This window comes from Microbacterium sp. SCN 69-37, from assembly GCF_001724435.1.
Taxonomy (GTDB): domain Bacteria; phylum Actinomycetota; class Actinomycetes; order Actinomycetales; family Microbacteriaceae; genus Microbacterium; species Microbacterium laevaniformans.
The window spans coordinates 1-56507 of sequence record NZ_MEEL01000026.1; the positions used below are offsets into that span (position 1 = coordinate 1).

Annotated in this window: 56 protein-coding genes (1 of these 56 running past the window's edge); 16 read left to right on the forward strand and 40 right to left on the reverse strand. The window is 68.4% G+C overall.

Features of this window, described 5'->3' with window-relative positions; genetic code table 11:
- Nucleotides 1-298: 298 nt before the first annotated feature.
- Together ABS64_RS07195 and ABS64_RS07200 are read right to left on the reverse strand one after the other, a co-directional pair.
- The gene (locus ABS64_RS07195; RefSeq protein ID WP_052241333.1) at nt 299-1309 is read right to left on the reverse strand and encodes a cation diffusion facilitator family transporter; all 1011 of its coding nucleotides are present in this window, start codon (nt 1307-1309) and stop codon (nt 299-301) included.
- 9 nt (nt 1310-1318) lie between these two features.
- Nucleotides 1319-1747 carry a YchJ family metal-binding protein gene (locus ABS64_RS07200; RefSeq protein ID WP_292682234.1) on the reverse strand — a complete coding sequence of 143 codons (429 nt, stop codon included), beginning with the start codon at nt 1745-1747 and terminating at the stop codon, nt 1319-1321.
- A gap of 96 nt (nt 1748-1843) precedes the next feature.
- Here ABS64_RS07200 and ABS64_RS07205 point away from each other — a divergent pair, with 96 nt between their 5' ends.
- The 3 genes from ABS64_RS07205 to ABS64_RS07215 are packed head-to-tail and all read left to right on the forward strand — an operon-like array spanning nt 1844 to nt 4089.
- Nucleotides 1844-2392 (forward strand): hypothetical protein, encoded by a 549-nt coding sequence (locus ABS64_RS07205; RefSeq protein WP_292682235.1) that lies wholly within the window; start codon nt 1844-1846, stop codon nt 2390-2392.
- 35 nt (nt 2393-2427) lie between these two features.
- Complete coding sequence (locus tag ABS64_RS07210) at nt 2428-3138, forward strand: hypothetical protein (protein WP_292682237.1); 711 nt, start codon at nt 2428-2430, stop codon at nt 3136-3138.
- A gap of 36 nt (nt 3139-3174) precedes the next feature.
- Complete coding sequence (locus ABS64_RS07215; RefSeq protein ID WP_292682240.1) at nt 3175-4089, forward strand: 5'-3' exonuclease; 915 nt, start codon at nt 3175-3177, stop codon at nt 4087-4089.
- A gap of 3 nt (nt 4090-4092) precedes the next feature.
- Here the strand turns inward: ABS64_RS07215 and ABS64_RS07220 are convergent, their stop codons facing one another.
- The 3 genes from ABS64_RS07220 to trpD form a co-directional block, all read right to left on the reverse strand.
- The gene (locus tag ABS64_RS07220) at nt 4093-5079 is read right to left on the reverse strand and encodes a PHP domain-containing protein (RefSeq protein WP_292682384.1); all 987 of its coding nucleotides are present in this window, start codon (nt 5077-5079) and stop codon (nt 4093-4095) included.
- Nucleotides 5076-5597, reverse strand: a complete 522-nt coding sequence (locus ABS64_RS07225) for an aromatic ring-opening dioxygenase LigA (protein WP_292682243.1) — start codon at nt 5595-5597, stop codon at nt 5076-5078. The genes ABS64_RS07220 and ABS64_RS07225 overlap by 4 nt, the downstream gene beginning before the upstream one ends.
- A 93-nt stretch (nt 5598-5690) precedes the next feature.
- Nucleotides 5691-6752, reverse strand: coding sequence for an anthranilate phosphoribosyltransferase (gene trpD / locus ABS64_RS07230; RefSeq protein ID WP_292682246.1), 1062 nt, complete (start codon nt 6750-6752; stop codon nt 5691-5693).
- 121 nt (nt 6753-6873) lie between these two features.
- Between trpD and ABS64_RS07235 the strand changes: the two genes are divergently transcribed.
- The 5 genes from ABS64_RS07235 (at nt 6874) to ABS64_RS07255 (ending at nt 11785) form a co-directional block, all read left to right on the forward strand.
- Nucleotides 6874-7518 (forward strand): heme-copper oxidase subunit III, encoded by a 645-nt coding sequence (locus ABS64_RS07235; RefSeq protein WP_005049205.1) that lies wholly within the window; start codon nt 6874-6876, stop codon nt 7516-7518.
- 21 nt (nt 7519-7539) lie between these two features.
- Complete coding sequence (locus tag ABS64_RS07240; protein ID WP_005049203.1) at nt 7540-8343, forward strand: cytochrome c; 804 nt, start codon at nt 7540-7542, stop codon at nt 8341-8343.
- Between the two features lie 46 nt (nt 8344-8389).
- A complete protein-coding gene (locus ABS64_RS07245; RefSeq protein WP_036287972.1) occupies nt 8390-9469 on the forward strand; it encodes a ubiquinol-cytochrome c reductase iron-sulfur subunit in 1080 nt (359 codons plus the stop codon).
- Nucleotides 9466-11292: a cytochrome bc complex cytochrome b subunit gene (locus tag ABS64_RS07250; protein ID WP_036287975.1), complete on the forward strand. Its 1827-nt coding sequence runs from the start codon at nt 9466-9468 to the stop codon at nt 11290-11292. Before ABS64_RS07245 ends, ABS64_RS07250 begins: the two co-directional genes overlap by 4 nt.
- Before the next feature lie 85 nt (nt 11293-11377).
- A complete protein-coding gene (locus tag ABS64_RS07255; protein ID WP_292682252.1) occupies nt 11378-11785 on the forward strand; it encodes a rhodanese-like domain-containing protein in 408 nt (135 codons plus the stop codon).
- A 33-nt stretch (nt 11786-11818) separates the two neighbouring features.
- On the opposite strand, the gene ABS64_RS07260 is transcribed toward ABS64_RS07255, so the two are convergent.
- From ABS64_RS07260 to ABS64_RS07285, 6 genes are all read right to left on the reverse strand, one after another.
- Nucleotides 11819-12616: a serine/threonine-protein phosphatase gene (locus tag ABS64_RS07260; RefSeq protein WP_036287981.1), complete on the reverse strand. Its 798-nt coding sequence runs from the start codon at nt 12614-12616 to the stop codon at nt 11819-11821.
- Between the two features lie 17 nt (nt 12617-12633).
- Nucleotides 12634-13068, reverse strand: coding sequence for a cytochrome c oxidase subunit 4 (locus ABS64_RS07265; RefSeq protein WP_036287985.1), 435 nt, complete (start codon nt 13066-13068; stop codon nt 12634-12636).
- Nucleotides 13069-14832 (reverse strand): cytochrome c oxidase subunit I, encoded by a 1764-nt coding sequence (ctaD, locus tag ABS64_RS07270; RefSeq protein WP_036287989.1) that lies wholly within the window; start codon nt 14830-14832, stop codon nt 13069-13071.
- Nucleotides 14832-15737 (reverse strand): cytochrome c oxidase subunit II, encoded by a 906-nt coding sequence (coxB, locus tag ABS64_RS07275; protein ID WP_292682259.1) that lies wholly within the window; start codon nt 15735-15737, stop codon nt 14832-14834. Before coxB ends, ctaD begins: the two co-directional genes overlap by 1 nt.
- Nucleotides 15738-15869: 132 nt before the next feature.
- Entirely contained in the window at nt 15870-16241 is a 372-nt protein-coding gene (gene erpA / locus ABS64_RS07280; protein WP_061681648.1) for an iron-sulfur cluster insertion protein ErpA, read from the reverse strand.
- 123 nt (nt 16242-16364) lie between these two features.
- The gene (locus ABS64_RS07285; RefSeq protein ID WP_292682263.1) at nt 16365-17753 is read right to left on the reverse strand and encodes a dipeptidase; all 1389 of its coding nucleotides are present in this window, start codon (nt 17751-17753) and stop codon (nt 16365-16367) included.
- Between the two features lie 77 nt (nt 17754-17830).
- Between ABS64_RS07285 and ABS64_RS07290 the strand changes: the two genes are divergently transcribed.
- Together ABS64_RS07290 and ABS64_RS07295 are read left to right on the forward strand one after the other, a co-directional pair.
- On the forward strand, nt 17831-18391 hold the full coding sequence (locus ABS64_RS07290) for a DUF3043 domain-containing protein (RefSeq protein WP_036287998.1): 561 nt from the start codon (nt 17831-17833) through the stop codon (nt 18389-18391).
- Nucleotides 18392-18404: 13 nt separating this feature from the next.
- Nucleotides 18405-19481, forward strand: coding sequence for a hypothetical protein (locus ABS64_RS07295; protein ID WP_292682266.1), 1077 nt, complete (start codon nt 18405-18407; stop codon nt 19479-19481).
- Here ABS64_RS07295 and ABS64_RS07300 read toward each other — a convergent pair.
- Genes ABS64_RS07300 through dnaE form a run of 5 tightly spaced genes read right to left on the reverse strand, consistent with a single transcriptional unit; the run spans nt 19444 to nt 26992 of the window.
- Nucleotides 19444-20478 (reverse strand): quinone-dependent dihydroorotate dehydrogenase, encoded by a 1035-nt coding sequence (locus ABS64_RS07300; protein WP_112931650.1) that lies wholly within the window; start codon nt 20476-20478, stop codon nt 19444-19446. The two genes, ABS64_RS07295 and ABS64_RS07300, sit on opposite strands and share 38 nt — an antisense overlap.
- 52 nt (nt 20479-20530) lie before the next feature.
- Nucleotides 20531-20995 (reverse strand): transcriptional regulator NrdR, encoded by a 465-nt coding sequence (nrdR, locus tag ABS64_RS07305; RefSeq protein ID WP_036288013.1) that lies wholly within the window; start codon nt 20993-20995, stop codon nt 20531-20533.
- 3 nt (nt 20996-20998) lie between these two features.
- A complete protein-coding gene (gene hisD, locus ABS64_RS07310; RefSeq protein ID WP_112931651.1) occupies nt 20999-22315 on the reverse strand; it encodes a histidinol dehydrogenase in 1317 nt (438 codons plus the stop codon).
- Between the two features lie 9 nt (nt 22316-22324).
- Nucleotides 22325-23416: a hypothetical protein gene (locus ABS64_RS07315; protein WP_292682276.1), complete on the reverse strand. Its 1092-nt coding sequence runs from the start codon at nt 23414-23416 to the stop codon at nt 22325-22327.
- 57 nt (nt 23417-23473) lie between these two features.
- Nucleotides 23474-26992, reverse strand: a complete 3519-nt coding sequence (gene dnaE, locus ABS64_RS07320) for a DNA polymerase III subunit alpha (protein WP_292682278.1) — start codon at nt 26990-26992, stop codon at nt 23474-23476.
- A gap of 105 nt (nt 26993-27097) precedes the next feature.
- On the opposite strand from dnaE, the gene ABS64_RS07325 reads away from it, so the two are divergent.
- The gene (locus ABS64_RS07325) at nt 27098-27571 is read left to right on the forward strand and encodes an NUDIX domain-containing protein (RefSeq protein WP_292682279.1); all 474 of its coding nucleotides are present in this window, start codon (nt 27098-27100) and stop codon (nt 27569-27571) included.
- 4 nt (nt 27572-27575) lie between these two features.
- Here the strand turns inward: ABS64_RS07325 and ABS64_RS07330 are convergent, their stop codons facing one another.
- From ABS64_RS07330 to murC, 10 genes are all read right to left on the reverse strand, one after another.
- Nucleotides 27576-29273 (reverse strand): long-chain-fatty-acid--CoA ligase, encoded by a 1698-nt coding sequence (locus tag ABS64_RS07330; RefSeq protein ID WP_292682281.1) that lies wholly within the window; start codon nt 29271-29273, stop codon nt 27576-27578.
- 49 nt (nt 29274-29322) lie between these two features.
- Complete coding sequence (locus ABS64_RS07335; protein ID WP_292682283.1) at nt 29323-30240, reverse strand: RluA family pseudouridine synthase; 918 nt, start codon at nt 30238-30240, stop codon at nt 29323-29325.
- Entirely contained in the window at nt 30240-30869 is a 630-nt protein-coding gene (locus ABS64_RS07340) for a signal peptidase II (protein ID WP_061681671.1), read from the reverse strand. Before ABS64_RS07340 ends, ABS64_RS07335 begins: the two co-directional genes overlap by 1 nt.
- 5 nt (nt 30870-30874) lie before the next feature.
- Complete coding sequence (locus ABS64_RS07345) at nt 30875-31462, reverse strand: DivIVA domain-containing protein (RefSeq protein WP_061681673.1); 588 nt, start codon at nt 31460-31462, stop codon at nt 30875-30877.
- Nucleotides 31463-31570: 108 nt separating this feature from the next.
- Nucleotides 31571-31873 carry a YggT family protein gene (locus ABS64_RS07350; RefSeq protein WP_061681675.1) on the reverse strand — a complete coding sequence of 101 codons (303 nt, stop codon included), beginning with the start codon at nt 31871-31873 and terminating at the stop codon, nt 31571-31573.
- Nucleotides 31874-31875: 2 nt separating this feature from the next.
- On the reverse strand, nt 31876-32343 hold the full coding sequence (sepF, locus tag ABS64_RS07355) for a cell division protein SepF (RefSeq protein WP_036318274.1): 468 nt from the start codon (nt 32341-32343) through the stop codon (nt 31876-31878).
- A gap of 32 nt (nt 32344-32375) precedes the next feature.
- On the reverse strand, nt 32376-33065 hold the full coding sequence (locus tag ABS64_RS07360) for a YggS family pyridoxal phosphate-dependent enzyme (protein WP_292682291.1): 690 nt from the start codon (nt 33063-33065) through the stop codon (nt 32376-32378).
- On the reverse strand, nt 33062-34207 hold the full coding sequence (gene ftsZ / locus ABS64_RS07365; RefSeq protein ID WP_292682294.1) for a cell division protein FtsZ: 1146 nt from the start codon (nt 34205-34207) through the stop codon (nt 33062-33064). The genes ABS64_RS07360 and ftsZ overlap by 4 nt, the downstream gene beginning before the upstream one ends.
- A 162-nt stretch (nt 34208-34369) precedes the next feature.
- On the reverse strand, nt 34370-35371 hold the full coding sequence (locus ABS64_RS07370; protein ID WP_292682296.1) for an FtsQ-type POTRA domain-containing protein: 1002 nt from the start codon (nt 35369-35371) through the stop codon (nt 34370-34372).
- A gap of 3 nt (nt 35372-35374) precedes the next feature.
- Nucleotides 35375-36781 carry a UDP-N-acetylmuramate--L-alanine ligase gene (gene murC, locus ABS64_RS07375; protein WP_292682298.1) on the reverse strand — a complete coding sequence of 469 codons (1407 nt, stop codon included), beginning with the start codon at nt 36779-36781 and terminating at the stop codon, nt 35375-35377.
- A gap of 123 nt (nt 36782-36904) precedes the next feature.
- Here murC and ABS64_RS07380 point away from each other — a divergent pair, with 123 nt between their 5' ends.
- Entirely contained in the window at nt 36905-37804 is a 900-nt protein-coding gene (locus ABS64_RS07380) for a hypothetical protein (RefSeq protein WP_292682300.1), read from the forward strand.
- Nucleotides 37801-38169 (forward strand): GntR family transcriptional regulator, encoded by a 369-nt coding sequence (locus ABS64_RS07385; RefSeq protein WP_016465360.1) that lies wholly within the window; start codon nt 37801-37803, stop codon nt 38167-38169. Before ABS64_RS07380 ends, ABS64_RS07385 begins: the two co-directional genes overlap by 4 nt.
- An 88-nt stretch (nt 38170-38257) precedes the next feature.
- Here ABS64_RS07385 and ABS64_RS07390 read toward each other — a convergent pair whose 3' ends face one another.
- From ABS64_RS07390 to ABS64_RS07435, 10 genes are all read right to left on the reverse strand, one after another.
- A complete protein-coding gene (locus ABS64_RS07390) occupies nt 38258-39355 on the reverse strand; it encodes a UDP-N-acetylglucosamine--N-acetylmuramyl-(pentapeptide) pyrophosphoryl-undecaprenol N-acetylglucosamine transferase (protein WP_292682305.1) in 1098 nt (365 codons plus the stop codon).
- A gap of 10 nt (nt 39356-39365) precedes the next feature.
- Nucleotides 39366-40628, reverse strand: coding sequence for a putative lipid II flippase FtsW (ftsW, locus tag ABS64_RS07395; RefSeq protein WP_292682308.1), 1263 nt, complete (start codon nt 40626-40628; stop codon nt 39366-39368).
- Nucleotides 40591-42192 (reverse strand): UDP-N-acetylmuramoyl-L-alanine--D-glutamate ligase, encoded by a 1602-nt coding sequence (gene murD / locus ABS64_RS07400; RefSeq protein WP_292682311.1) that lies wholly within the window; start codon nt 42190-42192, stop codon nt 40591-40593. The genes ftsW and murD overlap by 38 nt, the downstream gene beginning before the upstream one ends.
- A complete protein-coding gene (gene mraY / locus ABS64_RS07405; protein ID WP_036315383.1) occupies nt 42174-43283 on the reverse strand; it encodes a phospho-N-acetylmuramoyl-pentapeptide-transferase in 1110 nt (369 codons plus the stop codon). The genes murD and mraY overlap by 19 nt, the downstream gene beginning before the upstream one ends.
- Entirely contained in the window at nt 43280-44692 is a 1413-nt protein-coding gene (murF, locus tag ABS64_RS07410) for a UDP-N-acetylmuramoyl-tripeptide--D-alanyl-D-alanine ligase (RefSeq protein WP_292682317.1), read from the reverse strand. Before murF ends, mraY begins: the two co-directional genes overlap by 4 nt.
- Nucleotides 44693-44732: 40 nt before the next feature.
- Nucleotides 44733-46544, reverse strand: coding sequence for a penicillin-binding protein 2 (locus ABS64_RS07415; RefSeq protein WP_292682319.1), 1812 nt, complete (start codon nt 46542-46544; stop codon nt 44733-44735).
- A gap of 4 nt (nt 46545-46548) precedes the next feature.
- Nucleotides 46549-47154 carry a hypothetical protein gene (locus tag ABS64_RS07420; protein WP_039416149.1) on the reverse strand — a complete coding sequence of 202 codons (606 nt, stop codon included), beginning with the start codon at nt 47152-47154 and terminating at the stop codon, nt 46549-46551.
- Nucleotides 47151-48110: a 16S rRNA (cytosine(1402)-N(4))-methyltransferase RsmH gene (rsmH, locus tag ABS64_RS07425; RefSeq protein ID WP_292682324.1), complete on the reverse strand. Its 960-nt coding sequence runs from the start codon at nt 48108-48110 to the stop codon at nt 47151-47153. Before rsmH ends, ABS64_RS07420 begins: the two co-directional genes overlap by 4 nt.
- A gap of 97 nt (nt 48111-48207) precedes the next feature.
- A complete protein-coding gene (gene mraZ / locus ABS64_RS07430) occupies nt 48208-48639 on the reverse strand; it encodes a division/cell wall cluster transcriptional repressor MraZ (protein ID WP_036316618.1) in 432 nt (143 codons plus the stop codon).
- Between the two features lie 213 nt (nt 48640-48852).
- On the reverse strand, nt 48853-49230 hold the full coding sequence (locus ABS64_RS07435) for a DUF3040 domain-containing protein (protein WP_292682330.1): 378 nt from the start codon (nt 49228-49230) through the stop codon (nt 48853-48855).
- Between the two features lie 79 nt (nt 49231-49309).
- Between ABS64_RS07435 and ABS64_RS07440 the strand changes: the two genes are divergently transcribed.
- Nucleotides 49310-50398, forward strand: coding sequence for a polyprenyl synthetase family protein (locus ABS64_RS07440; protein WP_292682332.1), 1089 nt, complete (start codon nt 49310-49312; stop codon nt 50396-50398).
- 18 nt (nt 50399-50416) lie between these two features.
- Here the strand turns inward: ABS64_RS07440 and ABS64_RS07445 are convergent, their stop codons facing one another.
- Nucleotides 50417-50764 carry an Rv2175c family DNA-binding protein gene (locus tag ABS64_RS07445; protein ID WP_005049107.1) on the reverse strand — a complete coding sequence of 116 codons (348 nt, stop codon included), beginning with the start codon at nt 50762-50764 and terminating at the stop codon, nt 50417-50419.
- A 166-nt stretch (nt 50765-50930) separates the two neighbouring features.
- Between ABS64_RS07445 and ABS64_RS07450 the strand changes: the two genes are divergently transcribed.
- Nucleotides 50931-51953, forward strand: a complete 1023-nt coding sequence (locus ABS64_RS07450) for a LysM peptidoglycan-binding domain-containing protein (protein ID WP_292682335.1) — start codon at nt 50931-50933, stop codon at nt 51951-51953.
- Between the two features lie 90 nt (nt 51954-52043).
- Nucleotides 52044-53981: a Stk1 family PASTA domain-containing Ser/Thr kinase gene (gene pknB / locus ABS64_RS07455; protein WP_292682338.1), complete on the forward strand. Its 1938-nt coding sequence runs from the start codon at nt 52044-52046 to the stop codon at nt 53979-53981.
- A gap of 25 nt (nt 53982-54006) precedes the next feature.
- Here the strand turns inward: pknB and ABS64_RS07460 are convergent, their stop codons facing one another.
- The 3 genes from ABS64_RS07460 to ABS64_RS07470 form a co-directional block, all read right to left on the reverse strand.
- Nucleotides 54007-55344, reverse strand: coding sequence for a class II 3-deoxy-7-phosphoheptulonate synthase (locus tag ABS64_RS07460; RefSeq protein WP_036286495.1), 1338 nt, complete (start codon nt 55342-55344; stop codon nt 54007-54009).
- A 51-nt stretch (nt 55345-55395) separates the two neighbouring features.
- On the reverse strand, nt 55396-56079 hold the full coding sequence (locus ABS64_RS07465) for a lysophospholipid acyltransferase family protein (RefSeq protein ID WP_005049096.1): 684 nt from the start codon (nt 56077-56079) through the stop codon (nt 55396-55398).
- Between the two features lie 66 nt (nt 56080-56145).
- Nucleotides 56146-56507, reverse strand: partial view of an ROK family glucokinase gene (locus ABS64_RS07470; protein WP_036286497.1) — the final stretch only. 577 nt of this gene lie beyond the right edge of the window; 362 of the gene's 939 nt are visible here — the last part of the coding sequence; its start codon lies off the right edge, out of view; its stop codon occupies nt 56146-56148.

Genomic DNA, 56507 nt, shown 5'->3' on the forward strand with positions numbered 1-56507 from the left:
CCGCGGCCAGGAAGTCCTCAGCAGATCCGATGTCGTTGATGGCGACCTGCTTGGTGGCCGGGGCGGTCGTTGCGGTAGTCATGTAGTGGGTTGTCCTTGTTGGGTTGGATATCGGGCTCCGGCGCGAGATGATCGCGCAGCGGCAGACGGACGAAGACGAACGAATGCCCCGCCGGAGCGGTCGGTCAGGGATTGCGTGTCATGAGCGTGCGGCGTGGCGCCACACGAATGACACTCCAGGGTATCAGAATCACCGGCTCGCCGTCGGGGGCATCCCGCGCGGCGGCGGGTCCGTCGCTTAGCCCCGCAGCGGATCGGCGGGGTCGGCCGGATCCAACGCCGGAGCCCCCGGCCGCGAGAGCGTGAGCACCGCCCACGCGACGCGGGGGCTCGCGGCGAGTCGGTCTTCGACGGCGTTCAGCTGAGCGGCGACCGCATGCTCGGGGATGTCGCCGACGAGATCGACGGCGGCGACCACGAACACCCGTCCCGGTCCGACGTACTCGATGTGCAGATACGTGATCTGTGCGATCTCGGTCTGCTCGAGGAGGCGCTGCAGCGCGGCGGCCCGCACGCGCGGCTCGACCGCGACGCCCACCAGGAAGCGGCGGTTCTGGCGGATCAGCACGATCGCGACGACGGCCAAGAGCACGCCGACCAGAATCGATCCGATCGCGTCCGGGGCCGCAGATCCGGTGAGCTGATGCAGCAGGATGCCGAGGAAGGCGATCACCAGACCGATCAACGCCGCGGCATCCTCGAAGAAGACCGCACGCAGCGTGGGATCAGACGTGTCCATGACGTACTCGAGCACGTCCTTCGCGCTCTCCCGTGCGCGACGACGCGACTGGCGCAGCGCTTGGAGGAACGAGACGCCCTCCAGGACGAACGCGACACCCAGGACGGCGTAGGAGACGCCGAACAGACCGGCCGGCTCAGGCGCGAACAGCTCCTGCACCCCGTGCATGATCGAGACGCCGGCGCCGACGGCGAACAGACCGAACGCCGCGAAGAGCGACCACACGTACGCTTCCCGTCCGTACCCGGTGGGATGCCGCGCATCGCGCGGACGCGCCGACCGGCGGGTCGCGACGAAGAGGAAGATCTCGTTGCCGGTGTCCGCCCACGAGTGCGCGGCCTCGGCGAGCATGCTCGCCGCACCGGTGAGCACCGCCGCGACGGTCTTCGCGACGGCGATGAGGAGGTTCGCTCCGAGCGCGACGAGAACCGTCAGCAGCGACTCCGCATCGCCGGCTGCGCCGTCCGGCGCAGGGAGCGCCGCGCGGCGGGACGATCGGGAGGGCGCCATGCTCACACGCTACGCGGGGTCGACGACGCCGTCGACGTACAGCCAGCGACCGTCGAGACGACGGAAGCGGCTCCGTTCGGCGAGGACGCCGCGTGCGCCGGTGCCGCGCTCCCGCCACGCGGCCCGGAACGCGACGGTGGCGCGGACGTCGCCCGCCCCTCCGTGGGTCTCATCGATATCGAGGCGCTCCCAGCACAGGTCGTCGTCGAGCTCCAGTAGATCGGGGCGGGTGCCGGGGTGCCAGGACGCCAGCAGATGACCGGCGTCGCCCAGCGCGAACGCCGTGAACCGTGAGCGCATGAGCTTCTCCGCCGTCGCGGCCGCGAGACCGTCGAGAACAGGACCGCAGCATGCGGCGAACGCGCCGCCGCCGCACGGGCACGGCGATGCTGCGGAGGGCCGACGGCCGCGTGGCGGGGAGGCGGCGCCGAAGGACATTCCCCGACTCTACGACGCTCGCGCGCTCGCGCGCGCCGCGTGTGCGGCTGTGGAAAACCGCGGTGAGCGCACGGCGCGGTGGTTACCGTGAGGGACATGACCAGGCGAAGACACGTGTTGTCGGCAGTGGTGGCGCTCGCGCTGGCCGGGAGCATCGTCGGATGCACACCGCAGAGCACGCCGTCGCCCGCGCCGAGCTCCAGCTCCTCGACGTTCTCCTCGGATGCCGAGGCCTTCGCCGCCGCCGAGGCGACCTACCGCGCCTACGTCGATGCCCTAAACAAAGTGTCCTTCTCCGATCCCGCAACTTTTGAAGACGTCTATGCGTGGACCGCCGGCGCACTTCGAGAAGCCGACCAGAGGAGTTTCGAGGACAGCAGCAGAGCTGGCCTGGCGATCGAGGGCAGTTTCCGGGTGGTGAAGCTAAGTGCTTTCACGCAGGATGCGGAAAGTGGGACGATGACGCTTGACGCCTGCCTCGACGTCTCGAGCGTAAGAGTCACGGATGTCACGGGCACGCCGCAGGGCGACACGACTATGGCTGACATTGTGCCCCTGAGACTCACATTTGAACCGCGCGCGCAGACCCCCACCGCACTGGTGATCACAGATACTCAACCACGCAGCGAGGGGGACGCATGTTAGGCGTGGCGACCTTTGCAACGCTTCTCCTTATAGACATGATCGTTGCTCCCCAGGCGCGGACGTGCTCAGCAATTGATCAAGCACTCGGCAACTGCTCGATCTCCAACACCGGATCGTCGGTCGAGATCGGCGCGACGCGGCCGGGCGGATCTGGCGGTTCCGGGGGTTCCCGCGGCGATGGCGGCGATGCCGAGGCCGCGCCGGCGCCACCGCCGCCCGCGTGCACCGACAGCCTGTGCCGGGGCAATTACTCGGTCGTGGTGCTGCAGCCGACCCTCAGCGACGTGGCGTCGTTCGCTCCGGCATCCGCACCCTTCGTCGATGAACCCGATGGGGTCGGCATCGTCGGCATGCCGATGAACTTCGTCGCGACGGCCGGAGTCCACGAACAGGCGGGGACACTCTTCGACCTTCCGGTCACGGTCCGCTTCACGCCGACGTCGTACCGCTTCATCTACGGCGACGGCACGTCGCGCGACAGTCCCACGGGCGGCCGGACCTGGGCCGCGCTGGGACGCGCGCAGTTCAGCGCCACCGACACCAGCCACGCCTATGCCGCACGCGGCAGCTACACCGCGACGGCGACCGTGCGCTATGCGGCGCAGGCGAACTTCGGCAACGGATGGATCGATGTGCCCGGCCACCTCGACATCCCCGCCGGCACGACGACGCTGCAGATCGTCGACGTCAAGACCGCCCTGGTCGACAAGACCTGTCTCGAGAATCCGCGCGGGCCCGGCTGCTGACCCCGCGCCGTCGCACCGTCGTGACAGGATGAGCGCGTGGCCGATCGCCTGATGCTCCTCGACACCGCGTCCCTCTACTTCCGTGCGTTCTACGGCGTGCCGGACACGGTCACAGCGCCCGACGGCACCTCGGTCAACGCCGCACGCGGGCTGCTCGACATGATCGCCAAGCTGGTGTCCACATACGAACCCACTCACGTCATCGCCTGTTGGGATGACGACTGGCGTCCGCAGTGGCGGGTCGATCTCATCCCCACATACAAGACCCACCGCGTCGCCGAGGTCGTCGCCGACGACACCGACATCGAAGAGGTCCCCGATCCGCTCACGGCCCAGATCCCTGTCATCCGCGACGAGTTGGCAGTTCTCGGCATCCCCGTGGTCGGTCGGGCCAATCACGAGGCTGATGACGTCATCGCCAGCTACGCGGCACAGCACGCCGGTCCCGTCGATGTCGTGACGGGCGACCGCGACCTGTTCCAACTCGTCGACGATGCCCGGTCGGTGCGCGTGATCTACACCGGACGCGGCATGAGCAAGCTCGAAGTCCTCGACGAAGCTGCCGTCGTCGAGAAGTACGGAGTGCGCGCGAGCCAGTACTCCGACTTCGCGGTCCTGCGCGGTGACGCCTCGGACGGGCTGCCCGGCGTCGCCGGGATCGGGGAGAAGACGGCTGCAGCCCTTCTCGCCACTCACGGCGACCTCGCCGGCATCATCGCCGAGGCGGCCCGCGGAGGCCTCGCGGCGGGCGTTCGTGCGAAGATCGTCGCCGCGAACGACTACCTCGCCGTCGCCCCGCAGGTCGTCGAGGTCGTCCGCACGCTCGACCTTCCCGCCGTCGGCGCACCGCTGCACTCCCCCGACCCCGATGCCACCGCGCGGCTGGATGCCGAGTGGAACCTCGGCGCTCCGCTTGCCCGCGCGATCGCCGCCATCACGGCCCGCGCCTGACGATCAGCGTGCGAGCCAATCGCGCAAGCGGTCCAGCGGCCACGTGGTGATGATCCGCTCCGGCGGGACACCGGTTCGCTCCGCACGCGCCGCCCCCTCATCGATCAGACCGAGTTGACCGGGCGCGTGCGCATCCGAGTCGAGGGAGAAGAGGCACCCCTCCGCCAGCGCGAGAGCGATGAGCTCCGACGGTGGATCCTCACGTTCCGGTCGCGCGTTGATCTCGACGGCGACGTCATGAGCCGCGCAGGCCGCGAACACGGCGCGCGCATCGAAGGTGGAAGCCGGCCGCGTGCCCCGTTCGCCCCGCACGAGCCGGCCTGTCACGTGGCCGAGCACGTGCGCCTGACCCGAAGAGACCGCCGCCACCAGACGGCGGGTCATCGCCGGCGATTCCATCCGCAGCTTCGAGTGCACCGAGGCGACGACCACGTCCAGCCGCCCCAGCAGCATCCGCTCCTGATCGAGATGCCCGTCGTCGAGGATGTCCACCTCGATACCGCTGAGCAGTGTGAAGCGATCGTCACTGAACGACGGTATTTCGTCGAGCTGCGCACGCAGTCGTTGCGGGCTCAGACCATTGGCCACGCGCAGACGCGGCGAGTGATCCGTCAGCGCGAGGTATTCGTGACCGAGGGCGCGCCCCGCGTCGACCATCTCGCCGATCGAGGTCGTTCCGTCCGACCAATTCGAGTGACAGTGCAGGTCGCCGCGCAGCTTCGCCCGCAGCGTGGATCGTGCGGGAGCGAACCGGTCTCGCAGCTCCGCCAGATAGGCGGGCACCTCGCCGGCGAGCGCCTCCTGGATCACGCGGAACGACGAGTCGCCGACGCCCTTGCGCCGGCGGAGCGCGGCGACGTCGCGGAGCTCGTCGTCCGAGAGATCCTCGATCGCTGCCGCCGCCGTGCGGAAGGCGGCAGAGCGGTATCGCGACGCCCGCTCGCGCTCGAGCAGCGTCGCGATCTCCCGCAGCGCGTCGATCGGCTTCATCTGCACGCCATCATGACAGCGAAACGGGCCCGCGCGGCGCGCGGGCCCGTTCGCACGACGACCGGCACCGAGGCCAGCCGCGTGAGAGCCGCACCGAAGAGGATGGACAGGATTCCCACGCCCATCGCGAAGGCAGCGACCCCGAAGGAGACGACGGAGGTGAACAGCGAGGCGCGCAGGAACGAGGCGTTCATCATCGTCGCGCGCACCGGGTCGTCCTTGTCGAGCTCGGCGTAGGTCTTGCCCCCCGACGCCTTCAGAGCGTGGTGCTGGATGATGTCGGCCTGCACGTACGCGGTGAACGGCCCCTGGACGGTCTGTCCCTGGAACGCCATCGCATCGTCGGGCACGGTGATGTTCTCCGCACGCAGCTGGCTGGAGACCGTGAGCCAGACGACCAGACCCACCACGATGAGCGCGATGCCGCCGAGGATGCCGAGAATGCCGGCGATCTTGACGAAGCCGACCTTCTTCTGCGGGGGTTCAAGGGTGTCGGCGGTAGCGATGTTCTCTGACATGGCGGGTCCTCTCTTCGGTGCCGTGCTGTTGCCTCACGGTATCGCTCTCACGAGAGCCGGGACCAGGGGAACGGGCCGGAGAAAACCCTGTGGTCAGTCCACAGCGCGCGTCGTTGCCTCGACCCAACGGTTGAGGACACCGCGAGCCGAGCCGTCGTCGATGGCGTCCGCCGCCCGGTCGCGAGCGTCGGCGAGACGCTCGACGATCGGCAGCTGCACCTGCGTGGCGTCGCGGAACAGGTCGTACGAGACGATTCCCGCGGCCGCGTTCAGCAGCACGATGTCGCGCACGGCGCCCTTCTCGCCGTCGAGCACCCGTCGCACGACCTCGGCGTTGTGCTGCGCATCGCCGCCGAGCAGGTCGTCGATCTCCGCCAGAGGGATGCCGAGGTCTCGCGGATCGAGGTCGTGCTCATGGATGTCGCCTCGGCTGATCTCCCACACGCGGCTGTGGCCCGTGGTCGTGAGCTCGTCCAGGCCGTCATCGCCGCGGAAGACCAACGCCGTCGCTCCGCGTGTCTGGAAGACGCCGGTGATCAGAGGAACGCGGTCGAGAGCGGCGACCCCCACGGCGTTGGCCTCGGCGCGGGCCGGGTTGCAGAGCGGCCCGAGGAAGTTGAAGACCGTGGGCACGCCCAGCTCCGCTCGCGTCGGTCCCGCGTGACGGAAGCCGGGATGGAACGCGGACGCGAAGGCGAAGGTGATGCCGGCCTCGGCCAGCACCTCGGCGACTCGCTCCGGCGGCAGTGCCAGATCGATGCCGAGCGCACCGAGCACGTCGGAGGATCCTGAGGCGGAGCTGGCGGCGCGGTTGCCGTGCTTGACGACCGGGATTCCGGTCGCCGCGGCCACGATCGCCGACATCGTCGAGATGTTGACGGTGCCGAAGCGGTCTCCCCCGGTGCCGACGATGTCGAGCACGTCGGCGGACACAGGCAGCGGCAGCGCGGCCTCGAGGATCGCGTCGCGGAAGCCCACGATCTCGTCGACCGTCTCGCCTTTCGCGCGCAGCGCGAGGAGGAATCCACCGAGCTGCGACGGGGTCGCCGTGCCCCGCATCACCTGCCGCATGGCCCAGGTCGACTCGGACACGCTGAGGTCGCGCCGCTCGAGCACCGCCGTGAGGATTTCGGGCCAGGAATAGAGCTCCGCCATGAGCCCCGATCCTATCGGCACTCTGCCAGCCAACTCCCGGCGCGCCCGAAGGCCCCTCCAATCCCCCCGAAAGTCGAACGCACCTTCAGTGATGCGAAAACCGGCTGTGAAATCAGCCATAATGGGGAGCGTGACGACCACTCCAGCGACCTATTCCCAAGCCTTGCGTTCCGTCAAGCGGCCGGATCCGGTCGCCGTCGGCACCATCGTGTGGCTCGGCAGCGAGGTCATGTTCTTCGCGGGTCTCTTCGCGATCTACTTCACGCTGCGCAACGCCTCCCCCGACCTGTGGGCTGCCAGCACCGGCGACCTGAACGTGCCGTTCGCGGCCGTGAACACCGGCATCCTGGTGCTCTCCTCGTTCACCGCCCAGGCCGGGGTTTTCGCCGCCGAGCGCTTCCAGCCGTATCGTCGCGGCTCCATCTGGCAGTTCCGCCAGTGGGGAATGGTGGAGTGGTTCTTCCTCACGTTCGTGATGGGAGCCGTCTTCGTCTCCGGACAGGTGTGGGAGTACGCGACGCTCGTCGCAGAGGGCATGCCGATCAGCGCGAGCTCGTACGCGTCGGCCTTCTACATCACCACCGGTTTCCACGCGCTGCACGTGACGGGCGGCCTCCTGGCCTTCCTCCTCGTGATCGGCCGCGCCTACGCCGTCAAGAACTTCGGACGCAAGGAGATGACGTCTGCGATCGTCGTCTCGTACTACTGGCACTTCGTCGACGTGGTGTGGATCGTCCTGTTCTTCGTCATCTACGTCGTCAAGTAAGAAGCGGAGCTGAGTTCCTCCATGGCAACCAAGACCACCCGGCAGAAGACCGGTCGTCGCAGCAAGTGGGCTGCCGCCGCGCTCATCGGCATCGGCCTTCTCGTCACCGGCGGCGTCTACGCCGGCGCGTCGGCGGCGATGGCCGCGACGGAGCCCGCGTCCGCGTCGTCCACGACGCTGACCGTCGAAGACGGCAAGAAGCTCTTCCAGGCCAACTGCGCCACGTGCCACGGCCTCAACATGGAAGGCACCGCTGACGGACCCTCCCTGTACGGCGTCGGAGAGCTGGCCGTCGAGTTCCAGATGTCGACGGGACGCATGCCGCTGCAGATGCAGGGGCCGCAGGCGCCTCAGAAGCCGGTGCAGTTCACCGAGGACCAGATCCGTGCGATCGCGGCCTGGGCCCAGTCCGTGGCGCCCGGCCCGACTTATCCGGATGCGCGCATCCTCGACGGCAAGGGCGATGTCGCCAACGGCGCCGAGCTCTTCCGCGTCAACTGCGCCATGTGCCACAACGTCGCCGCCGCCGGTGGTGCACTCACGGAGGGCAAGTACGCCCCGGCACTGACCAAGACCAGCCCGCTGCACATCTACGCGGCGATGGTCACCGGCCCGCAGAACATGCCGGTCTTCAACAACATGACCATCACTCCGGACGAGAAGCGCGACATCATCTCGTCGCTGATGTACCTGCAGGAGAACGAGTCCGCCGGCGGTTTCAACCTCGGCTCGCTCGGCCCGGTCTCGGAGGGTCTGTTCATCTGGATCTTCGGCATCGGCGCGCTCATCGGCATCACCGTGTGGATCACGGCGAAGTCGAACTGATCGGGCACACGTGGACAACGGCACTGACGTAGGGAACGGACGAGACATGGCACACGAGGAAGACGCACTCGAGCACGAGAGGGCTTCATGGAAGCCTTCCCCCGGGCTCGCCGTCGCCGTCCCCGACCCCGTGCAGAACCCGGGCCTCCCGCCGCACCGGGAGCGCATCACCGATAAGGACCCGGCCGCCATGCAGCGCGCCGTCCGCACGGTCTACACGCTGTTCTACCTCTCTCTCGCAGGGAGCATCTGGGCGGTCGCCGCCTACATGCTCTTCCCGATCGAGAGCGGCCAGATCGTCGACATCCGCCACAACAACCTGTTCATCGGGTTGGGCATCGCCCTCGCGCTCCTCGCAATCGGCATCGGGGCGATCCACTGGTCCAAGGCCGTGATGAGCGACAAGGAGCACATCGAGCCGCGTCACGCCACGCGCGGACGCGACGTGACGCGAGAGGGCGCTGTCGCGGTCTTCCGCGAGGCGAATGAGGAGTCCGGGTTCGGACGCCGCACCGCCATTCGCGGATCGCTGATCGCCGCGCTGGTCGCGTCGGTTCTCCCCGGCATCACCCTGTTCCGCGGCCTGGCTCCCGAGTCCAGCCCGGAGAACCCGATCGCCGGCGACCCGGTCGCCCTGCTCAGCCACACGATGTGGAAGAAGGGTGAGCGTCTCGCGCACGACCCCACCGGCGAGCCGATCCGTGCCGCCGATCTCACTCTGGGCTCCGCGGTGCACGTGATCCCCCAGTCTCTCGCCGAGCTCAGCCACAGCGACGGCTACCTCGAGGAGAAGGCGAAGGCGATCGTCCTGCTGATGAGGATGCTGCCCGAGCAGATCGTCGAAGCCGAAGACCGCAAGAGCTGGTCGTACAACGGCATCGTGGCGTACTCGAAGGTCTGCACGCACGTCGGTTGCCCGGTTGCGCTGTACGAGCAGCAGACCCACCACCTGCTATGCCCCTGCCACCAGTCGCAGTTCGACGTGACTCACGGTGCCGCGGTGATCTTTGGACCGGCCGCCCGTCCGCTGCCGCAGCTGCCGATCACCGTTGACTCCGAGGGGTACCTCATCGCGCAGAGCGACTTCACCGAACCCGTCGGCCCGAGCTTCTGGGAGCGCCATTGAGCACCGCGACTGTCACCGAGACAGGCCCTGACACCACGCCTCAGACCTCGCGCGACGAGAAGCCGCTGGGCGGCCGCTTCGTCGCCGGCGCGGCGAACTACCTCGACGAGCGCACCAGTATCTCCGGTCTGGTCAAGGAGCTCGGTCGCAAGATCTTCCCGGACCACTGGTCCTTCATGCTCGGCGAGATCGCGCTGTGGAGTTTCGTCGTCGTCCTGCTGTCGGGAACGTTCCTGACGTTCTTCTTCCAGGCATCCATGGTCGAAACGCACTACGACGGGGCGTTCGTCCCGCTGCGTGGCGTCGAGATGTCTGCCGCGCTCGACTCGGCGCTGCGCCTGTCGTTCGACATCCGCGGCGGCCTGCTGGTGCGTCAGATTCACCACTGGGCTGCGCTGGTCTTCGTCGCTGGCATCGGCGTGCACATGCTCCGCGTGTTCTTCACGGGTGCGTTCCGCAAGCCGCGCGAGCTGAACTGGGTGATCGGCTTCATCCTCTTCATCCTCGCCATGGCCGAAGGCTTCACCGGTTACTCGCTGCCGGATGATCTGCTGTCGGGCAACGGCCTGCGCATCATCGACGGCATGGTCAAGGGCATTCCGGTCATCGGAACGTGGACCTCCTTCCTGCTGTTCGGCGGCGAGTTCCCCGGGACTCAGATCGTCGGGCGCCTGTACACGCTGCACATCCTGCTGCTGCCCGCCATCCTGGTGGCGCTGCTCGCCGTGCACCTCATGCTCATGATCGTGAACAAGCACACCCAGTTCGCCGGTCCTGGCCGCACGAACAGCAATGTCGTGGGCTTCCCCATGGTCCCGGTTTACATGTCGAAGATGGGCGGCTTCTTCTTCATCACGTTCGGCGTGATCGTGCTGATCGCCTCCCTGTTCACGATCAACCCGATCTGGAACTACGGTCCGTACGACCCGTCGCCGGTCTCGGCCGGTACGCAGCCCGACTGGTACATCGGATTCGCCGACGGCGCGCTGCGTCTCGTGCCGCCGCACCTCGAGTTCGTCCTGTGGGACCGCACCTGGTCGTTCAACATCCTCATCCCGCTGACGGCTTTGGGCCTGTTCATCGTGATCGTGATGCTGTACCCGTTCATCGAGGCCTGGATCACGGGCGACAAGCGCGAGCACCACATCGCCCAGCGTCCGCGCAACGCCGCGACGCGCACCGCGATCGGTGCCGCCGGCGTCACGTTCTATGCGGTGCTGTGGGCCGCGGCGTCCTCGGACATCATCGCCACCCACTTCTGGCTCACGATGGAAGGCGTCATCCACACGCTGCAGGCGCTGTTGTTCGTCGGACCGGTTCTCGCGTACTTCATCACGAAGCGCCTCTGCATCGCACTCCAGAAGAAGGACCGCGAGATCGCGCTGCACGGCTACGAGTCCGGCCGCATCGTCCGCCTTCCGGGCGGGGAGTACATCGAGGTCCACCAGCCGGTCGACCAGTACGAGATCGTCAAGCTCGTCGACTTCGAGACGAACCAGCCGCTCGTGGTGCGTCCGAACGATCAGGGTCGCATCCCCTGGCACGAGAACTTCCGCGCTTCGCTGTCGCGCTGGTTCTTCGAGGACCGCCTCGCTCCGGTCACTCAGGCGGAGCTCGAGGAAGCGCGTGCCCACCAGCACCACACGCTGGACCACATCGCCGCTGAGGAGGATGCCGAGATCCAGGGCATGCACGAGCGCGCCGGTGTCGGCGAGGCTCCGCACCACCCGATCGACGACGGCCACCAGAGTGAGACCGCCGTGCGCCCCTCGAACGTCATCGTCCCCGACGACGACAAGAAGGACGCGAAAGACGAGGATTAATCGGCCGCTCAGGCTGGCAGTCAAGCGGCGAGGAGTGACCGTCCCGGTCCTCCTCGCCGCTTCGTCGTTCGCGTAGCGTCGAACCATGACTGACGCTCTCTCCTACTTCGCCGGCAAGCTCGCACACGAGACCGACGCCTCGGACGTCTACGCGGCTCAGCACGCCGGAGAAGCCTTTGTACTCGTCGATGTGCGCAGCGCCGATGCCTGGGCCCAGGGCCACCCGGTGGGTGCTGTCCACATTCCGTACCGCGACATCGCCGAACGGGCTCCGAAGGAGATCCCCCTGACGACGCCGGTGGTCGTGTACTGCTGGAGCCCCGGCTGCAATGCCGGCGCCAAGGGCGCCGTCGAGTTCGCTCGCCTGGGCTACGCCGTGAAGGAGATGATCGGAGGATACGAGTACTGGGTGCGCGAAGGGCTGCCCACTGAGAACGCTCACGGTGTGCTCCCCCGCGTGTTCGACCCTCAGGTCATGTACGTGCGCCCGTGAGAACGCCGCCTGGGCGACAATGATGCCGGGGCTTCAGCCGGCGATCGGTCGCGCGTCTTCGCTGAAGAGCTCGGTGGCCGCGCCCGCGAAGACAACCCCGCCGGCCGACAGAATCCCCGCGTAGACGTCTGCGACCACGGCCGTCACATTGTCGCGAGAGCCGGCCTGCAGCGCCGCCCCGACCATGATCTCCGCGGCATCCTGCTGCCCGTCGACGTCTCGCAGGATCTCCTCGATCGCGTCGTCCGGCAGATAGTCGCTGACGCCGTCACTGCACAGCAGCCAGCGATCGCCGGCTACCGGCTTCTGCGAGGTCACGCTGACCGCATCGGACGGCTCGCCGCGAAGCGAGGCGGTGATGATGTTGCGGCGCGGATGCGTCATCGCGTCGGACTCCGTCACCAGCCCCTGGTCGACGAGCACCTGGACGAACGAATCGTCACGGGTCTGACGCACCAGTCGTCCCGAACGGAGCAGATAACCCCGAGAGTCTCCGGTATGCGCGAGAAGAAGGGTCCCGCCATCACCGAACCAGATGCCCGTGAACGTGGTCGCCATACCCGCCAGCGAGGGATCCCGCCGTACGTGCGCGCCCAGATCCCAGTTGGCCACCTGCAGCCGAGTGGTCAGCGCTGCCGCATCGCCCGCTCTCCAGCCTCCTGCGACCAGTCGATGCACGAGAGCCGCCGATGCGAGATCGCCGGCGGGGCCGCCGCCGACCCCGTCCGCGACGCCCGCTCCCCACGACGCGATGAAGGCGGCATCTTGGTTGACATCGCGAAACGGGCCGACGTCGCTGGAGACGCCGGCCCGCAACGAATGAGCCGTCACAGCCGAAGCGCGATCGTTCAGCGTGCGAAGTACCCGCGGTAGTACTCGAAGACCCACCCGACGATGGCGACGACGAACACGCCGAGCCCGATCGGCAAGAGGAAGGTGCCGACCGCGAGACCAAGGATGCCGAGCGCCGCGGAGAACGCGAGCACCAGAGGCCACCACGACCACGGGCTGAACTCACCCATCTCCGGGTCGCCGTCATCGATGTCGGCCGTCAGTGAGTCTTCGGGCAGCTCGCCGCCCTGCGCGCGGTGCACGCGGCCAACGTAGAAGCCGATCATCACCGACATGAACATGGTGAACAGCAGGGCCACGGTGCCGACCCACTCGATCGCGTGGAACCACGGACGATCGGAGTGCTCGATGATGTTCCAGCCGGTGTAGACCCCGGTGACCAGCAGGAAGAACGCGGCGAGGATCCACCAGAGGTTGACGTTGGTCTTCACTTACTTGACCTTCCCCTCGGCCGTGTCCATGACGGGAGCATCGGGAGCATCCTTCGCCGGACCGACACCGACCGGAAGCGCTGCTTCGGGGTGGTTGAGGTCGAAGGCAGGGCGCTCACTGCGGATGCGCGGAATCGAGGTGAAGTTGTGACGCGGCGGCGGGCAGCTGGTGGCCCACTCGAGCGATCCGCCGTAGCCCCAGGGATCGTTGACCGTGACCCGCGGCGCCTTGCGCGAGGTGATCCACACGTTCAGGAAGAACGGGATCATGGAGGCACCGAGGATCATCGCTCCGATCGTGGACACCTGGTTCTGCCAGGTCCAGCCGTCCGCGGCCGAATAGTCGGCGTAGCGGCGCACCATGCCGTCCACACCCAGCCAGTGCTGGATGAGGAAGGTCATGTGGAAACCGATGAACAGCATCCAGAAGTGGACCATGCCGAGTCGCTCGTTGAGCATGCGCCCCGTCCACTTCGGCCACCAGAAGTAGAAGCCGGCGAACATCGCGAACACGACCGTGCCGAACACCACGTAGTGGAAGTGGGCGACGACGAAGTATGAGTCGGAGAGGTGGAAGTCCAGCGGCGGTGAGGCGAGGATCACACCGGTCAGACCACCGAAGACGAACGAGACGAGGAAGCCGAGCGAGAACACCATCGGCGTCTCGAAGGTCACCGAGCCGCGCCAGAGGGTTCCGATCCAGTTGAAGATCTTCACGCCCGTCGGCACCGCGATGAGCATCGTCATGAGAGAGAAGAACGGCAGCAGCACCGAACCCGTCACGTACATGTGGTGAGCCCACACCGAGACCGACAGCGCCGCGATGGCGATCGTGGCATACACCAGGGTCTTGTAGCCGAAGATCGGCTTACGGCTGAACACCGGGAAGATCTCGGAGACGATGCCGAAGAACGGCAGAGCGATGATGTAGACCTCGGGGTGGCCGAAGAACCAGAAGAGGTGCTGCCACAGGAGCACGCCGCCGTTGGCGGGGTCGTAGATGTGGGCACCGAGCACGCGGTCGGCGGCGGCGGCCAGGATGGCCGCGGCGAGCACGGGGAACGCCATCAGGATCAGGATGCTGGTGACGAGCGTGTTCCACGTGAAGATCGGCAGACGCCACATCGTCATGCCGGGCGCGCGCATCGTGATGATCGTGGTGATGAAGTTCACCGCGCCCAGGATGGTGCCGAAACCGGACATACCGAGTCCCAGCATCCAGAGGTTGCCGCCGGCGCCGGGAGAGAACGACGCTCCCGCCAGGGGCTGATAGGCGAACCAACCGAACGCCGCCGCACCCTGCGGAGTCAGGAAGCCGGCGACCGCGATCACCGATCCGAAGATGAACAGCCACAGGGCGAACGCGTTCAGACGCGGGAACGCGACGTCCGGCGCGCCGATCTGCAACGGCAGGATCGCGTTGGCGAAGCCGGCGAACAGCGGCGTCGCGAACATCAGCAGCATGATCGTGCCGTGCATCGTGAAGAGCTGGTTGTACTGCTCCTTCGTCGGAAGGATCTGCATTCCCGGCTCGAACAGCTCAGCGCGAATGATCAGCGCCATGACGCCGCCGAGCAGGAAGAAGATCACCGACGCGATGAGGTACATGTACCCGATCGTCTTGTGGTCCGTGGAGGTGATCCACTTGACGATGATGTTGCCCTTCTGTCCCACGCGCGTCGAGCTCATGAGAGCCGCCTGACGCGGGGGCAGCGTGGTCGGGCGCGCGGAAGTCTCGCCCTGGAGAGGAAGCGTGGTCGCCATCAGTGTTGTCCCTCAGATTCGACGGGGGCTCCCGTGCCCGGGAAGTTCTGCAGTCTGTCGTAGGCCTTGTTGATGTCACCGGTCTGACCGGCGGCGCGCAGGCCTGCGAGGTACTGCTGGTACTCGGTCGGCTCGACGACCTTGACCTTGAAGAGCATCATCGAGTGGTACTGGCCGCAGAGCTCGGCGCACTTGCCGTCGTATTCGCCGACGCGTGTCGGGATGAACGACCAGTAGTTGTCCTTCCCGATGTACATGTCCTTCTTGTAGAGGAAGTCGACGATCCAGAAGGAGTGGATGACATCGCGGGAGGTCAGCTTGATCTTGACCCTCTCGTTGACCGGCAGAACCAGGGTCGGCAGGTCGCTGGTGATGTTTCCCTGGGCGTCGGTCTGAGCCTGAACGCCCATGGTCCAGACGGCGTTGTCGCCGGCCTGGCAGTCGGCCTGGTCGTCGTTGTACTGGAAGTCCCAAGCCCACTGCTTGCCGATCGCCGTCACGCAGACGTCGGGGTTGTCGTACTGGGTCTCGAGCACCGCCTGGTCGCGCGCCGTGAAGGCGAAGAAGCCGAGCACCAGGATCAACGGGACAACCGTGTAGAAGATCTCGACGGGCATGTTGTAACGAAGCTGCACCGGCAGCCCGCGCTGGCCGCGACGACGACGGTACGCGATGGCCGCCCAGCCCATGAGCGTCCACGTGATGACACCGACGGCGAGCAGAACGATCCAGGAGTTGACCCAGAGACCCGACACCATCTCGGTGTGGTTCGTGGCCTGCGTGCCGTCGTCGGTGAAGCCCGGCAGGAAGCCGTTCAGCTCGGTGGGAGTGCATCCCGCGAGGGTGATCGCCGAGGCGATCCCGATCGGGATGACGGCGAGCCGGAGTCGGCGTTTGACGCGCACGGTGCACCTTTCGGGGTCATGAAGGTCGAACACCGTTCAGTCTAAGGCAAGCTCCCACCCGATTCAGGCCATCCGCCCAGGATGTCTGCCACTATCGGAGGGGTTTTTCCCGCCTGATCAGCGACGCCCGTCTCAGTGGAAGCTGTCGCCGCAGGCGCAGCTGCCCGCGGCGTTCGGGTTGTCGATCGTGAAGCCCTGCTCGGAGATCGTGTCCTTGAAGTCGATCGTCGCACCATCCAGGTACGGCACCGACATGTCGTCGACGATGACCTCGACGCCGTCAAAGTCCACGGCCTGATCGCCGTCGAGGAAGCGCTCGTCGAAGTACAGCTGGTAGATCAGGCCCGAGCACCCGCCGGGCTGCACTGCGACGCGGAGGCGCAGGTCGTCGCGACCCTCCTGCTGGAGCAGGTTCTTCACCTTCTCGGCGGCAGCGTCCGTGAGGAGAACGCCGTGCGCAGCCGGGGTGGCCTCGACGGGGGTGTTGGTGGCGATGTCGGTCATGGCACTCTCCGGAACCTCGTTGCGATCGAAGCCGTCATCAGACGGCGGGTCGTGCTCGATTCTACGCGGCAGCGGGCACCCCGGGCCGATGACGCCCGCGCGCCGGCACGGCGGCGCACCGTGTCACCCGCGATCGAGCTCCTCGAGCAGCAGAGCCTCGGACACGAGTGCGCGACGGAACGTGTCCAGGTGGAGCGACTCGTTCGGGCTGTGGGCCCGCGCATGTGGATCCTCCACACCGGTCACCAGGATCTGTGCGCCCGGAAACTCGCGCACGAGGTCCGCAATGAACGGGATCGATCCCCCGACGCCGATGTCGACCGGCTCGACGCCGTATCCCTCGCGCAGCGCGTCGCGCGCCGACGTCACTGCGGCCCCGGCGGTGTCGACCAGGAACGCATCACCGCAGTCGACATCGCGGAAGGTGAGCTCTGCGCCGAACGGGGCGTGTGCGCGAAGGTGGGCCTCGAGCGCGGCGTAAGCCTCGCGGGCGGGCTGGCCGGGGGCCACCCGCATGCTGATGACGACGGAGACCTCGGGAGAGAGCGTGTTCGAGGCGTTCTTCACGCTCGGCGCATCGATGCCGGTGACGGTGATGGACGGCTTGTTCCAGATGCGGCTGAGGATCGCCCCTCGTCCGATCGGGCTCACGCCCTCGGGAAGCCCGGCCTCATCACGCAGGGTCTCCTCGGAGTAGTCCGGAGTCGGCGCCTCCCGCTCGGTGAGCCCGGCGACGCAGACCGCACCGTCGTCGTCCCACATCGTTGCGAGCAGCTTCACGGTCGCCAGCATCGCATCGGGCACGGCGCCTCCGAACATGCCGGAGTGGGAGGCGTGCTCAAGTGTGCGCACGGTCATGGTGAAGCGTGCGTTGCCGCGCAGCGACACCGTGAGGGCCGGAGTCGTCGCATCCCAGTTGCCGGAATCGGCGACGACGATGACGTCCGCGCGCAGCGCGTCGGCGTTGTCGCGGAGGAACTGCGCGAAGGATGCCGAACCGGCTTCCTCTTCACCCTCGATGAAGAGGTTCACACCGAGGTCGACGTCGCCGCCGCACGCATCGACGAGAGCGCGCAGGGCGCCGATGTGCGCCATGATCCCGGCCTTGTCGTCGGCGGCTCCGCGTCCGTAGAGGCGTCCACCGCGTACCGTCGGCTCGAAGGGCGGCGTCTCCCAGAGCGACTCGTCGCCGACGGGCTGAACGTCGTGGTGCGCGTACAGCAGAATCGTCGGACGCCCGTTGCGCGCTGCACGCGTCGCGAGGACCGCGGGCATCCCCTCCGCTCCCGTCTCGGGAACGATCGCGGTCTTCACCTCGACGCGTTCGAAGATGCCGAGCTGCTCGAGAAGCTCAGCCACCGCATCGGCGCTGCGTGCGACCTCAGCCCGATCGAAGCCGGGGAACGCCACCGACGGAATGCGCACGAGTCGTCCCAGATCGGCGAGGGCGGCGGGGACGGCCGCCTCGGCGGCATCGCGGACGGCGGTACGACGGGACAGCTCGGAGCTCATGCGGGTAATCTTAGAGCGCAGCTGCCGTGCGTTCCCGCGCGTGCGCACCACCCGTGATGACAACGAGGATCCACACCGTGGCCAAGAACCCCGCCGCTCCCGACGCCGACGCCACCGTTCCGACCGGACCCGGCAAGCACCGTCCGACGCCGTCGCGAGCCGAGCAGGAGGCCGCCCGCAAGCGTCCTCTCGTCGCCGACACGAAGGAGGCGCGGGCCCGCGCGAAAGCCGAGCTGGCCTCGCAGCGCGAGCGTGCCCGCATCGGCATGGCGAACGGCGAGGAGAAGTACCTGCCGGTTCGCGACCGTGGCCCGCAGCGCCGGTTCGTCCGCGACGTCGTCGACGGTGGGTGGCACCCGGGCGAGCTGCTCATGCCGCTCATGCTGATCGTGATCCTGCTGAGCCTCATTCCGAACACCGCCATCGTCTACTACGGGTTCGCCGCACTCTGGCTCTACATCCTCGTGGTCGTCGTCGACATGATCATCACGAGCGTGCGGGTCAAGAAGCTCGCGCGCGAGAAGTTCGCCGACCGCACCGAGAAGGGTCTCGGCTGGTACGCCGGCATGCGCACGATCCAGATGCGCTTCATGCGACTGCCCAAGCCGCAGGTCAAGCGCGGCGGCCGACCCGTCTGAGACGTCCTCGACGATGCCGGACTCGCCTACCGACGGCGCGACGACGAGTCGGAGGCCGACGGAGCAGTCCACTCCTCGCGCCGCGCACCAGTGGCGAGTCTGGTTCGTCATCGTGCCCGCACTCGTGGGCGTCGTGCTCTGCGCCGCGGGCGCACAGCTCGTCACTCCGACGAGCGACGGCGGATTCCCGGCCTACCTCTGCGTTCTCATCGGCGGCTGGGCAGTCGGTTTCGCCCTCGTCAATGTGCTGAGCGCCTGGCCAGAGCCGTGGCAGTGGGCAGGGCACGTCGCACTCGCCCTCGGGGCCATCGCGCTGCTGGCATCGACCACTCCCCTCATCCGGACCCTCGGATCGCTGCCGGAACCGTGGCCTCGCTCACTTTCCGTCGTCGCGCTCGGCATTCCACCGGCCGGTGGATGGGTGCTGATCACCCTCCTCGGTCGAATCTCCGGACGGTTCGACCGCGCCGCCGAGCGACGCGCGGCGGCCCTGGCGGAGCCCACGTGGAGCGAGGCGGATCGTCGCCCCGAAGTCACGGTGAACGCCGCGCGCTTCACGACAGCGGCGCTGACGGCTCTCGCCGTCGGAGCGGTGGTCGTCGTCGGCGCGCTCAGCGCGGTGGTCGTGATCGTCACCGAACGCTGGCTCCTCCGCCTGCCCCCGCTCATGATCGTCGTCGCTGTGGGCCTCTTCGTCGGGATGCCGGTGTACGCGGCGATCTGGGGAGTCGTCAACAGTCGGCGCCTCCCCGTGACGCTTCGGTGGCACACCGGGGCGCTCGTCGTGGATACCGAAGACCGGTGGACCGTGCCGTACCCGATGATCCAGAGCGTGATCTGGCGCTCGCAAGGCGATACTGCGCGCTTCGAGGTGCACACCGCGACCCGCAGCGAGACATTCCTCGTGGGCATGGTGCGCCAGCAAAACGGTAAAGCTTCGCAGCTGCCGCCGCTCATGCACCGGATGCGACGGGTACTCGAGGAGGCTGGACTGCGTGCCCACGAGCGGCGCGGCACTCTGCGCTACACGCGGAGCGCGCCAACGAACACGGTCAGCGGGTCCGGCGCGCCGCCACCAGCCCTCGGTTGATCTGACGCGCCCAGAGGGGCCCGCGGTAGATGAAGCCGGTGTATCCCTGCACGAGAGTGGCCCCGGCATCCAGCCGCTGCTGCACGTCGTCGGCGTCTTCCACGCCTCCGGCGGAGATGACGCAGAACCCCTCAGGCACGACCGCGCGCACGATCTTCAACACCTCCAGCGCCCGACCGCGCAGCGGGGCACCGGAGAGGCCGCCCGCCCCCATCGCCGCAACCGCGGAGGCGTCCGCCGTGAGGCCTTCGCGTGAGATCGTCGTATTGGTCGCGACGAGCCCGGCCAGGCCGAGGTCGACCGCCAGGCGCGCCACCGCCTCGACCTCGTCGTCCGGGAGGTCAGGGGCGATCTTCACGAGCAGGGGGGTGGCGCCTGCGGCATCTCGAACCGCCTCCAGGAGGGGGCGCAACGTCTCTACGGCCTGCAGTCCGCGCAGCCCGGGAGTGTTGGGCGAGGAGACGTTGACGACGAGGTAGTCCGCCACCGGAGCGACCAGCTTCGTGCTGGTGACGTAGTCGGCCGTGGCGTGCTCGACATCGACGATGCGACTCTTGCCGATGTTCGCACCGAGCACGGCGCGGCGGGCTCGACGGCGCGATCGGCTGAGCCTGCGGGCAGCCGCCGAGGCGCCCGCGTTGTTGAAGCCCATGCGGTTGATCAGGCCTCTGTCGGCGATGAGGCGGAAGAGGCGTGGACGCGGGTTTCCCTCCTGCGGCACCGCCGTCACGGTGCCCACTTCGACATGACCGAAGCCGAGCGCGAACAGGCCCTCACTCATCACGGCGTTCTTGTCGAAGCCGGCGGCGACACCGAACGGCGAGTCGAAGTCAATCCCGAGGGCGCGCGTGCGCAGGGACGGGTCCGGCGCCGTCAGCGCCCGCACGATCGGACGCAGCGGCCAGATGCCGAATGCACGGATGACGGGGATGACGAGGTGGTGGGCCCGCTCGGGGTCCATGTGCGCGAAGACGGTGCGGAAGATGAAGGCGTACATCGGATCTCAGCCTAGGGCGCGCCCAGGGTCGTCCCGCGCGCGACGGCCGTGACTACTCCGTCGCCTCCGCCGCGTGGTCGGCGCGCAGCTGCGCGATCGAGGCCTCGAAGTCCTCCAGCGAGTCGAAAGCCTGGTACACGCTGGCGAAGCGCAGATAGGCCACCTCGTCGAGGTCGCGCAGCGGGCCGAGGATGGTCAGACCGATCTCGTTCGTGTCGATCTGCGACGCGCCGGTCTGGCGCACCGCCTCCTCCACCGCTTGAGCGAGCATCGCCAGATCGCCTTCGGTCACCGGGCGCCCCTGGCAGGCTTTGCGAACGCCGGACATCACCTTCTCGCGACTGAACGGCTCGATGACGCCGGAGCGCTTGATGACGTTGAGACTGGCGGTCTCGACGGTCGTGAACCGGCCTCCGCACTGCGGGCATTGGCGGCGACGGCGGATGCTGAGACCGTCATCGCTGGTACGGGAATCGATCACGCGCGAATCGGCGTGACGGCAGAACGGGCAATGCACGCGTCACTCCCCCGCCGAAAGGTCCGCGAACCGCGCAGTGACCGCTTCGCCGTGCGCCGGCAGCGCCTCGGCGACCGCCAGCGCGACGATGTCGTCGTGGGCCGCCCGCAGCGCTTCGCGGTCGTACACGATGACCTGCTGCGGACGCAGAAACGTCGCCGCCGACAGGCCCGCCGCGTACCGCGGCTGCCCGCCCGTCGGGAGCACGTGGTTGCTACCGGCCAGGTAGTCCCCGAGACTCACGGGCGAGTACGCACCGACGAACACCGCACCGGCATTGACGAAGTCCTCCGGACGAGGGTCGCGCAGGTGCAGTTCGAGGTGCTCCGGTGCGTACGCGTTGCTGAAGGCCGTGGCTGCCGCGAGATCGTCGACAAGGACGACCGCCGACTGCGGACCGTTGAGCGCTTCGGTCGCGCGGGCCGCGTTGCGGGTGCGTGAGACCCGCTCCACGACCTCAGCACGCACGCGATCCGCCAACTCCTGCGACCAGGTGACGAGCACCGCCGATGCCTGCTCGTCGTGCTCGGCCTGACTGATGAGATCGACGGCGACCAGTGCAGCATCGGCGTGCTCATCGGCGACGATCAGGATCTCCGTCGCGCCGGCTTCGGAATCCGTTCCGACGAGCCCGCCGACGGCGCGCTTGGCCGCTGCGACGAAGTTGTTGCCAGGGCCGGTGACGACGTCGACGGGCTCCAGGCCGATGCTGTCCACGCCGTACGCGTAGGCGCCGACCGCGCCGGCCCCGCCCATCGCGTAGACCTCCGTCACGCCGAGAAGTCGCGCGGCGGCGAGGATGTCGGGATGCACCCTGCCGCCCGCATCGGCTTGGGGCGGCGACGCGAGCGCGACCTCGCCGACGCCAGCGACCTGAGCGGGAACGACGTTCATGACGACGCTCGACGGATACACCGCCTTGCCGCCGGGCACGTAGACACCCGCGCGCCGAACGGGCTGCCAGCGCTGTTCGACGCGGCCGCCGGGGACGATCTCGGTCATCGCCGCAGCGGGAACCTGGGCGGCAGAGGCCAGCCGCACGCGGCGGATCATCTCCTCGATCGCTCGCCGTACCCCCGGGTCGAGACGCTCGAGCGCGTCGTCGAGGTGCGCGGCGGGCACGCGAATGGCGTGATCCTCGACGCGATCGAAGCGCGCCGCCTGCTCCCGCAGCGCCGCTTCTCCGCGCAGGCGCACGTCGTCGACGATCTCGAAGGCCGCCTGAAGGGCTTCGGCGCGGGCGGCTTGAGCACGGGGCACAGCAGCAATCCACTGCGCGGTCGTCAACTCGCGACCGCGCACATCAATGGTGCGGAGCATCGTTCCAGGCTACCCGCGTGTGACGCCGGAGACGTCCGTGAGGTAGCCGATGCGGCCGTCTTCGTGACGGACGACGAAGCGATCACCACGGTCCTCGATGACCAACGCCCAGGCGGTGGGTCCGATGCGAAACAGCGGTGTGCCGTGTTCATCGACGACGTCACGCTCGACGGGAACGAGGGCCCAGAAGGCCTGCGACGGGCTGGGGGCGAGCACCGTCTCGTCCAAGACGGTGGTCTCCGACGTCGGCTCCGCGACGGGTGCGGCGCCATCGCTCTGGGCCCCGTCAGCGTGGGCGTCGGTCAGCGGCGTCGCGACGGGGCCCGCGTACGGCGCCCGCTGCGTCGCAGGACGGGCTACGACAGGGCGAGCGGGGCTCGCATACCGGTGGGCGGGCACCTGCGAGCGATGCTGGAAGTCCTCGCCGATGGTCGGCAGAAGCGGCGCGAAGACGGTGAGCACGACGCCGGCCAGCATGAGGATGAACTCCGCCCAGACGACCCAGGTCGCGAGGAAGACGCTTCCTCCGCCCACCGAGACGAACGAGCTCCAGAGGATGCCGAGCCAGATGATCGACGAGACCGAGAAGGCGACCGAGGCGAACTGATCGATGCCGAGCGAGCCGACTCGGCGGATGCCCTGGGGCGACAGCCGGCGCAGGCCGATGAGGAACACCGCGACGGTCGGCACGCCGATCGTGAGCAGCCAGTCGATACCCGTCCACACCGACTTTCCCCACCCGCCGTTGCCGTAGCTGTAGATCGGGAAGAAGGAGACGACGAACGCGACGAGCCAGACCGCACCGAGAGACACCTCACGGATCGAGAACGGCCCCACCCCGTACTGCGCAGGAGCAGCCTCGTCTACGCCGTCCGGCCCGTCGGTCATCGCCTCGAACGCCTCGGCGAAGGTGACGGTCGAAACGTCCGGCGTGGGGGTCGCGGCAGGCTCATCGGACTCGGGGCTGGCGGCGGCGTGCGAGACCGGGGTCTCATCGTCGGCACGCGCCTCAGCGCCTGCGGACTCCGCGATCGCGGGGGCGTCGTACTCGTCCGGTGTGCTTTCACCGGCGGTCTGGGGGGTGGGCTTCTCGTCGGTCACGTCACGCATCCTTCCGGAACAGAACTCGATTGGGATCCTACTCGGCCGATCCCAGGCTCACCCCAGACACTGCGGTCCGAGAAGCCCCTTCAGCTCTCCGTACAGGTCGACGGTGACACGCACCTGGGCCGGCACCTCGAACACCTTCGCGACACCGCTCTTGTGCAGCTTGAGGGTAACCTCGGTGTCGCCGGGGTGCCGTGAGAACACCTGAGCCAGTTGCGTCACCGTCGTCTCCGTCGCGCGGTGCTCGGGCATGAGGAGCACGAGGGAACCCGTGGCGTCGACGGAGCCGAGGTCGGGCGAGAACGCCGACTGGCCGTGCAGGTTCAGCCCATCATCGCGTCGGGAGACACGACCGCGTACCACCAGGATGCTGTCGGCGATGATCATGGACTGGAACTCGGTATAGGTCTTGCCCATGAACATCACGGTCACTTCGCCGTCGAAGTCCTCGACCGTGATCATGCCGTAGGGGTTGCCGCTCTGCTTCGCGACGCGGTGCTGGACGCTCGTCACGAGGCCCGCCACCGTGACGATATCGCCGTCGTGGACATCGTCCGAGGCCAGAAGATCGTGGATGGACGTGGACGCGTGCTTGGCCAGCGGGATCTCGAGCCCGGCGAGCGGATGGTCGGACACGTACAGCCCGAGCATCTCCCGCTCGAAGGCGAGCTTGTCCTTCTTGGTCCACTCCGGTCGGGGCGGCACCTTCGGAGGCACCGCTTCCTCTGCCGCGTCGTAGAGCGAGTCGAAGTCGAAGCCGATCGCGCCTTGAGCCTCGTTGCGCTTGCGGTCCACCGCCGCCTCGACCGCGTCTTCGTGCACCTCGAGGAGAGCCCGCCGTGTGTCGCCCATCGAGTCGAACGCGCCGGCCTTGATGAGCGACTCGACGGTGCGCTTGTTGGCGACGTGCATCGGCACCGTGTCGAGGAAGTGGTGGAAGCTGGAGAATCCCTCGTCGCCGCGGGCCTCGACGATGCCGTCGACGACGTTCGCTCCGACGTTGCGGACGGCGCCCAGCCCGAAGCGGATATCTTCGCCCACGGCCGCGAAGTAGCGGATCGACTCGCTGACATCGGGCGGGAGCACCCGGATACCCATTCGCCGACACTCGTTGAGGTACACGGCCATCTTGTCCTTGGAGTCTCCGACGCTCGTGAGCAGCGCCGCCATGTACTCGGCGGGATAGTGGGCCTTCAGGTACGCCGTCCAGTAGGAGACCAGACCGTAGGCGGCGGAGTGGGCCTTGTTGAAGGCGTAGTCGGAGAAGGGCAGCAGGATGTCCCAGAGCGCCTGAACGGCACCTTCGCCATAACCGCGTTCCTTCATGCCTCCGGAGAAGCCCTCGTACTGCTTGTCGAGTTCGGACTTCTTCTTCTTCCCCATCGCGCGACGCAGGATGTCGGCCTGTCCGAGGGAGAACCCGGCGACCTTCTGCGCGATCGCCATGACCTGCTCCTGATAGATGATCAGGCCGTAGGTGGTGTCGAGGATGTCGCGCAGCGGCTCTTCGAGCTCGGGATGGATGGGAGTGATCGGCTGCTGACCGTTCTTGCGCAGCGCGTAGTTGGTGTGCGAGTTCGCGCCCATCGGGCCGGGACGGTAGAGGGCGATGACGGCGGAGATGTCCTCGAAGTTGTCCGGTTTCATCAACCGCAGCAGGGCACGCATGGGACCACCGTCGAGCTGGAAGACACCGAGGGTGTCTCCTCGCGTGAGCAGGTCGTACGCCGCGCGATCGTCGAGCGTCAGGTGCTCCAGGTCGAGTTCCTCCCCGCGGTTCATCCGGATGTTGTCGAGCGCGTCCGAGATGATCGTGAGGTTGCGAAGCCCGAGGAAGTCCATCTTGATGAGGCCGAGCGCCTCACACGACGGATAGTCGAACTGGGTGACGATCTGGCCGTCCTGCTCGCGGCGCATGATCGGGATGATGTCCAGCAGCGGCTCGCTGGACATGATCACGCCGGCAGCATGCACACCCCACTGCCGCTTCAGGCCTTCCAGGCCCAGCGCGCGGTCGAAGACGGTCTTCGCGTCGGGATCGGTGTCGATGAGCGAGCGGAACTCGCTCGCTTCCTTGAAGCGCGGATGAGCGGTGTCGAACATGCCGGACAGCGGCATGTCCTTGCCCATGACGGCGGGCGGCATCGCCTTGGTCAGCCGCTCCCCCATGCTGAACGGGAAGCCGAGCACGCGACCGGCATCCTTGAGCGCCTGCTTCGATTTGATCGTGCCGTAGGTGACGATCTGGGCGACGCGTTCGGAGCCGTACTTGGCGGTGACGTAGTCGATCACCTCGCCGCGGCGACGATCGTCGAAGTCGACGTCGAAGTCGGGCATGGACACACGGTCGGGGTTGAGGAAGCGCTCGAAGATCAGCCCGTGCTCGAGCGGGTCGAGGTCGGTGATGCGCATGGCGTACGCCACCATGGAGCCCGCTCCCGATCCACGACCGGGCCCGACACGGATGCCGTTGTCCTTCGCCCAGTTGATGAAATCGGCGACGACGAGGAAGTACCCCGGGAAGCCCATCTGCAGGATGATGCCGGTCTCGTACTCGGCCTGCGTGCGGACCTTGTCGGGGATGCCGTCCGGATATCGGTAGTGCAGTCCCGCCTCGACCTCTTTGATCAGCCAGCTGTCCTCGGTCTCCCCGTGCGGCACCGGAAAACGCGGCATGTAGTTCGCCGAGGTGTTGAACTCCACCTCGCACCGCTCCGCGATGAGCAGCGTGTTGTCGCAGGCCTCGGGGTGATCGCGGAAGAGCTGGCGCATCTCGGTGGCGGTCTTGATGTAATAGCCGTCGCCGTCAAACTTGAACCGGTTGGGATCGTCGAGCGTGGACCCGGACTGCACGCACAGGAGGGCCTCGTGAGCGTCGGCCTCGTGCTGGTGCGTGTAATGCGAGTCGTTGGTCGCGACGAGCGGGATGTCGAGGTCCTTCGCGAGGCGGATCAGGTCGGTCATCACGCGGCGCTCGATCGACAGGCCGTGGTCCATGATCTCGGCGAAGTAGTTCTCCTTGCCGAAGAGGTCCTGGAACTCCGCCGCGGCCGCACGAGCGGCGTCGTACTGCCCCAAGCGCAGACGCGTCTGCACCTCTCCCGACGGGCAGCCGGTCGTCGCGATGAGTCCTTTGCCGTAGGTCTGCAGCAACTCCCGATCCATGCGCGGCTTGAAGTAGTAGCCCTCCATGCTCGACAGCGAGCTCAGCCGGAAGAGGTTGTGCATCCCCTCCGTACTCTGGCTCCACATCGTCATGTGGGTGTACGCGCCCGATCCCGAGACGTCATCGCTCTTCTGATCGGGCGATCCCCACGCCACTCTCGACTTGTCGCTGCGGTGCGTGCCCGGCGTCACGTACGCTTCCAGCCCGATGATGGGCTTCACGCCGGCCGCCTTGGCCGCGTTGTAGAACTCGAACGCCGCGAAGGTGTTGCCGTGATCGGTGACAGCGATCGCCGGCATCCCATACTCGGCCGCGGCCTGCGTCATGGCCCCGATCTTGGCCGCTCCGTCGAGCATCGAGTACTCGCTGTGCACGTGCAGATGAACGAAGGAGTCGGTTGCCACACATCGAGTCTACGAAGGCCTCCGACATCCTCGGGCGGACGCCCCGGCGCCCGCGCCGAGCTCGCCTCACGCTCAACCTGAAGGTGAGGCGCTTAGGCTGAGGCCATGGCCACTCCCGAGTTCGTCCTGTCGCTGCGCGAGAAGATCGGCACGGCGCCGCTGCCGCTGGTGGGCGTGACAGCCGTGGTGTTCAAGGACGAGAAGGTGCTCCTCGGCAAGCGGGCGGACAACGGGGCCTGGCAGTGCGTGTCGGGCATCGTCGATCCCGGCGAGGAGCCCGCCGACGCGGCCGTGCGCGAATGCCGAGAAGAGGCGGGTATCGGCGTGCGCGCCGTGCGTCTCGCTCTGGTCCACCAGCTGCCCCGCACGACCTACGCCAACGGCGACCAGGTCGACTACCTCGACCTCGTCTTCCGCTGCGACTGGGTGTCGGGCGATCCGTTCCCCGCCGACGGCGAACTGACCGAGGTGGGCTGGTACGGACTCGGCGAACTGACCGAGGTGGATCCGGCCCACGTCCGCAAGATCGCGTTGGCCGTCGCCGAGGACGATCCGGCTTCGTTCTCCGGCGGGCGCTGACGCGTCAGCGCCCGCGGGCGGCGAGGATGTCCGCGCGCACCTGACGGCGGATGACCTTGCCGACCAGAGAGCGCGGCAGCGCCGGCACCTGGACGACCGAGCGCGGAACCTTGTACGCCGCCAGGTGGACGCGTGCGAACGAGCGCAGCTCTTCGGCGTCGAACACCGTCCCTTCGCGCATCACCACGGCCGCTGTCACCGTCTCCGACCCGTCCGAGCGCGGGATGCCGACGACCGCCGCGTCTGCGACGTCGGGATGCAGCAGCAGCGCGTTCTCGACCTCGCTCGGGCTGATGTTGAACCCGCCGCTGATGATCAGCTCCTTGAGACGATCCACGACGGTCACGAAGCCCTCGGCATCCACCGTCACGATGTCGCCGGTGCGCAGCCAACCGCCCGCCAGCAGGGTGCTGGCCGTCTCTTCCGGTCGTTTCCAGTACCCCTGGAAGACCTGCGGTCCGCGCACGAGAAGCTCGCCCTCGGCGCCGTCGTCGACGTCACGGGTGGGATCCGCGGGGTCCACGACGCGGATCTCGGTGCTGGGAAATGGCACGCCGACCGTGCCCGGCCTGCGCAGCGGCCCCATCGGGTTGCCGACGCTGATCGGCGACGACTCGGTCATGCCGTAGCCCTCCACGATGATGCCGTGGGTCGCCTCCTCCCACCGCAGCACGGTCGACGGCGGCAGCGCCATGGCGCCGGAGATCGCATTGCGCAGGCTCGAGAGGTCGATGCCGGCGCGCACGGCGGCGCGCGCCAAGGCGTCGTAGATGGGCGGCACAGCGGCGAGGAAGGTCGGTGGCGTGCGACGCATCGCGTCGAGGGTGAGGGTGACGTCGAACGTGGGAAACAGCACGATGCGCGCTCCGAGCGAGAGCGCCGTGGTCAGGCACAGCGTCAGACCGTACGCGTGGAAGAGCGGGAGCACGGCGTAGAAGACCTCGCGCCCCGGCACCAGATCCGGCACCCAGGCCGCCGATTGGGCCGCGTTCGAGCGGAGGTTGCGGTGCGTGAGCATGGCGGCTTTCGGGACCCCCGTGGTGCCGCTCGTCAGCTGCAGCGCGGCGAGGTCGTCCAGCTGCGGACGCGGAGTGCGCCGGCGCACCGGCCGATGCGACGCCACCCGTGTCCAGGTGAGCACGCCCTTCGCGCGCGGGGCCGTCGTCAGCGCCGCCCGCGAGGCACGCGCCTTCGCGAGCGGAAGGCGCAGCGCGGCCCGCATGCGGGCCGGCATCGCGTCGGTCATTCGCACCGCGATGACGTGGCGGGGACGGATGTCGGAGGGAAACTCCGCGATCGTGTCGGCGACGGCATCCCACACGATCGCCACCCGGGCGTGATGCACCTCGAACTGATGTCGAAGCTCCGGTGCTGTGTATCTCGGATTGTGCTCGACGACGATCGCACCGAGCCGCAGCACGGCGTAGAAGGCGACGACATGCTGCGGGCAGTTCGGGAGGATCAGCGCGACGCGGTCGCCGGGCGCGACGCCCATGCGTCTCAAGCCCTCGGCTGCCCTGGCGACCCGGTCTCCGAGTTCGCGATACGTGGTGACCGCTCCGAAGAACTCCAACGCGGGGCGACGAGGATAGCGTCGGACGGAGTCGTCGAGCATGTCGACGAGGGTCTGCGCGACCGGTTCGATCTCGGCGGGCACCCCCGGCGCGTAGGAGGAGAGCCAAGGACGGTCGGACAGCGACATCCCTCCAGGCTAGGCGCCCTTACGTACGTCCGCCGGCATGAGTCGAAGCTCAGCCCCGGAGGACGTCGAGCGCGTGTGCGAGATCGACCGGATAATCGCTCCTGAACGTGACCCACGCGGTCGTGGTCGGGTGCGCGAACGAGAGTTCGTGCGCGTGCAACCATTGCCGGGTCAGCCCCAGACGTGCCGACAGGGTCGGATCGGCACCGTACAGCGGGTCGCCCACGCACGGGTGACGATGGGCGGCCATGTGGACGCGGATCTGGTGGGTGCGTCCGGTCTCCAGATGGATCTCGAGGAGGGATGCCGAGGGGAACGCCTCGAGCGTTTCGTAGTGGGTGACCGAGTCCTTGCCATCAGGCGTGACGGCGAACTTCCACGAATGCGAAGGGTGGCGTCCGATGGGAGCATCGATCGTTCCGGCCAACGGATCGGGATGCCCCTGCACGACCGCGTGGTAGATCTTCTCGACCTCGCGCTCCTTGAACGCCCGCTTGAGTGCGGTGTACGCACGCTCCGCTTTTGCGACGACCATGAGGCCGCTGGTACCGACATCCAGTCGATGGACGACGCCCTGGCGCTCGGCTGCTCCCGTGGTGGCGATGCGGAAGCCGGCGGCCGCCAGCGCGCCGAGCACCGTCGGGCCTTCCCACCCGAGCGACGGGTGCGCGGCGACGCCCGCGGGCTTGTCGACGACCACGATGTCGTCGTCGTCGTAGACGATCGCGAGGTCCGGAACGGCGACCGGGACGATCTCCGGTTCGCGCCGCTCCTCCCACTCCACCTCGAGCCAGCCCGCTGCACGCAGGCGGTCGGATTTGCCCAGCGCGCGGCCGTCCATCCGCACCCCGCCGGCCTCGGCGACCTCAGCGGCGAAGGAGCGGGAGAACCCCAGCATCTTGGCCAGCGCGGCATCCACACGGGCGCCGTCGAGGCCGTCGGGCACGGGCAGGACGCGAGACGGCATCAGGCCTCACGCGGGGCGGTCGTGGTGTCGTCTTCGCCGGGGGCGGCGGGCTCCATCGCGGCGGACTCGTCGGCTGCGCGGCGCTCGCGACTGCCGTCGAGGCGAACGCCGATCAGTACCAACAGCGCGACGCCGATCATCATCGTCACGATGAACATGTCGGCGACGTTGTAGATCGCCGGATTCATGCCCAGCCACATCCAGGGCGTGTTGATGAAGTCGACGACGTGGCCGACCAGGAAGCCGGGGTCGCGGAAGAGCCGGTCGCTGAGGTTCCCGAGGATTCCGCCGAGGAGCAGACCCAGCACGATCGCCCACACGCGCGCACGCACCCGCGTCACCGTCAGGGAGACGATGACGACGGCGGCGACCGTCATGACGATCGTGAAGATCCACGTCTGACCTTCGAGGAGGGAGAAGGCGGCGCCGGGGTTGCGTGTCAGATAGAACTGGAGTGCGTCGCCCCAGACCGGCACGGGCTGCTGGAACGGAAGAGTGGTGAGGGCCAGATACTTGGCGAACTGGTCAGCGGCCAGCACCAGCGCCGCGAGAATCGCGACGATGGCACCGGCCGCTGCCCTGTTCAGGCTCCGACGCGGAGCACTGCGCTCTGTGGCGTGGTCCGTCACCGGGCTCAGGAAGCCGAGACGGAGGACGCGCCCGAGGTGGCGCCGGCGACGTCGAGGTCGCGCAGCTTCTCCTCGATGAACCCGCGCAGCTGCGAGCGGTAGTCACGCTCGAACTGACGCAGCTCGCTGATGCGGCCTTCGAGCGTCACGCGCTCGCTTTCGAGGCGTGCCATCTCGTCGCGGCCCTTGGCCTCGGCCTCGGCGAGGATCGAGGCGGCCTTGGCCTGTGCCTCGGAGATGAGCTTGTCGCGCTGGGCCTGGCCTTCGGCGACGTGCTCGTCGTGCAGGCGCTGGGCCAGTTCGATGATGCCGGCAGAAGCGGCCACGCCGCCGGCTGCGGGAGCCTCGACCGCGGGAGCGGGAACGGACTCGACGACGGCGGGAGCCGACTCCTCGACGACCTCGGCGCGAGCAGACTCACCGGACTCGTACGCAGCGAGCTTGGCCTTCAGCTCTTCGTTCTCGGCGATCGTCTTGCGCCACTCGACGACGATCTCGTCGAGGAAGTCGTCGACCTCATCCGGGTCGAAACCCTCCTTGAATCGCACGTGCTGGAACTGCTTCGTGACGACGTCTTCCGGGGTCAAAGCCATGGTGTTTCCTCTTTCGGGGCTCACGACGCGGGCCGATTCGGTCGGCCCGCCACCGGCGAGCCGTACTGACCAAGTGTAGTCGGCGGTGGTGGGGCGTGCGACGGGGGGCTAGAGACGCTCGATGACGCGGACGATCGTCAGCAGCACGAAGCAGGCCAACATCGTCACCGGAAAACCGAGGTCGAGGGCGATAGGGCCGATCCGCAACGGGGGAATCAGCCGGCGGAAGAAGCGCAGCGGCGGATCGGTGAGGGTGAAGACGGCCTCGGCGAAGACGAGGCCGAATCCCCGCGGACGCCACTGACGATTGAACATCGGGATGTACTCGAGAACGAGTCTCGCCAGCAGCACGAGGATGTAGAGCAGGAGAAGGACGTCGACGACGAATGCCGCCAGGCGCACGAACTCCACGACTACTGGCTGAAGGGCGCGGACTCGGGGTCGGCCTGAGCCACCGTGCCGTCACCGGAGATCGCGACGTTCTCGGGCGAGAGGAGGAAGACCTTGCTCGTCACGCGCTCGATGCGACCGTACAGCCCCAACGACAGGCCGCTCGCGAAGTCGATGAGACGCCGGGCATCGGCGTCGCTCATCTGCGAGAGGTTGATGATGACCGGGATGCCGTCGCGGAAGTTCTCCGCGATGATCTGCGCGTCGCGGTACTGCTTGGGGTGCACCGTGAGGATCTCGCTGACGGTGCCCGCGGTCGGCTGACGCACGACGGTGGGACGGTGGAGCGGGGTCACAGGGGCCGCCTTCTCGATCGGGCGCTCGCTCGAGCGCTCACGGCGTGCAGGCGTCTCGGCAGCGGGCTCTTCGTAGACCTCTTCCTCATCGGCGAGGCCCAGGTACACCATGGTCTTCTTGAGCGGGTTCGACATCGCATTCCTCCGTTTGCTCGTCTGTTCTGAGGCTAGCCGCGGTCAGGGCGCGGTCCCGTGATTGCGGTGCCGATCCGCAGGTGTGTCGCGCCGGCGGCGATCGCTTCGGCGAAATCGCCGGACATGCCCGCCGACATCCACGTGGCATCCGGAACGACCCGTCGCACCGTCGCCGCGGCCGCGGCGAGGCGCTCGAACGCCTCCGCAGGCGCCTGCGCGAGCGGGGCGACGGCCATGACACCACGAAGTCGCAGCGACGCGCACCGTGCAGCGATGTGCGTCGCCAGGGCCTCGACGTCGTCGGGCGCCGCTCCCCCGCGCGCGGGGTCGTCCGTGAGATTCACCTGGAGGAAGACGTCGAGCGGAGTGCCCTCGGGATCGGCGGCATGCAGGGCGTCGGCGACGCGATCGCGGTCGACGGAGTGCACGCAGTCGGATGCCGCGCGCACCGCCTTCGCCTTCTTGCTCTGCAGCTGTCCGATGAAGTGCCATCGCACGTCGTGGACTCTGTCGGCGGTCTCGGCCCGCTTGGCGCTCAACTCCTGCTGCCGACTCTCGCCCACGTCGTGCACGCCGAGCGCGGCGAGATCGTCGATCAGCCGCGCGGGGTGGAACTTGGTGACGACGATGCGCGTCAGCTCACCGGGGTCGCGGCCGACCGCCCTGGCCGCATCCGCGATGCGGGCGTCCAGGGCGGCGAGTCGTTCGGCCAGTGCGGTCACTTCAGGAAGTCGGGAATGTCCAGGTCGTCGTCGCCGTACACCGAGTCGTAGGACTCCGCCGCGGGGGCCGACACGGTGACAGCCTGCCTGTCCTCGACCGCCGCACCCTCTCGTGCGGCCTCTTCGGCAGGCACGGCCGGCACCAGGGGCGCCGCCGGGCGCGCCGCGGTGATGGGCTCGATGCGCGCCTGCGGCTCGCCACCGTCGAAGCCCGCGGCGATCACCGTGACCCGCACCTCATCGCCCAGCGTGTCGTCGATGACGGTGCCGAAGATGATGTTGGCTTCGGGGTGCGCAGCCTCCTTGACGAGCTGCGCGGCGTCATTGATCTCGAAGATGCCCAGGTTGGATCCACCCTGGATCGACAGCAGGACGCCGTGCGCGCCTTCGATGGACGCTTCCAGCAGCGGGGACTCGACCGCGAGCTCGGCGGCCTTGATAGCGCGGTCCGCGCCGCGGGCCGAGCCGATGCCCATGAGGGCGGAGCCGGCGCCCTGCATGACGCTCTTGACGTCGGCGAAGTCAAGGTTGATCAGACCCGGCGTGGTGATCAGATCGGTGATGCCCTGCACACCCGCGAGCAGAACCTGGTCGGCGGTGGCGAAGGCCTCGATCATCGAAATGCCGCGGTCGCTGATCTCGAGCAGTCGGTCGTTGGGCACGACGATGAGAGTGTCGACCTCTTCCTTGAGCTTCGCGACACCCGCCTCGGCCTGACTCTGCCGACGGCGTCCCTCGAAGCTGAACGGCTTGGTGACGACACCGATGGTCAGCGCGCCGATCGACTTCGCGATGCGCGCGACGACGGGGGCGCCTCCGGTACCCGTGCCACCGCCTTCTCCCGCGGTGACGAAGACCATGTCGGCGCCCGCAAGGGCCTCCTCGATCTCCTCCGCGTGATCCTCGGCAGCCCGGCGCCCCACCTCGGGATCGGCGCCGGCGCCGAGTCCGCGCGTCAGCTCGCGGCCCACGTCCAGCTTGACGTCGGCGTCGCTCATCAGCAGAGCCTGGGCGTCGGTGTTCACCGCGATGAACTCGACACCCCGCAGTCCGAGCTCGATCATCCGATTGACGGCGTTCACGCCGCCGCCACCCACACCCACGACTTTGATCACCGCGAGGTAGTTCTGGTTCTGGCTCATGCCGGCCTCCATTGTGTCCCGAACCCTGACTGCTAAACCTTGAACCTCTAGTTGAGGTTTAAAGAATTGCTCAGTATGCAATTCCTTGATTGAAGGTATGCGGCAGCCCTCCTGCCGACCGAGAGGCTGGGGGCGTGTCGCGCAGAAAAGCCGTGTCGAGTGCTACCGAACGACGATCGTGCTCGGCGACGACACGTCGTAGCTGCGCGCCCCGGGGCGCGCCGTCATGATCGCGGCGAGATTCTTCGCCTTCAGCGGCGAGGCATCGGCGTTGCCCCAGACCACCGTGGTTCCGCCGGAGCCGAGGGTGAGGGTGACGTCGTTGGGAGACGTCGCCGCGATCGCGGTCACCTGAGCGCGGATATCGTCCGGGAGTGCTCGGAAGACCGTTCCGACGGCGCTGAAGGCGGGTGAGGACAGCCCGCCGGTCACGGTGAGCACGGGATGCCCTGCGGCCGGCTGAGGCGCGGTCGACAGGGCGACACCCGCGGCATCCACCAGAGTGAAGCCGGCGGGAGTCTGAATGGACCCGATCGGAGTGCGCTCCACGATGCGCACCACGAGCTCGTGGGGCGGGCGGGCCTCCAGCGAGTACGACTCCACAAGCGGGAACTTGACAAGAGCGGCTTTGACGGCGGACGAGTCGACCAGCGGCAGCGGAGTGCCCAGCTGCCCGTCCAGCGCGGTCTCGACGGACGCGGAATCCAGCGTGGAGGTGCCGACGACGGTGATCTGCTGCACCGCGAAGAGCGGGCTGTAGGCGACGCCGAGCGTGCCCAGAACGAGCAGAAGGAGCGCGGAGCCCGCGACGATCCACGTCATTCGCCGCCGACGCTGACGCGCGGTGAACCGCCGCACCTCGGCGCGCAACGCGCGGCGCCTCGCCCGTGCGGCCGCCCACACTTCGCGCACGCCGACAGGCACTTCCTCCTCACCGACCGGGATATCCGCCGGCTCATCGATTCGGGGCGGCGACGACACCCAGAGAGGCGTCAGCGGGGCGGTGGGATGATCGCCGCGGTCCGCGGCGTTCTCCTCGACAGGAGCGTCCGCCCGACGGGGCGGACCGACCTGACGCACGGGCGTCTCGACGCCGCGATCCGGCGTCGGGTCGCGATCGGGCGAACCCTGATCCGGCGCCGGGAGCGGCGTCGGCCGACGCATGGACTATGCCTCCGCCGTCGGCGTCGACAGCGCCTCGAGCACCTGCGGGATGATCTGGTAGACGTTGCCACACCCGAGGGTGATGACGTAATCGCCCTCCCGCGCGACGGTTGCGGTGTACTCGGCCGCCTCCTGCCAGTCGGCCACGTAGTGCACCTTGGAGGGATCGCGGAAGGCTCCGCTCACGAGCTCCCCCGTGACGCCCGGCACCGGGTCCTCGCGCGCACCGTAGACGTCGAGCATGACGGTGTGGTCAGCATAGGATTCGAGCACATCGGCGAACTCGCGGTACATCTCCTGTGTGCGCGAGTACGTGTGGGGCTGCTGGATGGCGATGAGGCGACCGTCACCGACGACAGTGCGCGCCGCAGCCAGCGCGGCGGCCACCTCGGTCGGGTGGTGCGCGTAGTCGTCGTAGACGCTCACGCCGCGCTGGACGCCGTGGAGCTCGAAGCGTCGCACCGTGCCGCCGAACCCCTCCACGGCACGCAGGGCGGGCTCGAGCGCGTATCCGAGCGTGAGCAGCACCGCCACGGCGCCCGCCGCGTTGACCGCATTGTGGGCCCCCGGTACGGCGAGCCGCCCGGTCACCGTCTCGCCGTCGTGCGTGATCGCGAAGGAGACAGGGCCTTCGGTCACGACATCGCTCAGACGGACATCGGCGGCGGCATCCTCCCCGAACGTCACGACCCGCTCATGGCGAAGCGTCTGCGCGACCCGGCGAGCGCCGGAGTCGTCGGCGGAGATGACGACGGCCTCTCGTGCCGCGTCGCCGAAGCGAACGAAGCCGTCGTAGAAGGCGTCGCGCGACTCCCAGTGGTCGAGGTGGTCCGGATCGACGTTGGTGATCAGCGCGACAGACGTGTCGTACAGCAGGAATGTGCCGTCGGACTCATCGGCTTCGATGACGAACAGCTCGTCGCCGCCCGTGCCGCTGGAGACGCCGAGATCGGCGATGACTCCCCCGTTCACGAACGTCGGCGCCGTGCCGAGTGCACGCAGAGCCGTCACGAGCATGCCGGTGGACGTCGTCTTACCGTGCGCACCGGCGACGCTCACGAGTCGGCGCCCTCCGATCAGCCAGTACAGCGCCTGGGAGCGATGGATGACGTGCAGGCCGCGCTCCTTCGCGAGGAGGAACTCCGGGTTCTCCGGCCAGATGGCGCCCGTATGGATCACGGCGTCGACATCGTCGGGAAGGTTCGCCGCGTCGTGCCCGACATGCACGGTGGCGCCCCGTGCCGCGAGAGCCCGGAGGGCGGTGCTGTCGGCGCGGTCGGAGCCGGAGACCCGGATGCCGCGATCGAGGAACATGCCGGCGAGTCCCGACATGCCCGATCCACCGATCCCGATGAAGTGGGCGGCGGTGATGTCCTCGGGGATGGGCAGGCTCAGGTCGGGTCGAATCATGGCTCGTCAAGTCTAGGTCGAGGCCGCCTGAGCGGATGCTGCGGCGCGCGGCGCACGAACGGGCTTGAGCGCGACCACCACCTTGTCTGGACACGTTGATACGAATGGTGATACAAAAGCGTCATGGATCCGCAGACCGCGCTGACGACGAACATCGTTCTCGTCGCCCTCAGTGGGGTGCTCGCGGGCTGCTTCCTCGCGTGGGCCCTCCTGCCCTCACGCAGCGAACGCCGAGCGCTCAGATGGTCGGAGAACGCCGACCTGCCATTGCAGGAGTCGCCGATCGCCGATCGGATCGTCGCACGCCTGCGCCAGGATGCGATCACGGCTGCCACCGGTGCCGCAGTCGGCGTCGCACTCGGGGCGCTGGGACTGCTGTCACCGGTCGGCAAGGACCCCGACTTCCCGATCACGTTCCTGTTGCCGATCATGCTGACCGTCTCCGCCCTGGTCAGCGCGGCCGTCGGCGTTCGCGCGCACCTCTTCGCTCCGGACCCGCTCTCGCGTCGCGTCGCGCGAACGCGGGCACTCACCTCCGCGGATTACCTCGGGGTGACGCGCCGGGCGCTCTGGCTGGCGACCGCGATCCTGTCCCTCTGCGCAGCGATCGGGGCCTCGTGGCTTCTCCTGCATCCCTCGCCCTCGTTCACCCCCGGCCTCGCCGTGGCGGCTCTCGTCATCGGCCTGCTCGGTGTGAGCGGCGTGCCCCTCGTGCACCGGTTCGAGCGAATGCTGCTCGAACGCGCGCAGCCGGCGTCTACCCCCATCGAGCTCGCCTGGGACGATCTGTTCCGAATCTCGACCCTGCACAGTGTCCGCATTGCCTGCGCGGCCCCCGGCGTGATCAGCGCCGCGCTCGTGGTCACGGCGATCACCGGAGACCGCTTCCTCGCGTCACAGATCATCGTGTGGTCTCTGCTCGCCCTTCAGCTCGTCTTCCCCACGACGAGCCCTGGGCTGCCCGCTCGTCTGCGTCCGCGCCCGCGTCTTCAGTCAGTGCCCGCAGGAAGCTCCCTCGCATGATCGTCATCGACCCGGCATCCGCGGTGCCCCCGTTCGAGCAGCTGCGGCGCCAGCTGATCGACGACGTGTCGAGCGGCGCACTGTCCGCCGGCACCCGTCTGCCGACCGTGCGTCGGCTGGCCGAGGATCTGGGGCTTGCTCCCGGCACCGTCGCGCGCGCCTACCGCGAACTCGAGGCTGCCGGCATCATCGAGACACGCGGGCGCAACGGCACCTTCGTCGCCCCACAGGGTGACGCAGCCCTCCGGGAAGCGCAGCGCGCTGCCGCGAGCTTCGTCGACCAGGTTCGCACGCTGCGCATCGATCCCGAGCAGGCCCTCGCGCTCGTTCAGGCCGCGTTGCGCAGCGCGCCCACCGCTCCCTGAGCCTCATCCGTCCCCGCTTGTCGCAGCGAGGCACGCGCAGCGACCGAACAGGACGGACGAAGCCGATCGTCGGCCCCGCCGGGCCCGCTCAGCCCGCGAGCGCGCGATCCAGCATCGCGATCACGGATGCCGTGCCGGCACGCGCGGCGGCGGTTCGCGCCTGCGCCGCGGCACGCATCGCCGACAGCGCCGTGTCGTCGCGCAGCAGCGGCACGATCTGCTCACGCACACGGTCGGGGCTGAACGCGGCATCCTCGATCAGCTGTGCGGCGCCGGCGGCCACGGCTCCGCGCGCGTTGAGCGCCTGTTCTCCGTTGCCGACGGCGTACGGCACGTAGACCGCGGGGATGCCGAGAGCCGACACCTCGCTCACGGTGGCCGCGCCCGAGCGCGAGACCACGAGATCCGCCAGCGCCAGCGCGAGGTCCATCCGGTCGAGGTAGGGAACGATCCGGTAGTCGGGGTGTCCCGGGTCGACGATCGGGTCGCGGTCCCCCGCGGCGTGCAGCAGCTGCCAGCCGGCGTCGATGACCGCGGGCCATGCCGCGGCGAACGTCTCGTTGAGCCGGCGCGCGCCCAATGATCCGCCGAACACGAGGAGCACGGGACGGGCCGGGTCGAGGCCGAAGAAGCGCGCCGCCTCGTCGCGCATCGTCGTGCGATCGAGCTCGACGATCTCCGCGCGCAACGGCATACCGACCGTCTGGGCGCGGCGCAGCGGGGTGTCGGGGAACGCCGCTCCCACGCCCGCCGCGCGGCGGGCGCCCAAGATGTTCGCCAGTCCAGGGCGCGCGTTCGCCTCGTGCACGACATACGGCACCCCCTCGCGGCGGGCGGCCACGTACGCGGGAGCCGACGCGTAGCCGCCGAACCCGGCGACCACATCGACGTGATGATCGCGGATGTGCCGCCGCACCTGCCCGACGGCGCGATGCCACGCCAGCGGGAACCGGAGCGCGGCGAGGTTCGGCCGACGCGGAAAGGGGACCTTGTCGACGATCAGCAGCTCGTATCCGCGTTCGGGCACGAGACGGGCTTCGAGCCCTTCGCGCGTGCCGAGGACGAGCACGGATGCCGCGGCATCCCTCGCCCGCAACCCGTCGGCGACGGCGAGCAGCGGATTCACGTGCCCGGCGGTGCCGCCGCCGGCGAGGAGATAGGTCGTCGAGGAAGCCGGCGTCGTCACCCGAGAGAGCCTACCGGCGGCGGGGCAGCGGCTCAGCGGCGATTGCGGTCGAGGCGGGAGCGACAGGGATCGTCCGCGCGAAGGACAGCAGCACACCGCAGGCGAACAGGACCGACAGCAGCGAGGTACCGCCCTGTGACATGAACGGCAGCGGCACCCCCAGCACCGGCAGCAGACGCAGGACGACACCGATGTTGACGAGAGCCTGCCCGACGATCCAGACGATGATGCCGCCCGTGACGATGCGGATGAAGGGGTCGCGGGTCTTACGGATGATCTGGAAGGCGGCGATCGCGAACACCGTGAACAGCAGGAGCACCACGGCGCAGCCGACGAGTCCGAGCTCCTCACCGAGGATCGCGAAGATGTAGTCGTTCGACCGGGCCGGCAGCCAGCCGTACTTCTCGCGCGAGTTTCCGAGCCCGAGTCCGAAGAGCCCCCCGTTGGCGAGGGCCCACACTCCGTGCACCGCCTGATAACAGTCACCGACAGCCGCGTTGTAGCAGTCCATCGAGTCGAAGTTGACGAAGCTGCTCATGATGCGCGCCATGCGGTTCGAGTTGGTCACCGCGAAGAACACGGCGGAGACCACCACGACGATCAGCGGGATGATGAAGATGCGCAGCTTCACACCGGAGAAGAACAGGCAGCCCAGCAGGATCGCCATGAGGATCATTCCCGTGCCCAGGTCCTCGCTGCCGACCGCGACCAGTCCGATGACGAGACCGCCGACGGGAACGACCGGGATGAACACGTGGGCCCAGGACCCCAGCAGCGTCTGCTTGCGAAACAGCACGTAGCCGAGCCAGAGCGCGAGGGCGAGCTTGAGGAACTCGGAGGGCTGCGCCTGAATGCCGCCGATCTGGATCCAGTTCTGGTTGCCGTCGTTGGCCACGCCGAGGCCCGGGACGAACACGAGCATCTGGAAGCAGGTGGCCGCGATCAGAGCGGGCCAGGCGATCCGCTTCCAGAACGTGACGGGCAGCCTGCTCGCGATGAACATGAGCGGGATGCCGATGACGGCGAAGATCGCCTGCTTCATGACGACCTCGAACGGGCTCTGACCGGCGGCCATGGCCGAGGCCATCGTCGCGGACAGGACCATCATCAGTCCGAACCCCGTCAGCAGCAGAGCGGTCGAGGCGACGAGCAGGAACTCGCTGGACACCGGCGCGAACACGCGTCCCAGGGAGACGCGTGCGGCGAAGCCCGACGTCGCGGCGTCGTCGGGCCCGTCAGCGGCGGGACGGGTCGGCGGGGTCGTCGTGGTCATCGGCTCCCCCTCCGTCTGTCGCGCCGGTCTCGTTCGGTGTCTGCGGGGCGGACGAGGAGGTCCATTCCCGCACGGCCATCGCGAAGCGGCGACCGCGGTCGGCGTACGAGTCGAATTGATCGAAGGATGCCGCGGCGGGGGCGAGGAGAACCACGTCACCGTCACGGGCGATCCGTGCCGCCGCAGCGACCACGTCTGCCATGACGTCTTCAGTCTGAGCGTGGTCGACTTCGATGACGGGAATGGCCGGCGCGTGTCGCGCGAACGCCTCCGTGATCGGCGCACGTTCGACGCCGATGACGATGACCGCCTTGACACTCGGACCACGTGCGGCGACGAGATCGCCGATGTCCACGCCCTTCATATCACCGCCGACGACCCAGACCGCTCCTGGGAACGCCGCCAGCGATGACGCGGCCGCGTGCGGGTTGGTCGCCTTGGAGTCGTCGATCCACGTGATGCCGCCTGCGGTGGCGACGACCTCGATGCGGTGGGCATCGAGCCGGAAGCTGCGCAGGGCCTCCGCGATGCGCGCGGGCGGCACATCCAGCGCGCGGGCCAGCGCGGACGCGGCGAGGATGTTCGCGACGATGTGTGGAGCGATCAGACCCTGAGCGGCGAGCTCGTCGAGCGTGGTGATCTCCAGCGCGCTGGTGCGTCGATCCTCCAGGAAGGCGCGGTCGACGACGATCCCGTCGACGATGCCGAGATCGCTCGGACCTGGAACCCCGAGATCGAAGCCGATCGCGCGACACCCGTCGACGACATCGGCTTCTTCGACCATGATGCGGGTCGCGACGTCGGACTTGTTGTAGACACAGGCGACGCGCGTGTGCTGGTACACGACCGCCTTCGCATCGCGGTACGCGGCGAATGAGCCGTGCCACTGCAGGTGGTCATCGGCGAGGTTCAGGCACACGCTCGCGAAAGGCGACACCGGCTCCGATCCCTCCTGCAGTGAGAGGTACCACAGCTGATGACTGGAGACCTCGACGACGAGCACGTCGAACCCGCTCGGGTCACGCACGGCGTCCAGGATCGGCACGCCGATGTTGCCGCACGGCGCGGCACGCAGTCCGCCGGCGACGAGCATCGTCGCGGTGAGCTGGGTCGTCGTCGTCTTGCCGTTGGTACCGGTGATCAGCACCCAATCCGCGGACGTGCCGTCCGGGCGCAGAACCTTGTCGCGAACGCGCCAGGCGAGCTCGATGTCTCCCCACAGGGCCGTGCCCCGCTCGCGTGTCCAGGCGATGACCGGATGGTGGGGCGCGAAGCCGGGCGAGGCGACGACCACTTCGGGGTCGAAGTCGACGAGCTCGGCCGGAACGGAACTCAGCGCACCCACGTGCAGGCGCGCTCCGATCACGGGCAGCAGCCGTGCGTACTCCTCGCTCGCCGACTCGCTGAGCACGAGGACCTCCGCGCCGAGCTCCGCGAGGGTGTCGGCGACGGAGAACCCGGTCATCGACAGACCGAGGACGGCGACGCGCAGTCCGCGCCAGGGCGCATTCCAGCTGCGCAGGGCGTCGAGGTCGCGGGTGCCCGTCACAGCGCCGACAGCCATTCGACGTAGAACAGGGCGACGCCGGTCACCGCGAGCATGCCGGCGATGATCCACATGCGCACGACGATCGTGATCTCGGGCCAGCCGCGCATCTCGAGGTGGTGGTGGAACGGGCTCATCAAGAAGAGACGCTTGCCGCCGGTCGCCTTGAAGTAGATGCGCTGCAGGATCACCGACCCCGGCCCGATGATGAAGACGCCGGCGATGATGACGGAGAGCAGCTCGGCGCGCGCGAGGATCGCCATTGCGGCGATCACGCCTCCGATGGCCATCGAACCGACGTCTCCCATGAAGATCTTCGCCTTGGGCGCGTTCCACCAGAGGAAGCCCACGAGGGCACCCACGAAGGATGCCGCGATGATCGTGAGGTCCATCGGGTCGGGCGTGGCATAGCATCCGCCGACGTAGGCGTTCACGAGCGCCTCACTCGCACAGCGCTGCTGGAACTGCCAGAAGGTCACGAGACTCAGCGCGGAAACGGTGAAGATGCCGGATCCGGTCGCGAGGCCGTCGAGTCCGTCGGTGAGATTGGTCGAATTCGACCACGCGACAGAGATGAACGTGATCCAGATCAGATACACGATCCAGCCGACGACCGCCCCCAGGGCGAAGAACGACAGCATGGGGATGTCGCGGAAGAAGGAGACGTACGGGGACGCCGGCGTCTCCCCCCGTGCGTCGGGGAAGTTCAGCGCCATGATGCCGAAGGGCACCGCGACGAGCACCTGGCCGACGATCTTGCGCCACCCCGACAGACCGAGGCTGCGCTGCTGGCGCACCTTCATGAAGTCGTCGATGAAACCGACGATGCCGAATCCGACCATCATCCAGATCACGAGCAGGCCCGAGATCGACGGCGGCGCTCCTCCGGTCAGCGTGCCGACGACGTAGCCGACGATCGAGCCCACGATGAAGACGATCCCGCCCATCGTGGGTGTTCCGCGCTTCGTCTGATGGCTGGGGTTGTGCGCGTTCTCGGGGGTGCGGATGACCTGACCCCAGCCGAGCTTCTCGAATAGCCGGATGAACAGCGGCGTGAGAAAGAGGGTGAACGCGAGCGAGATCGTCGCAGCCGCCAGCAGTGATCTCACGAGAACGATTCTCCCAGACGATCGCCGAGGTGCCGCAGGCCCGCGGAGTTGGACGACTTCACAAGCACCCGGTCGCCGTCGCGGAGCTCACCGCGAAGATAGTCGAACGCCTCGTCCACCGTCTCGAAGAAGACCGCTTCGCCGTCCCACGAGCCCTCGCCGATGGCGGCGAGGTACAGACGGCGGGCGTCGCGTCCGACCACGACGATGCGCTCGATGCGCAGGCGCACCGCGAGCAGACCGACACGGTCGTGCTCTTCGCCGGCGAGGTCACCGAGCTCATTCATCGCGCCCAGCACGGCGACCTTGCGCTCGCCCGGGCCGGCGATCTGCGCGAGCGTGCGCAGAGCCGCGGCCATCGAGTCGGGACTCGCGTTGTACGCGTCGTTGATGATGCGGACCCGGTCCGAGCCCATCGGCTGCATCCGCCAGCGCTCGGCGATCTCGAGCGTCTCCAATCGCGCGATCGCCGCGTCGGGGGCGACCCCGAGCTCGCGCGCCGCGGCCAGCGCGGCCAGCGCGTTCATGACGTGGTGCTCGCCGAGTACGCGCAGTCGCAACGGCCATCGTCCCTCAGGGGTCACGACGGTGCAGGTCGTGCCCGCGGCGGTGACCTCGACGTCCTCCGCGCGCACCTCCGCTGCGGATCCTCGCCCGAACCACCGCACGTCCACACCTCGGGATGCCGCGACGTCGGCCATCGTGACGACACGCGCGTCATCGCGGTTGAGGACGGCGACTCCACCGGGGCGCACCGCCTGGACGAGCTCGGTCTTCGCCTTCAGCGTCGCCTCGACTCCGCCGAAGCCTCCCGCGTGGGCCAAGCCCACCATCAGGACGACGCCGACGTCGGGCGTGACGAGTCCGGCGAGCTTCGCGATCTCGCCGGGGCCCGACGCGCCGAACTCGCTGACCAGGAAGCGGGTGTCCGCGCCGACACGGAGCATCGTCAACGGTGCGCCGACCTCGTTGTTGAACGAGCCGCGCGGAGCGATGGTCTCGCCCTCGCCCTCGAGGATGCGGGCGAGCATGTTCTTCGTCGTGGTCTTGCCGTTCGACCCCGTGATGCCGACGATCCTGAGCCGACCGTGCTCGCGCACGGCGGCGACGACCGCGCGCGCCAGGTGCGACAGGGCAGCCACGGCGTCTGCGACGACGATCTGACTGACCGGCGCGTCGACGAGCCGCTCGACGATCGCGAGGACGGCTCCGGAGGCGACGGCCCCGGCGACGAAGTTGTGGCCGTCGGTGACTTCTCCGGGCTTGGCCACGAAGATGTCACCGACGCGGATCTCGCGGGAGTCGGTGTCGACGTTGCCGTCGACCACCGTGTCGGGGGTGTCATCGGCGGCCAGGTGCAGGGTGCCCGCCACAGCGGCGGCGACCTCGGCGAGCGTCATCCGGATCATAGGCTTTGTTCCTCACGCGCGGTGGCGCGTCACGGTGTCGTCATTGTGTCACGGGCAGCAGCGGGGTGTCCGAGCCCGAGGGCATCACCCGGTAGTGCGTCAGCACCTGGGTCATGGCCTTCTTGAAGACCGAGCGGTTGGCCGAAGACATCGTGTTGGTCTTCGGCTCGTTGAAAAGGGTCAACACAACGTACTGCGGATCATCGGCGGGTGCGTAACCGGCCAGCGAGGTCATGAAGAGGTTGTCTTTGTAGCCGCCGTGCCCGTCCGGCACCTGTGCCGTTCCCGTCTTGACGGCCAGCCGGTAGCCGGGGATCTTGATGTCGTCGGCAAGCGTGCCCTGGGCGTAGACGTTCTCGAGCATCTGGGAGACTTCGGCGGCGGTCTGCGGCTTGATCACCTGCACCGGTGCCGGCAGGTCGGGGGTGACGACCGTTCCGTCGGGCTTCGTGCAGGACTCCACCAGCTGTGCCGGCATGCGCACCCCGCCGTTGGCGATGGTCTGGAACAGGCTCGTGACCTGCGTCGGCGTGACGGTGAAGGCCTGCCCGAAGGTGGTCGTGTAGAAGGTCTGGTTGTCCCAGGTCGACGCGTCCCGGATCTCTCCCGTGGGCTCGCCCGACCAGTTCAGGGCCGTGCCATCGCCCACGCCGAAACGCTTCAGGTAGTCGTAGCGCGTTTCGGCGGGCACCTGCGCGCCGAACTGCGACATGGCGACGTTCGAGGACTGCACGAGACCGCCGGTGAGGGTCAAATTCTCGATGGGGTGGCTCTCGGAGTCGTTGATGACCGCGCCGTTGGGGAACTGGATGCGATCGGGCGTCTCGACCGTGGAGGTCGGCGTGAGACCGCCCTGCTCGATGACGGTGGCGGCCGTCACGGGCTTGAACGTCGATCCCGGCTCGTAGGAGACGCGAAGCAGGCGCGAGCCACGGTTGTCGGGATCGGAGGCGCCGGGATCGTTGGGGTCTACCGTGTTGGTCTCGGCGAGGGCGCGGATCTTGCCGGTCTTCGCCTCCATGACGATGATGCCGCCCCAGTCGGCCTGGTAGCGCGCCGTCTCCTCGGAGATCAGCTGCTGCATGAACCACTGCAGATCGCTGTCGATCGTGAGCTTGAGCGTGCCGCCGTTGACGGCCGGCTTCTCGACCTCGGTGCCGGGGATGATCACGCCGTCGGCACCGCGCTGGTAGGTCAGCGAGCCGTCCGTTGCCTGGAGGCACGAGTTCTGCAGAGACTCCAGTCCCTCCAGCGGGTCGCCGTCGGAGCCGACGAAGCCGATGAGGTTGCCGGCGACCGCCCCGTCGGGGTAGGTCCGGGCGGGGTGGAGGGGGAAGGTGAGGAACGGGAGCTTCAGCGCCGCGAGCGCGCGGTACTCCTCGGTGGAGACGTACCGCTTCACATACGCGAAGCGCGACGCCGAGTTCTCGGCCAGCGCGTCGGACACGATCTTCTCGACGTCGGCGGTCGACTGGCCCGTGATCGCGGCGATCTTGGGGGCCACGTCGGTCCACGGAGTCATGATGTTCTTGCCGTCGGCATCCGTCATCGCGTTGCCGCTGGCATCGGTCTGCACGGCTCCCTGCGCCGCGAGCATGGGGTCGATCTGCACGTCGTAGAGCGTCGTGCTGCTGGCGAGGACGACGCCGTTGTCGTCGACGATCTCGCCGCGCGCTCCGTAGAGCGTGGTCTTGGCCCCGGTCGCGAACTGCTCGGAATCGTCGACGTGCTCGCGCGCATTGACCACCTGGATGTCCACCAGACGCACGACGAAGGCGGACAGCACCACCAGGACGACGGCGAGGGCGACGACGGTGCGGCGCCGCGGGCTGCGAGTTGCTCGTGTCGTCATGGATTCAGTGTGTGGCGGGGACGGGCAGACCGTCGGCGATGGCGGGGGGTGTCGGCGTATCAGGGATGGCCTTGTCGACCACGGAGCTGCCGCCGGTCGCGCCGAGGCTCGCAGCGGGGTCTCCGACGAGCGGACGCCCGCTGACGAGGGCGTTGCCGACGGCGGCCTTGCTCAGCGCGTTCACCGCGCTCGCACCGGTCAGGCCGGCGGCCGTGCCGATGACGGCGTTGTCGCTGAGCCGCAGATAGGTCGGCGCCTGGCCGGTGACCATGCCCATCGCCTCCGCATTCGCGGCGAGGTACTGCGGCGAGCTCAGGCCGGCGATGCTGTCCTGCAGCATCTGCTTCTGCCAGTCGAGACTGCGCTGCTGATCGCTGAGCGTCGACAGCTCGTAGGAGGACTGCGTCGTCAGGATCGACAGCCCCATCTGCGCGCCGCCGATCAGGAGCGCACCGCTGACCGCGACGATGCCGTAGACGAGCCGAGGACGCCGTCGCGGCGCGGGCTGCTCGACCGCGTGGAGGCGTCGCGCCGGCTCCCCGGGGGTGCGCAGCGGAAGGGGCGCAGCCCCCACGAACGGATCGAGGTTGCTCTCTGCCGGCACGCTCATGCCGCCTCCCGGATGCGTTCGGCCGCGCGCAGACGCACGGGTGCGGCCCGCGGGTTGCGCGCCTTCTCTTCTTCGGAGGCCAGCTCGGCGCCCTTGACCACGAGCCGGAATCGCGGAGCATGCTCGGGAAGCTCGACGGGCAGTCCGGCCGGTGCCGTGGATGCCGCGGCATCCGCGAACACGCGCTTGACGAGACGATCCTCGAGCGACTGGTAGCTCATGACGACGATGCGTCCGCCCACGTTCAACAGGTCCATGCTCGGCGGGAGGGCACGCTCCAGGACCGACAGTTCGGCGTTCACCTCGATGCGCAGAGCCTGGAAGACACGCTTGGCGGGGTGCCCTCGTCCCTCGCGCTGCACGGCGACCGGCGTCGCAGCGACGAGGATGTCGACCAGCTGCCCAGACCGCTCGATCGGAGCCTCGGCGCGCGCGGAGATGATGGCCCGTGCGTAGCGTCCGGCGAGCTTCTCTTCGCCGTAGCGCTCGAAGATGCGGCGAAGATCGCCTTCGCCGTAGGTCGCGACGATCTCCGCTGCCGTCGTGCCGGCTGTCTGGTCCATGCGCATGTCCAACGGCGCATCCTGTGCGTACGCGAACCCGCGATCGGCCTCGTCGAGCTGCAGCGAGGAGACACCGAGGTCGAAGAGGATGCCGTCGACGCGATCGACGCCGGCGGAGCGCACGGCCGATGCGATCCCGTCGTAGACGGTGTGCACCAGCGTGACGCGCTCGCCGAAGCGCGCCAGCCGCTCCCCGGCGATCCGCAGGGCGTCGGTGTCGCGATCGAGCCCGATGAGGCGGATGTCGCCGAAGCGCTCCAGCAGGGCCTCGGAGTGCCCGCCCATTCCCTCGGTCGCATCGACCAGAACGGCGCCCGGGTGGGCGAGGGCCGGAGAGAGCAGCTCGACGCAGCGCTCGAGGAGGACCGGGGTGTGGATGTCGGAGGTGCTCATGATGAGGGGGGTGTGGGCCGGAGTCGTGATCCCCATCCGCCTGACCTGACACCGGGGAAGTGCGTCAGGGCGTGCGGCTGGGAGTCACGGCCACGGCTCAGAACAGACCCGGGATCACCTCCTGCTCCATGTCCGAGTAGCTGTCTTCGTTGCTGTCTGCGTAGGCGTTCCAGGCCTGCGCATCCCAGATCTCCGCGTGGGCCCCGACGCCCGTGACCACGAGTTCGCGGTCGAGGTTGGCGTAGGCACGCAGGTGCGGCGGAATCGTGATGCGGCTCTGGCTGTCGGGCTTCTCGTCGCTGGCGCCCGACAGGAACATGCGCTGGAAGTCGCGCGCCTGCTTGTTGGTGAGGGGCGCCTCGCGGATCTTCTCGTAGACCCGCTCGAACTCCTTCGTGCTGAACACGTAGAGGCAGCGCTCCTGGCCTCGCGTCACGACGACCCCGTCACCCAGGTCGGTTCGGAACTTCGCCGGAAGGATGAGGCGGCCCTTGTCGTCGAGCTTGGGGGTGTAGGTGCCCAGCAGCATCGGCCACTCCCCCTTCCTCCGGCCCGATCAAGGTGCGCACCACTTTACTCCACTTTCCTCCACCTGACTATGGTTTCGTGGGCGCAACGGTTCCCTGGGCTCCCCCGGTGCGAATCGACGGGAGCGCCCGGCGCCGCGCAGCGCCGTCGCCGGGCACAAAAAAGAGCACCGACCTCGTGGTCGGTGCTCTTCGCGTCGTGCGCGGCGCTGCGGTCAGGATCCGTCTTGGCGGCGGTCCCAACGGTCGTTCATGCGGTCCATGAAGGACGAGGACCCGGTGCGGGACGGCTTGCGCTGGCCCTTGTGCTCCGGCGACGTCTTGAGCGCAGCGAGCCCCTTGGCGGGGGTGGCGGCGAGCACGACGCCGGCCACCATGACAAGGAAGGCGATCACGCCGATGGGGATGATGCCGGTGGACACACCCGCGATCAAGCCTCCGAGACCCACGAGCACGAGGATGGTGCCGTAGACGATGTTGCGATAGCTGAGGGTGCGGCCGTCTCGGGACGCGCTCACGACGTCTGCGTCCTTGTTCATGAGATGGCGCTCCATCTCATCGAGCAGACGCTGCTCCTGCTCTGACAGCGGCATGCTGCCCCCTCCTCGCCGTTTCGGACCGGCATCTCGTGCGGTCGATTCTACGCGTGCGGTCGAGAACTAGGCTAGGCCCGTGCACGCTTCCGCCGACCCGATCGAGGCCATTTCCCAGCGACTGGCAAGGTTCGTGACAGCGCAGCGCCTCGCGTGGGCGGATGCCGGCCCCGAAGCGCAGGTCTTCCTGGATGCCGCGACGCGCACCCTGGCCGGGGGAAAGCGTCTACGAGCGCGGTTCTGCGTCACAGGCTGGCGCGCGGTCGCGAACGCCGGCGGGGACGCGAAGGCGATCCCGGACGCCGTGCTCGATGCCGCCGCCGCGCTCGAGGTGTTCCACGCCGCCGCGCTCGTGCACGACGACATCATCGACAACTCCGACACGCGGCGCGGACAGCCCGCCGCACACCGTGCTCTCGAGGCGGCGCACGCGGGGTCCGGCTGGGTGGGCGACGGTTCGGCGTTCGGGCGGTCGGCGGCGATCCTGCTCGGCGATCTCCTCGTCGCCTGGAGCGACGACCTGCTCGAGCAGGGACTGGCGCGTGCGCCGCACGCGGCATCCGCGCGGGAGGTCTACGCCCTGATGCGCCGGGAGGTCACCATCGGCCAGTTCCTCGACATCGCCGAGGAGGCGGCGTTCACGACGGCCCCCGACGAGGAACACGCCGAGCGCGCCCTCCGCGTCGCGTCACTGAAGTCCGCGCGCTACAGCATCCAGCACCCCCTCCTGCTGGGTGCGGCGCTCGCCGGAGCCGACGCCACGCAGTCGGCGGCTCTGGCCGCCTTCGGTCATCCGCTGGGACTGGCGTTCCAGCTGAGGGACGATGTTCTCGGCGTCTTCGGCGACACTGCCGTCACCGGTAAGCCCTCCGGCGACGACCTCCGCGAAGGCAAGCGCACGCTGCTCATCGCCTACACCCGCGAGGCGCTCGCCCCCGATGACCGTGCCGCGCTCGACGCCCTCATCGGCGATCCCGCCCTCACTGCCGAGCAGATCGCCCAGATCCAGCAGAGCATCATCGACACCGACGCACTGGCGCGCGTCGAATCGGCGATCAGCGCCTACGCGGGCGAAGCGGAGCACGCCCTGCAGAGTGCACGACTGTCGTCGTCGGCGCTGGACCAGCTGAGAGAACTCGCCGACGCATCCATCAGCCGTACGGCGTGAGGCGGGTCGTGCTCGGTGTCAGGCCAGCGTCTGCGCGACGCGGCGGACCTCGCTCTTGCGCCCCTGACGGAGGGCAGAGATGGGCGCCTGGCCGATGGAGTCCTCCTCGCTGAGCAGCCAATCGATGGCCTCGTCGTCGGTGAACCCGGCGTCCTGAAGCACGATGATCGTGCCGCGCAGCGACGACAGCGGATGCCCGTCGACGATGAAGATCTCCGGCACGGCGAACGCGCCGCCGCGACGTGAGCCGATCAGGTGCTTGTCGTCGAGCAGCCGGCGCACGCGACCGAGCGGTTCATCGAGAACCTCGACGAGGTCGGGAAGAGTGAGCCAGCGGGTGGACGCGGGGACGATGTCGTCGGTCACCCTTCCACTATCGCATCTCGAGGCCGCAGCGTTGACGAGATCGAGCCTGTCGAAGCAGGAGTCACTTCTGTCACAGAAGTCACTTCTTATAGCACCCGTTGACATGAATTTACTTCCATGACACGGTGTCGTCGGGAGGAAACGGGTGCGAACAAGGAGAAGACCGTTGTCACGACTCGACCACCGCCCGAGCGCGTCGCGCGCGGCCACCACCGGTGTGATCGGCACGATCGGCACATTGGCGTTGACCCTGAGCGTCGCGCCGGCCTCGGCGGCGACGGCCGATCCGCGTCCGGCAGCCGGCGATCAGACGCGCATCGGCGCGCCGACGCCCCTCACTACCACCCGGCAGGCGGCCGCACCGGCGACCTACACCGTGGAGAGCGGCGACACGCTGTGGGATATCTCCCGACGGGTCGGAATCGAGCTGTCCGCACTGCGTGCGGCGAACGGGCTCGAGGCCACCACGGTGATCCATCCCGGGCAAGTGCTGGTTCTTCCCGGCGGGATCGCCCCGGCCGCGGAGTCTTCGGCTCCGGTCGCGAGGGCCGATACGTCGACCGGCGCGACCGCGACCTACGGAGTGAACGCGGGTGACACCCTGTGGGCCATCGCCGACGCGCACGGCGTGAGCCTCGATGCCCTGTTGCAGGCCAACGGGCTCGGGCGGGATGCCATCATCTACCCCGGCCAGACCCTCGCGATCCCCGGGCCGGCCGCCGTGCTCCAGGCCACCCCCGCCGCGGTCGAGACACCCCTGCCCGCAACGGCGCCGGCCACCGATCTCGACGCGGAGCAGACCGCGAATGCGCGGACGATCATCCGGGTCGGGCGCGAACTGGGCGTCCCCGATCGCGGCATCGCGATCGCTCTGGCCACGGCGATGGTCGAGTCGTGGATCCGCAATCTGGACTGGGGCGACCGTGACTCGCTCGGGCTGTTCCAGCAACGCCCGAGCACCGGATGGGGCACTCCCGATCAGGTGCGCGACCCCGTGCGCTCGACCACCGCGTTCTTCGAAGGCGTCTCGGGCCCGGACGGCCTCATCACGCGCGGACTGTTGGACGTGCCCGGATGGGAGTCGATGGACTTCGGCGCCGCCGCCCAGTCCGTGCAGGTCTCGGCGTATCCGGAGCGCTACGGGCCGTGGGAGCAGACCGCCTACGCGTGGCTCGCGGCACTCGACTGAGAGCGAGGACGCCGTGGCATTGCCTGCGCACATGCCGTGAGGGGTGAGCCGCTCCCGGGCCCGAGCGCTCCGGCTCCCTAGAATCGCAGGGTGAGCACGAGCCAGCAGACCGACCCGCTGATCGGCCGTCTGGTCGACGGGCGGTATCGCGTCCGCGCTCGCATTGCGCGCGGCGGGATGGCAACCGTGTACGTCGCGACCGATCTGCGCCTCGAGCGCCGCGTCGCCCTGAAGGTGATGCACAGCCATCTCTCCGATGACACGGTCTTCCAGAGCCGCTTCATCCAGGAGGCGCGCGCGGCGGCGCGCCTTGCCGACCCCCACGTGGTCAACGTCTTCGACCAGGGCCAGGACGGCGAGATGGCGTACCTGGTGATGGAGTACCTCCCCGGCATCACCATGCGCGAGCTGTTGCGAGAGCAGAAGCGCCTCAGCATCCCTCAGACGATCACGATCATGGATGCCGTCCTGTCCGGCCTCGCGGCCGCGCACCGCGCGGGCATCGTCCACCGCGACGTGAAGCCCGAGAACGTCCTGCTCGCCGAGGACGGGCGGATCAAGATCGGCGACTTCGGACTCGCGCGCGCGACCAGTGCGAACACGGCGACCGGGCAGATGCTCCTGGGAACGATCGCCTACCTCGCGCCCGAGCTCGTCACCCGCGGAACCGCCGACGCACGCAGCGATATCTACGCCCTCGGCATCATGCTCTACGAGATGCTCGTCGGCGAGCAGCCGTACAAGGGCGAGCAGCCCATGCAGATCGCTTACCAGCACGCGACCGACTCCGTCCCGCGCCCGAGCGCGCGCAATCCCGGCATCCCGGAGCAGTTCGACGAGCTCGTGATGTGGGCGACCGAACGCAACCCCGACGACCGGCCGGTCGATGCGCGCGCGATGCTCGAGCGTCTACGCGAGATCGAGAAGGAACTCGGCGTCTACCCGCATGTCGTCCGAGCGCCGGCCGCCGGCGTGGTCGCGGTCGACGACGGGGCCGACTCGGGTGAGCTCACCAAGGTCATGCCGGGGACCTTCACGGCTCCGACGGTCACCGAGACGGTGGACAACTCCACGCGCCTGCGGCTGCGCAGTCGACGCCGAGCGCGACGGGGCGGATGGCTGGTGGTGCTCGTACTGCTGCTCGCGGCGCTCGCGGGCGGAGCCGGCTGGTGGTTCGGGTCCGGACCGGGTTCGCAGGTCGGCGTTCCGGACGTGTCGGGGCGCACCCTGGACGAGGCGACGACTGCCCTCGCCGCCGAAGGGCTGACCGCGGTGCCCGCCCAGGATCACAGCCGCGACGTGCCCGTCGATCTCGTCATCCGCACCGACCCCGGCGCCGGCGCCCGCGTCGACAAGAACAGCGCCGTGAACGTCATCATCTCGCTGGGCCCGGCATCCCACGACATCCCCGCTCTGGCAGGACAGAGCCTGCAGGCGGCGACCACCTCCCTCGGCACGATCTACATCACTCCCTCGGGCGATCCGACGCAGATCTTCACCGATGCTCCCGCGGGCACCGTGGTGAGCGCGTCGATCACCCCGCCTGGAGGGGGCGCCGCGGTGGACTGCTCGAAGGGCTGCACGGCGCTGGAGGGGTCGACCGTGGCGTTCGAGACCTCCGCGGGGCCCGTCCCGGATGTGGCCGGCAAGACCGTGGATGCCGCGACCGCCGCACTCTCGGCCGTCGACCTGAACGCGACGACGACGCAGGCCTACGACGATGAGGTCGCCGAGGGCCGTGTGATCCGGATCGCGGACAAGGACGGCGGCGCACCGTTCCGCCCCGGCGACACCGTCACCCTGGTCGTCTCGAAGGGACCGCAGCCGATCCCCGTCCCCGACGTGACGGACATGACTCTGAATAAGGCGATAGCCGCGCTTCAAAGCGCAGGATTCAAGGTCAGCACCGATTCTCTGCCGCCGCAGCTGTTCTGGGACCTGTACTCGGTGACTTCGACCAACCCCTCGGCAGGTACTCAGAAACTTCCCGGGTCCTCCGTGACTATCACTGGGTTCAAGTTGGGCTGACCCGGGCGTGCGGCGCTGCCGCGGGTCAGCGCTTCTCGAGCTCCTCGGCGACGAGGAACGCAAGCTCGAGACTCTGCATGTGATTCAGGCGCGGGTCGCACAGGCTCTCGTAGCGCGTCGCGAGAGTGGCCTCGTCGATGTGCTCCGACCCGCCGAGGCACTCGGTGACGTCGTCACCCGTGAGCTCGACGTGGATGCCGCCCGGGAACGTTCCGACCGCACGGTGTGCCTCGAAGAAGCCGCGCACCTCGTCGACGACATCGTCGAAGCGACGCGTCTTGTAGCCGGTCGGGGTCGTGATGCCGTTGCCGTGCATGGGGTCGGTGACCCACAGCGGTGTCGCACCGGAATCGCGGACGGCCTCGAGCAGCGGCGGAAGGGCATCGCGGATCTTGCCGGCACCCATGCGCGTGATGAAGGTCAGCCGGCCCGGCTCGCGCTCGGGATCGAGCTTGTCGATGAGCTCGAGCGCCGTCTGCGGTGACGTCGACGGGCCGAGCTTCACGCCGATGGGGTTGCGGATCTTCGAGAAGTAGTCGACGTGGGCGCCGTCCAGCTCGCGCGTGCGCTCACCGATCCACAGGAAGTGCGCCGAGGTGTTGTACGGCGTGCTGGTGCGCGAGTCGATGCGGGTCATGGGGCGCTCGTAGTCCATCAGCAGACCCTCGTGCCCCGTGTAGAACTCGACGCGACGCAGCTCGTCGAAGTCGGCGCCCGCCGCCTCCATGAACTTGATCGCTCGGTCGATCTCGGTTGCGAGACGCTCGTACTGCTGGTTGGCCGGGTTCTGCGCGAAGCCCTTGTTCCAGCTGTGCACCTCACGAAGGTCGGCGAATCCGCCCTGCGTGAACGCGCGGATGAGGTTGATGGTCGATGCCGCCGTGTGGTAGCCCTTCAGCAGGCGCTGCGGGTCTGCGGTGCGGGAGGCTTCGGTGAAGTCGTAGCCGTTCACGATGTCGCCCCGGTACGCGGGCAGGGTGACGTCGCCACGGGTCTCCGTGTCGCTCGAGCGGGGCTTGGCGAACTGGCCGGCCATCCGCCCCATCTTCACGACGGGCATCGAGGCACCGTAGGTCAGAACGACGGCCATCTGCAGCACCGTCTTGATGCGGTTGCGGATCTGCTCCGCGGTCGCGCCGGCGAAGGTCTCGGCGCAGTCACCGCCCTGCAGAAGGAACGCCTGGCCGGATGCCGCGCGCGCGAGGCGGTCGCGGAGGTTGTCGACCTCGCCGGCGAAGACCAGCGGCGGCAGTGTGGCCAGCTCCGCCGACACCGCGGCGACGGCATCCAGGTCGGTCCAAGAGGGCTGCTGCTTGATCGGGAGCGTGCGCCAGTGATCGAGATCGGCGTGCAGGGTGGGCATCCGCTCAGTCTAGTGGCGACCCGGACGGCGCGGATGCCGCATGACGACGGCTCACGCGCGCGCTGCGCGCTCCTTCACCGTGGACGCGTAGACGTCGTCGTACTGCTGCTCCCCCAGCCGCTGCAGCGCCACCATGATCTCGTCGGTGACGGAGCGCAGGACGTACCGATCGGATTCCATGCCCTGGAATCGTGAGAAGTCGAGCGGTTCTCCGATCACCATGCCCACCCGGCCGACGCGCGGGATGGTGCGGCCGATCGGCATGACGGCGTCGGTGTCGACCATGACGACGGGGATGACCGGCACCCGTGCTTCCAGCGCCATGCGCGCGAGCCCGGTGCGTCCGCGGTAGAGCTTGCCGTCCGGGCTGCGGGTGCCCTCCGGGTAGATGCCCAGCAGGTCGCCCCGACCGAGCACCTGCAGTCCGGTGTTCAGCGATGCCTCCGACGCCTTGCCTCCGGTGCGATCGACGGGAATCTGGCCCGTCGCCTTCATGAACATCCGCGTCGCCCAGCCTTTGAGTCCCGTGCCGGTGAAGTAGTCGCTCTTGGCGAGAAAACTCATCGGCCGGTCGATCATGAGGGGCAGGAAGATCGAATCGCTGACGGAGAGATGGTTGCTCGCGAGGATGGCGGCTCCCGACGACGGGACGTTCGTCCGCCCGACGATCCACGGTCGGAAGATCGCTTTGACGATCGGCCCGATCACGATGTACTTCATGACCCAGTAGAACATCAGGCGGGACTCACCTCTCTGTGACGTCTGTCCGTGTCCACGATGCGACGAGGATATCCCGACGGCTCACTGGCTGCGCAGCCCGGCGAGATCGGCGACGCCCACCATCCCCGCATCGTTGCCGAGTGTCGCCGTGACGAAGCGCGCGGTCGGTCGATTGCCGAAGCCGGGCAGGGAGGTCTCGTACGCCAGCCGCGTGGGCTCCAGCAGAACCTCGCCGAGGTCGGCGACGCCGCCGCCGATGACGTAGAGGTCGGGGTCGAGAACCGCCTGAAAGGCTCCGCAGGCCTCTCCGAGCGCGGTGGCCACGCGGCGCACGGCCTCGACGGCACCAGCGTCGTCCTCGGCGAGGAGGCGCGCCAGGTCGGGCCCGTGGACGATGCCGTCCGCATCGCGGTGCGCAGCCAGCCGCTCGCCGATGCCCCCGG

Coding starts and splice junctions, on each gene's coding strand:
- ABS64_RS07465 (WP_005049096.1), bottom strand. CDS start 56,079: ATGTTCTACTGGGTCATGAAGTACATCGTGATCGGGCCGATCGTCAAA.
- ftsW (WP_292682308.1), bottom strand. CDS start 40,628: ATGACCACGACGACCCCGCCGACCCGTCCCGCCGCTGACGGGCCCGAC.
- ABS64_RS07460 (WP_036286495.1), bottom strand. CDS start 55,344: ATGCCCACCCTGCACGCCGATCTCGATCACTGGCGCACGCTCCCGATC.
- hisD (WP_112931651.1), bottom strand. CDS start 22,315: ATGCTCCGCACCATTGATGTGCGCGGTCGCGAGTTGACGACCGCGCAG.
- sepF (WP_036318274.1), bottom strand. CDS start 32,343: ATGTCGAACCCGCTCAAGAAGACCATGGTGTACCTGGGCCTCGCCGAT.
- ABS64_RS07325 (WP_292682279.1), top strand. CDS start 27,098: ATGGCCACTCCCGAGTTCGTCCTGTCGCTGCGCGAGAAGATCGGCACG.
- ABS64_RS07335 (WP_292682283.1), bottom strand. CDS start 30,240: ATGCCGTCTCGCGTCCTGCCCGTGCCCGACGGCCTCGACGGCGCCCGT.
- ABS64_RS07210 (WP_292682237.1), top strand. CDS start 2,428: ATGATCGTTGCTCCCCAGGCGCGGACGTGCTCAGCAATTGATCAAGCA.
- ABS64_RS07245 (WP_036287972.1), top strand. CDS start 8,390: ATGGCACACGAGGAAGACGCACTCGAGCACGAGAGGGCTTCATGGAAG.
- ctaD (WP_036287989.1), bottom strand. CDS start 14,832: ATGGCGACCACGCTTCCTCTCCAGGGCGAGACTTCCGCGCGCCCGACC.
- ABS64_RS07415 (WP_292682319.1), bottom strand. CDS start 46,544: ATGACGACACGAGCAACTCGCAGCCCGCGGCGCCGCACCGTCGTCGCC.
- ABS64_RS07200 (WP_292682234.1), bottom strand. CDS start 1,747: ATGTCCTTCGGCGCCGCCTCCCCGCCACGCGGCCGTCGGCCCTCCGCA.
- murC (WP_292682298.1), bottom strand. CDS start 36,781: ATGATTCGACCCGACCTGAGCCTGCCCATCCCCGAGGACATCACCGCC.
- ABS64_RS07240 (WP_005049203.1), top strand. CDS start 7,540: ATGGCAACCAAGACCACCCGGCAGAAGACCGGTCGTCGCAGCAAGTGG.
- ABS64_RS07345 (WP_061681673.1), bottom strand. CDS start 31,462: ATGGCTTTGACCCCGGAAGACGTCGTCACGAAGCAGTTCCAGCACGTG.
- rsmH (WP_292682324.1), bottom strand. CDS start 48,110: ATGAGCACCTCCGACATCCACACCCCGGTCCTCCTCGAGCGCTGCGTC.
- ABS64_RS07255 (WP_292682252.1), top strand. CDS start 11,378: ATGACTGACGCTCTCTCCTACTTCGCCGGCAAGCTCGCACACGAGACC.
- ABS64_RS07205 (WP_292682235.1), top strand. CDS start 1,844: ATGACCAGGCGAAGACACGTGTTGTCGGCAGTGGTGGCGCTCGCGCTG.
- ABS64_RS07195 (WP_052241333.1), bottom strand. CDS start 1,309: ATGGCGCCCTCCCGATCGTCCCGCCGCGCGGCGCTCCCTGCGCCGGAC.
- ABS64_RS07435 (WP_292682330.1), bottom strand. CDS start 49,230: ATGCCGCTGTCAGAGCAGGAGCAGCGTCTGCTCGATGAGATGGAGCGC.
- ABS64_RS07380 (WP_292682300.1), top strand. CDS start 36,905: ATGGATCCGCAGACCGCGCTGACGACGAACATCGTTCTCGTCGCCCTC.
- ABS64_RS07225 (WP_292682243.1), bottom strand. CDS start 5,597: ATGTCAGAGAACATCGCTACCGCCGACACCCTTGAACCCCCGCAGAAG.
- erpA (WP_061681648.1), bottom strand. CDS start 16,241: ATGACCGACATCGCCACCAACACCCCCGTCGAGGCCACCCCGGCTGCG.
- ABS64_RS07220 (WP_292682384.1), bottom strand. CDS start 5,079: ATGAAGCCGATCGACGCGCTGCGGGAGATCGCGACGCTGCTCGAGCGC.
- ABS64_RS07295 (WP_292682266.1), top strand. CDS start 18,405: ATGCCGGACTCGCCTACCGACGGCGCGACGACGAGTCGGAGGCCGACG.
- ABS64_RS07285 (WP_292682263.1), bottom strand. CDS start 17,753: ATGAGCTCCGAGCTGTCCCGTCGTACCGCCGTCCGCGATGCCGCCGAG.
- ABS64_RS07370 (WP_292682296.1), bottom strand. CDS start 35,371: ATGCGTCGGCCGACGCCGCTCCCGGCGCCGGATCAGGGTTCGCCCGAT.
- ABS64_RS07330 (WP_292682281.1), bottom strand. CDS start 29,273: ATGTCGCTGTCCGACCGTCCTTGGCTCTCCTCCTACGCGCCGGGGGTG.
- ABS64_RS07300 (WP_112931650.1), bottom strand. CDS start 20,478: ATGTACGCCTTCATCTTCCGCACCGTCTTCGCGCACATGGACCCCGAG.
- trpD (WP_292682246.1), bottom strand. CDS start 6,752: ATGGCGGAGCTCTATTCCTGGCCCGAAATCCTCACGGCGGTGCTCGAG.
- ABS64_RS07235 (WP_005049205.1), top strand. CDS start 6,874: ATGGGGAGCGTGACGACCACTCCAGCGACCTATTCCCAAGCCTTGCGT.
- murF (WP_292682317.1), bottom strand. CDS start 44,692: ATGATCCGGATGACGCTCGCCGAGGTCGCCGCCGCTGTGGCGGGCACC.
- ABS64_RS07385 (WP_016465360.1), top strand. CDS start 37,801: ATGATCGTCATCGACCCGGCATCCGCGGTGCCCCCGTTCGAGCAGCTG.
- ftsZ (WP_292682294.1), bottom strand. CDS start 34,207: ATGAGCCAGAACCAGAACTACCTCGCGGTGATCAAAGTCGTGGGTGTG.
- mraZ (WP_036316618.1), bottom strand. CDS start 48,639: ATGCTGCTGGGCACCTACACCCCCAAGCTCGACGACAAGGGCCGCCTC.
- murD (WP_292682311.1), bottom strand. CDS start 42,192: ATGGCTGTCGGCGCTGTGACGGGCACCCGCGACCTCGACGCCCTGCGC.
- ABS64_RS07420 (WP_039416149.1), bottom strand. CDS start 47,154: ATGAGCGTGCCGGCAGAGAGCAACCTCGATCCGTTCGTGGGGGCTGCG.